Consider the following 57,671-nt stretch of genomic DNA (forward strand, 5'->3'; position numbering starts at 1 on the left):
TTCCCACCGCGCGCTGATCTTCGGGGCACTCAGCGAGGGCGAGACACGCGTCACCGACATCCTCCAGTCCGCAGATGTGCATTCGACTGCGGGAGTGCTTCGCGCGCTGGGCGTTGCGATTCCGCAGCTGTCGGCGGATTTCATCATGCGCGGCGTTGGCCGACGAGGATTGCGTCCACCGACCATCGATCTCGATTGCGGCAACAGCGGAACGACGACGCGCCTGATGGCAGGCGTCGTCGCCGGCTGTTCGGCACCGATGCGTGCAACGTTCGTTGGCGATGCGAGCTTGAGCCGGCGACCGATGCGCCGGATTGCGCGCCCGCTCGAGGCGATGGGCGCGCGCGTCGAGCTTCCTCCGCATGGCGGGCTGCCCATGAACATTCAGGGCGCACCGCTGCGGACCGTGGACTGGAACAGCGAAGTCGCGAGTGCACAGGTGAAGAGCGCCGTGCTGCTCGCCGCACTCGTCGCGGGTATCCCGGCGCGAGTAACTGAACCCACGCGATCGCGCGATCATACTGAGAGAATGCTCATGGCGCGCGGTGCGCCGATCGAAGTGACGGACAACGCCGTATCGCTCGAAGGCGCCACGGAGCTGAGGGCAATGGACACGGCCGTGCCGGGCGATCCGTCGTCGGCCGCGTTCTTCGCGGCCCTGGCAGCACTCGCGGATTCCGGCGACCTTCGCCTCGAACGCGTGTGCATCAACGAGACGCGCACAGGGTTTCTCGCCTGTTTGCGCTCCATGGGAATCGGCGTCCGAGAAGAGGACAAGCGGCTCGAGGGCGGGGAATGGGTCGCCGACATCGTCGTTCAGGCCGGCGCGTTGCGGGCCACGGAGTTGACGGCCGCGCAGGTCCCAGCGATGGTCGATGAAATTCCGATGCTCGCCTGTCTAGCCACTCGCGCCGCTGGCGAGACCGTCATCACGGGTGCCGGTGAGCTTCGTGTGAAGGAGAGCGACCGAATCACGGCGGTTGTCGAGAATCTTCGCGCGATTGGCGCGGATGCCGACGAACTGCACGACGGGATGCGCATCCGAGGATCGGACAAGCCGCTCTCCGGCCGCATCGTCACCCACGGCGACCATCGCCTGGCGATGGCCTTCGGAATCCTCGGTGCCGCCCGGGGGAATTCGATCGAGATCGACGATCGGGGTTGCGTCGCCGTGTCGTACCCACAATTCTGGACCGACCTGGCCAACGCTCACTCGGCATGACCGCTCACTTCGTGATCGCCATCGATGGACCCGCGGCGTCGGGCAAGTCGTCGACGGCGCAGTGGGTCGCGCGCCGGCTCGGCTACTTCCACGTCGACTCGGGCTCGCTGTATCGAGCGGCGACAGCGGTTCGGCTCATGGCGGGCGGAGACGCCGAGCACTGGACTGAGCCGGAGGTGCTCGAAGCCGCGCGAAGGATCACACTCGCCCCGTCGGAAGGCACCTTCGTTCCGCTCATCGACGGTGAGAACGCCGACGTCACGCTGCGTGGCTCCGAGGTGACGCAGCATGTCTCCGCGGTCGCGAGAATGGCGGGCGTTCGGCTGTGGGTGAACGCCCAGGTTCGCGGGACGGCCGAGTCACAGAGCGTGGTGGTCGATGGACGCGACATGGGAACAGTCGTTTTTCCCGATGCGAGCCTCAAGGTGTTCCTCGTTGCCGACCCTTGGGAGCGCGCCAAGCGTCGCCTGATCCAGCGACTAGGGCGTCACCCCAACGAGGCAGAAATCGCCGCGGAAACCGACTTGATCGTTCACCGCGACGCCAAAGATGCGACGCAGACGGTCCAGGCGACCGATGCCGTCCTCATCGACACGACCTACCTGACCCAGGAAGATCAGGTGGAGCGCATCGTCGCGCTGGCCCGTGCGGCGAGTCAACGCCCCGACGACGAGTAGCAGCCGCGGCAGGCCAGATCACTGGTTGAGCCCGCCAGGGTTGGGATGAACCCTGAGGTCAGGCGCCGTAACTCACCGTCCTACGGACACTTCGGCAGTTGACGCGTCGATTCGACGGACTTATGCTTCATGGTTCACCACTCCATTTCCGCGTCATCCCAGGGCACTAAGTGCTGATAGCTCGCCTCTCATTGAGCGGCGATGCTTCACGGGTCCTGGAATGATCGGTTCATCGCTGTCCCTTCAACCTCGTCGCGGCGAGCGAAAATATCCGCGGTCGTCAGGAGATAACACTTTCGGTATGCCAGAGCTCGAAACCCCCACCGGTACCTCCGTCTCGGAGCGCGCCAAGCGTGATGCGCAGCGCGCCCAGCTTCGCCCGCTGATCAACCGTCGCCCCGAGCTGTACGACGACGACGAGTACTCGTCCGCCGAGTACGACACCATGATGGAGCTCTATAACGGTACGCTCGCGTCGATCGACGAGGGCGAGATCGTGAAGAGCAAGGTGCTCGAGATTCGCGACAACATGGTCGTCCTCGACATCGGCTTCAAGTCAGAGGGCAGCGTTCCACTCGAAGAGTTCAAGGACCATCCGGATCTCAAGCCGGGTGACGAAGTCGAAGTCCTGCTCGAGCACCTCGAGGATCAGGAAGGCTCCGTCGTTCTGTCGAAGAAGAAAGCCGATTTCATGCGCGTGTGGGAGAAGATCCGCGTCGCGTACGAGAACGACACTCCGGTGGAAGGCGTGCTGCAGAAGAAGATCAAGGGTGGCGTAGTCGTCGACCTCATGGGCGTCGACGCATTCCTCCCCGGCTCGCAGATCGCGCTCCGTCGCGTTCCGAACATCGACGAGCTGCTTGGCCAGAAGTTCGAATTCAAGATCATTAAACTCAACAAGCGTCGCCGCAACATCGTTGTGTCGCGCCGCGTGATCTTGGAGAACGAGCGTGCGGGCAAGCGCGAGAAGTTGATGAAGGAGCTCGAGAAGGATCAGGTGAGAAAGGGCGTCGTCAAGAACATCACGGACTTCGGTGCATTCATCGATCTCGGTGGCGTCGACGGCCTGCTCCACATCACCGATATGTCGTGGGGCCGCATCTCGCATCCGTCCGAGCTCGTTCAGATCGGCGCGGAACTCGAGGTCAAGGTGCTCGACATCGACTGGACGCGCGAGCGTATCAGCCTCGGGCTCAAGCAGCTCCAGTCCTACCCGTGGAAGGATGTCGCCGAGAAGTATCCGGTCGGCACGCGCGTCACGGGCAAGGTCGTCAGCATCACGAACTACGGCGCCTTCATCGAGCTCGAACCGGGCATCGAAGGCCTCGTGCACATCAGCGAGATGAGCTGGACGCGCAACGTCCGTCATCCGTCGAAGCTCGTCAGCATCGGCGAGACGATCGAAGCAGTCGTGCTCAAGGTCGATCCGAACGAAGAGAAGATCTCGCTCGGCATGAAGCAGACGGAGCAGGATCCGTGGATGGTGTTGCCGCTCCGCTACCCGGTCGGCACGCGCATCTCGGGCAAGGTTCGCAACCTGACCAGCTTCGGCGCGTTCGTCGAAATCGAGCCAGGCATCGACGGCCTGATTCACATCTCCGACATGAGCTGGACCAAGCGCGTTCAGCATCCGTCGGAAGTCGTGAAGAAGGGCGATTCGGTCGACGTCGTGATCCTCAACATCGACAGCGAGAACAAGCGCATCAGCCTCGGACTCAAGCAGGCCGAGGAAGATCCGTGGCTCCGCATTGGTGAGACGTACCCGGTGGGCACGGAGCTCACGGGCACCGTCGTTCGCCTCATGGACAAGGGCGTCGTCGTCGACATCGGCAACGACATCGAAGGCTTCGTTCCGCTCTCGCAGCTGAGCACCACCGGCAAGACGGTGAACAGCCCGGCGGACGTGGTCTACGAGACGATGCGTCTCGACATGCGCGTGCTCGAAGTGGATCCAATCCACCGCCGCATCGTGCTCGGCGTAACGAACATTCCGGAAGAGCAGCCACCGCGTCCGGAAACGCCGTCGAAGATCATCCCGATGGAGTCGGAACACGACATGGGATATCCGCCGGTCGACATGTCGGCCATCGACGTCGAGTAGTTCGACCTTAGAGAACGAGAAAGCGCCCCGGAGAAATCCGGGGCGCTTTTCTTTTGGGGAGCATCGGTCGCCGCTGTAACGTTTCGTTACAGGTGCTTCAGTTCCTCAGGCCGTATGTTCTAGGCATGGTGATCACGCGCACAGTCGTTCGCTGCTTTGCCGCCGCCGCCCTCATTGCGGTGCCGGCTCGTGCGACGTTAGCGCAGCGCGCAACGCAGGTCGTCGCCTTTCGCGTCGAAGGAATCGATCAGATCGCGTTCGCTGGCGCGCCGACGCTCATCATCTCGAATGCAGCGACGGGACAATCGACGGCAAGCGTGCGCGCGCCCGGCGGTACCTGGAGCGTGACCACCAACCGAACCGGCGAGCGAATCACCGCGAACGTCGACGAGGAATTGCCGCCGGGGCTCGTGCTATCGGTACAACTTGCGGCCCCCAGTGGCGCGCAAAGTACAGGTTTTCGCTTGCTCAGTGCGACGCCGGTCGAAGTCATCACGGACCTTTTGCCGACCGCCATGCGCGGCCTCCCGCTGACCTATCAGCTCGACGCCAAGATCACCGCAGGAACCGTGGTCGCCGGAACACGCACGGTGATCTTCACGATCACGGGCGGCATGTAGCAAACGAGGGAAGCACCGCGCCGGCCAACGGGCACGACGAGCGCGCCGGGGTCGCAACAGCGAACGGCGAGGCCTGGCTGAACTCGAGCGCCGACCACCGAGCGACTCGGGTCGGCGCCGGGGCGGGAACGACCGGGGCGGGAACGACCGGGGCGGGAACGACCGGCGCGGGAACGACCGGCGCAGGCTTCGCGGCCGTAGGCTTCTTTGCCGCAACGGGTGATCGCGCCTTCGCGACGCTCACCACCGGAGCGCTCGGCGCCGCAATGGTGATGTTCTCGGTCCGCGGCGCGATCGCCTTTGCCGGAGGCATGGCCGGTGCGATACTCGGCTGCCCACTCGGTGACTCGCTTGGGTGGGCACTCGGCGGCACGATCGCCGGCACACTCGGCGGCGCGTCGAGGGCACGAATCCGACGAATTCGCGGCGCCACGCGGAGCTCGAGTTGCGCAGAACTACCGGCCGAAAGGTCCACCACGCGCACGCTGTCGCCATCGATTGCGTGGTCCTTCGGCAGCTCGTCGGCCGAGATCGCGACCCGCCAGACCCCCGGCCGTGCGTCGCGTAACTCGAACGATCCATCGGGGCGCGAGAGTACCCGCCGTTCCTCGCCGCCATTCACGAACGTTATCAGGACGCCGCCGAGGCCACGAATTCGTCGTAGTCGCGACGTGTCGGCGGCGTTGGACCAGAGGCCCGATCGATCGAACAGGGAAACCGTTCCGCCGATGCGCCCCAGCCGCGTGACTCGAATTCCGAGGTCACTCGTGTGTCCCGCGAGTGCGTCGACTTCGAGCAAATGCTCCTCGAGCCCGGCGCCGGCAGCCTGCAGCGCGCCAAGATCCACGCGCACTGGATAGCGACTTGGGGCGATCCCGCCGAACGCCACCCGACCGTCGTCGTCGGTCAGCGCGACGCGGTCGCCGATCCGCACGAGGGCATTCGGAACCCCCGCTCCGGTTTCGGCATCGTACACGTGGCCCGTTACACGACTCGCCGAGCGCGAACGACCGAAGGGTAACCGAAGCGGAATGTCGTACGCGATTCGGGCAACCGTCGTAATCGGCTTGCCGGGACCAGAGGCCATCGCGTGTACGCGCAAAGAGATCGACCGGCCGTTGTGTAGGGCATGAGAGAGCACGGCGTCGATGGACGCGACTCCACCTGGAAGCATCCACAGGGAGTCCGGGACGAGCTGAAAGCGAGCTGCGGGTGCAGCAGTACCTACTAGTGCCAGCGAGGTGCGTCCGATCTGAAGCGACGCGCTCGCGCCGGCGCTGACGATTGTCGCCGGTTGGATCATGTACAGGCGTTCGCCAGTCGCCCGCTCGACGAACCCACCGACTGACGCAGCGGATCCCAATGAAAGACCGGCCTGGATCCGGCTCGTGGAGAAGGGAATCACCGGAGCCCCGTCGCGACGATCCAGCGCGCCACGCTCGAACGTCGCGATCACGTTCATTCGGCGACCGGACGCTGCAACGCGGAACCACGCTGACCGTTCAACGCCGACGCCCTGACCGTTCAGAAACGCGATGGCGAATGGTTCACCCTCGTGCGACGCGGAACGAACGCCTGCCGTAAGCCGTCGCGCTAGGTCGATCGTGAACTCAGACGTTTGTTTGAACCGTTCCAGGTTCGTGCGTCCGGCAAGACGAAGCCAAGATGCCGGCCGAAGCACGAGGTACGCGACAGATTGGTCCCCTTTCGACTGCGTGAGGAAACCGGAGTCGGCCCGGACTGTTCGAGCGTCGAGCGCGATCCAACCCTGGTCGCCCGCAAGTCGCAGCATTGTCGCGCCGCCTCCGGCGCCGTCACCACCAACTCCCAGGCCGCGTTCGAGCTCGAGGAATGACCGGGAGCTCGGCATGGCGCGTAGGTACAGCGAACCGAGCGTGCCGCTCCGCACTCGATTCGACTCCATCGCGTTGGCGGCGATCGAGAAATTTGGGGTCACATTGAACCTCAGGAACGCCGTGCTCTGCGTCGACCCCGTGCTCCAGCGATCCCGTCCGGTTTGCGCACCGGCGGACCAGCTTCCGCGAGTGCCGCTGAGCGACAAACCGCTCGAAAATGAACCGGGATCGGTGAGGGGTGACAACCGGAAGAGCTGGTCGCCAAGCCGCGCCGAGAACGTTTCGGAGGTTACCGCGAAGCGGTACTCGTCGCGCTCCGAAAACAGCGATTGCGTCGGCTGAGGTCCGCGAGCAAAAAGCTCTAACATTGTGGTACTGCTATCGTTAACCGCGCCACCTGCTGCGAATTCGAAGGAATTCGAACTGCCACCAGCCTTCGTTCGCATGAGGCGGAGGTTCGCCGGGAGCGCAAACCATGGCGCGCCGGCGCTCGAGCTACGCTGGACGACGCGCACTCCGACCGACGCGGCGGGGGCTGCAGGGCCGTCATCCAATGGGCCGCCGCTCTCCGCTTCGGCAATGAGGGCCACGTGACGCATGACCTCCCCGCCGTCTGGAGTCTGCCCCGCGTCGACGTCGACGCCGATCGTGCGGCTTTCACCCGCCTTGAGCGCAGAAAGCGTATCCGCCGTTGCCGATACGCCGGGGTCTGTCCGCACGCGCAGCCGAACCTTTGTACGAGCGTTGCCGCGGTTCGTGACGAGGAAGGTCGTGTGAAACGTCGAGCCGCTCGCCGCGAAGGTGGGCTCGTCGACGACCGACACGACGACGCTGCGTCGGACGGTGACGACAACTGTGGATCGCGACTCGAGATCGGTGTCCAGCCCTGGCGCCCGGACCGCCTGGATCACCGAATACTCGCCAGCCTCGGCATCCGCAGGCACTTGGAACTGTACCAGACGAAACGCGCGGCCCTTCGCGGGGACGCGCGTCGTTACTGGCTCAGAAAGGAGATGCCAGCCCCCCGGGAGTCGAGTGAGGACCACCACGTCCTGGTCGACACCGGCGAGCTCTTGAACGAGAACGCGCGCCGTGGTCGTCGCCCCGGGACTGATGGTCCGCCTCATTGTATCCGGAACGATCGCAAGACGATCGGTCCGCTGATCGCCCTGTGCATGGAGCGATCGCGTTGCGCCGGCCAACGTGCAGAGCCCGAGGAGGGCGAGGAGGGCCGGACGCATTGCGAATGGGCGTGGACCGCTTAGAAGGTCACCTTGAACTGCCCACCGAACACGCGATCGCCGCCACCGTCGGCCACGAGCGCCGCCGTGTACGTACCGTGCGGTACTGTTCCGACGTCGAACACTTGCCGCGCCGCCGTTCCGGGATAGAGCAGCCCGCGCGACTGGCTTGCCTGCTTGACGAGTTCTCCGGCGTCGTTGAAAAGCTCGAGCGACAACATGAACCGATTCGCCCGCTCGCCGGTGTTGATGAAGTCGAACCGCAGCCCCTGAGTGCCCTTTTCGGTCGTCGTCGCGGACAGGCTATCGAACGCGAGACGCGACACGCCCGATGCGCCGATGTGCGTGGCGACTTGTGTCCCGTAGCGGGTGGCAACGGCTAGGCCCACCTGAACACGTGCGTTCGGCGCACGCGACTCGGGTGCGCCAGCAGCAATCGCTTCGATCATCACCATGCTCCAATAGCTGCCCTTGAGCGACGAGTCGGCAGGTACGGACACCGTGAAATTCACCGGTACCGTCGCTCCCCCAGGGATTTCGACGTAGCTCGCTCCCAGGGCGACCCACTTGGCGTTCGATCGCGGCGAAGCACCGGCGGCGCCGTACCCCGTGCGACCGTCGGCCGCGAACGTAAAATCCGTCTGGTACACGCGCGCTTCCTGCGGTACCGACGACGTGTTCTTGATCAGCAACTGCCCCTGGTACGTTTGCCCCGGTACCGCCGACCGCTCGAACACGGCCTCGCTGAGTACTGCGATCTGCCCGTGCGCAACGCGCAGCGGGGAGGCGCCGATTGCGCCCACGGCGAGAGCCAGATAAATCCGCTTCATAAAGAGTCTCACATCTCCGGCGATGTCGGCCTACGGGTCACTGGCAAGCGTCAGCACCAGACCCTTTGGCGCGTACGAAACCACGCCGGCGCTCACGCTCGCCGAGAGGGTCAGGGTGACGACTAGGTTGTTGTACTGCCCAATTTCGATATATCGGACTAAATCCTTCGGCGTCTCCGTCAGCACGACGGGTCCTACACTCGATGCGCCTGATGGAGCTGCGAGCGTGATCGTGAGCACCATCCCCGGCGGAATCGGACTATCGACGTAGCCGGTGATCTTCATTCGGCCCGTTCCGACCTTGACCGTGTAACGCGCGGTTTGATCGGTCCGCGCCACTGGCTGGCTTCCGGCCGATGCCCCCGAAATGATGAGCGGTCCCGGCGCGGTCAGGCTGAGAGAATTGGACTGACCGGACAGGCGAGCGGCCGCGATGAGCATCGCGGCCGTCGCCAGACACGCGGGACGGAGTTGCGTCACGGCCCCGCGATGATGGTGAACGTCACCGTCCGGGTCGTCGCGGCGATGATACCCGCCGAGACGGTCGCATCGAGCGTGTACCCGATCGACAGGGCGCTGCCGATCACCATGCCGAAGCCGGTGACCGCGTTCTGCGGCGTTGTCGAGAGCGTGACTGCGCCGGCCGAGCTGCCGCCAGACGGAGCGCCCATGGTAACCTTAAGGGTCGTATTGGCCGGCATGTTGTTGTCGATCTCCACCGTCACGATACGGCTCGTATCGTTCGTCGTGATCGCATAAGTCCCAGAGGCTGTGGCCTGGGTGGGCTGCGAACCAGCGACCGCCGCATTGATCACCAAGCTCGGGCTTCCCGTGACAGCGATCTGGTTGATCGACTGAACCTGAATACCGACTACCTGGGTAGCCGTCTGAGCTTGGCCAATCGCACCGGCGGTCAGGCTCAGAGCCGTGCCGGCGATGAACATCCGAATCCGAGACATGAACGCCTCCTACAAAGAGGGATGTGAGGGGCAGGCAGTCGTTCGCCACGAGACCACACTCATCCGTATGCCGTTCGATTATCGGAGGCTCCATTGGTATCCTAAAGTCCCTATTTGTGAACTCTTGAGAATCAGCTGGTTTTCGGCCTTCCGCGCCTGAGGCTACCTGGGGCGATCGACGTCGAGTCGGTTTGAGAGAATGAGAAAGCGCCCCTGAGAAACCCGGGGCGCTTTTTTGGACCCAAGCCGACGCGTCCAGCGAAGTCATGCATCGAAGCGCGGCGAGCACAACGCCGCGCCAGCGCATTCGATCACATGCCCGTTGAAGAGATAAGCTGGCTCGCCACACGCTATTAGCATTTCATGAATTCGCTGCCGGGCTCGCCATACGTGATGCGTTCGTGACCCTCGACCGCCATATTCAACTCGTCTCGCTACACCCCCACTCGCGAGCAGCCGGAGCGTAGAGCCGCATGGTCGTGTCGTCGTCGCCGGAAGCTGATGTCATCGCTGCACGATTCAACCTTCACAACGTCTTTCCCGGGTCGGACGAGATGGCGACTCGGTGTCGAGCGTTCGACTGGGGTTCCACGCCGCTAGGGCCAGTTGACGGTTGGTCCACCAGTTTGCGCACTATGGCGGGCGCCGTTCTGGCATCCCGAAATCCGATGCTGCTGCTCTGGGGTCCGGATCTCATCCAGATCTACAACGACGCCTTCAGGCCTAGCCTCGGCGCCCCAAACGATCCGCTGGCGCGACATCCGGGCGGACTTGGTGCGCGCGCCGCGGATTTCTGGACGGACGTGTGGGCGACGACCGGCCCACAGGTGCACGGCGTCATGTCTCGCGGCGAGTCGGTGTGGTTCGAGGAGATGTACCTGCCGATCGAGCGATATGGGCGACTCGACGACGCGTGGTGGACGTACAGCTACAGCCCCGTGCGCGACGACGATGGCCGAATTGCCGGAACTATGATCGTGCTCCTCGAGGTGACGTCGGCTGTACTCGCGCGACGCGAGCTCGTTGCGGAACGCGCACGAGCGGAAAGTGCCAACCGTGCAAAGAGCGACTTTCTCGCCGTGATGAGCCACGAGTTACGAACTCCGCTCAACGCCATCGGCGGATATGTGGATCTGATGGATCTTGGGATCCTTGGCCCCGTCACCGCTGAACAGCGAGATGGTCTCGAGAGAATGCAACGGAGTCAGCGGCACCTGCTGGGGCTGATCAACGGCGTGCTCAACTTCTCCAAGATCGACGCGGGCGTCGTGGAATACCGGATCGAAGGCATTCCGATGGACGACATCCTCGCCACCAGCGAAGCTCTGATGGCGCCACTCGCTGGCGAGAAAGAGCTGTCGCTTCAGGTCAAATCCTGCGATCGCGCCGTCGTTGGTCGCGGAGACCGCGAGAAGGTACAGCAGATCGTTCTCAATCTTCTCAGCAACGCAGTGAAGTTCACGGAACCGGGCGGTTCGGTGAACGTCGACTGTTCGAGTTGCGGCGATGGAAGAATCGAACTGCGTGTTGCGGATAGTGGCCGAGGTATCGCGGAGGAAGCACGAGAGCGAGTCTTTCAGCCCTTCGTCCAGGTCGACTGGAAGCTGACGCGGACGGTCGAAGGCGTCGGCCTTGGACTCGCGATCAGTCGTGATCTGGCTCGCGGGATGGGCGGCGATCTCACAGTAACTAGCGTGGTGGGCGAGGGGAGCACGTTCGTGCTGACGCTCCCCGCGATGTAGCGTTGCCACGTCGAGCGGCGGTGACTGGGACGGAGCGTTTCAACCTCTCAGTCGAGTTGGATGTCCTACCCATGGCCCCAATCCAACGCCGCCATGCTTCAGGACCTTCGTTTTGCCTTTCGCACGCTGATCAAGAACCCAGCGTTTTCGTTGGCTGCCGTCGTTTGTCTTGCACTCGGCATCGGCGTCAACGCGACCATTTTCAGCTGCGTTCGCGCGCTCCTTCTGCGCCCCTTTCCCTATCGCGCGCCCGATGAGCTAGTCGCCATCGGTGAGTCCAGCTCAAAGCGCGGGTGGCACATGAACTCCGTGTCCTATCCGAACTTTCGGAGTTGGCAGGCGGACAATCGCACTCTCGAGAGCATCGGGATCTACACGGGTTCGTCGTTTAACCTCGCGTCGGCCGACGGTGCCGACTACGTCCAGGGCGCGAGCGTGTCGTGGACGATGTTCCACGTTCTCGGCGTCACACCAATCATCGGGCGAGACTTTCGCGAGGACGAGGACCGCGTTGGGGCGCCGAAGACAATCATTCTCAGCGAGCGTGTGTGGCGCGATCGGTTCAACGCGCGACCGGGCGTGATCGGCGAAGCGATTACCGTCAACGGCATCAGGCACACCATAATTGGCGTCATGCCGGTCGGCTTCGAGTTTCCTGCGGCGGCCGGCGTGTGGACGACGCTGCAGATGGATCCGCTGAACAATCGCGGTAATCACTCCTGGCAGGTGATGGGCCGACTGAAGCCAGGTGTCACGGTAGAGCAGGCGCGCGGCGATCTCGCGCGCGTCGCGTTGACACTCGAGACACAATACCCGGCGTCGAACACGGGCTGGGGTGTCGACGCTCAGACGCTCCGCGAAAATCAGTCGGGCAATTTCCGCTCGGTGCTCATGATCATGATGGCGTCCGTCGCCTTCGTACTGCTGATCGCGTGCGCGAACGTCGCCAACTTGTTGCTGGCACGTGCTGCGTCACGGTCGAAGGAGATGGCAGTTCGCGTCGCCATAGGTGCGGACGGTTGGCGCGTCATTCGGCAAATGCTCACCGAAAGCATCATTGTCGCGCTCACGGGAGCACTATTCGGTGTCGGCTTCGCCTACGCGTTCCTGCAGTGGATCAAGGCGAACATCCTGGGCGGCATTCCATTCTGGATGACGTTCACGATCGACTGGCAGGTTCTCGTTTTCACGATCACCATGGCCGTCGCGACGGGCCTGCTCTTTGGCTTGGCCCCAGCGTTACAAGCAGCACGACCGAATCTCAATGAGACGCTTCGCGACGCCGGCGGCCGCGGGTCGAGTGCGGGGCGCGGAAAGCAGCGACTGAGAAACAGCCTCGTCGTCGGCGAAGTAGCGCTGTCACTGGTGCTGCTCATCGGAGCCACGCTACTCATTCGCAGCTTCGTCAGCATGCAAAGCGTGAAACCAGGATTCGATCAGAGCAATCTGTTGACGTTGCGCGTGGCATTGACCGGGCCCTCGTACGATTCCACATACAAGCGCCAGGCGTTCTGGGATCGCTTTCTGACTCAGCTCAATGCGCGGCCGGGAATCGTCAGCGCCGCGATCACAAACAACATTCCGCTCGCGGGGAACAACAACAGCCTCTTCGTCGCGGAGAATCAACCGGCACAACTTGGCAGTGAGCCCTTGTTGGAGATTCGGTGGGTGTCACCGCGGTACCTCGAGACGCTCAAGGTTCCGTTGATCCGCGGACGCATGTTCACGCAGCACGAGTGGGCCGACAGCGGAGTCGCCGGGCGCTCGGCGGTCATCAACGAGTACATGGCCAAGACGTTCTGGAAGAGCGCGGACAATGCGCTCGGGAAGCGCTTCAAGTTCGGCAGCGCTACCGACACGGGGCAGCGATGGGTCACCGTCATTGGCGTGGCCGCCGACATCAAGCAGAGGCAGCTCACGACGTCCGCACCCGACTTTCAGGGTTACATGCCCTTCCAGCAAGGCGGCTGGAGCAGTTCTGGAGTCATCATTCGTACAAATGGTGAACCAACGAAAGTGACGGCCACTGTGCTTTCGACGCTCAAGCAGATCGATCCGCTCGTGCCGATGTTCCGGGTCCTCAGCATGGACGCGAGTATCGAGCGCTCATACTGGCAGCAAGCGCTGTACGGCAAGATGTTCGGCGCCTTTGCGGCAATTGCACTCGTCCTCGCCGCTGTCGGTGTGTATGGCGTGATTTCGTACGCGGTATCGCAGCGGACGCAGGAGATCGGCGTTCGTGTGGCGCTTGGCGCGCAGCGAACCGATGTCCTGAAATTGATCGTTGGGCATGGTGCTCAGCTCGGCGCATTGGGCATAGCGATTGGGCTGGTCGGCGCGCTGGGCGTCACGCGCTTTCTGCGCACGCTGCTCTTTGGAGTGTCGCCCTTCGACCCCGCAAGCTTCATTGGCGTGACGCTGCTGCTCGCGGCAATTGCACTGCTCGCCAGCTACGTACCAGCCCGCCGGGCGGCGCGCGTCGACCCTGTGGAAGCACTCCGATACGAGTGATTGCGCGGCACTAAGCGTGGTGTGGCGCCTCTGGTATCCCTGCCAGGGCGCCGATAGCTTCCACGCCTATGACGATGCGAGACAAGCTCGACCTTCTCACGCGCCGAATCGCCGAGTCGGAACAGGGCGGCGGAGCCGCACGACTCAAGGCGCAGCACGCCAAAGGCAAACTGTCGGCGCGCGAACGACTCGACCTCCTGCTCGACGAAGGAACGTTCGTCGAACTCGACCGGTTCGTTGTCCATCGCTCGACCGACTTCGGACTCGGCGACCAAAAGTTTTATGGCGACGGCGTCGTCACGGGCTACGGTCGCATCGACGGCAGACTCGTCTACGTCTTCTCACAGGACTTCACGGTCTTCGGCGGATCGCTCTCCGAAACGTTCGCCGAAAAGATCTGCAAGGTCATGGACCTCGCAGTGCGCAATGGCGCTCCGGTCGTTGGACTCAACGACTCCGGTGGCGCGCGCATTCAGGAAGGCGTCGTGTCGATGGGTGGCTACGCCGACATCTTCCTGCGCAACACGCTCGCGTCGGGTGTGATTCCGCAGATCTCGGCGATCCTCGGCCCCTGTGCCGGTGGCGCGGTTTACTCGCCAGCGATCACGGATTTCATCTACATGGCGCGCGGCACATCGTACATGTTCCTCACCGGTCCAAACGTCGTGAAGACGGTGACCCACGAAGACGTGACGATGGAAGAACTCGGCGGCGCTGATACGCACGCCGCGACCTCTGGTGTCGCACACTTCGTCCATGCCTCGGAAGCGGCGACGATTACCGCCATCCGCGAGCTGTTCCGGTATATCCCGCAGAACAATCTCGAGGATCCGCCGCGCGGTCGTGGGACAGATCCGCGAGATCGTCGTGACGAAGCGTTGCTCGACATCGTACCTGACAATCCGAATAAGCCGTACGACATGCACGAAGTCATTCGGCGCATTGTCGACGATGGCGAGTTCTACGAAGTGCATCGCGACTATGCGCAGAACGTACTGTGCGGCTTCGCACACATGGGCGGCTTCAGCGTCGGCGTCGTGGCCAATCAACCCGCGGTGCTCGCTGGCGTTCTGGATATCGGCGCGTCGCTCAAGGCCGCGCGCTTCATTCGCTTTTGCGATGCGTTCAACATTCCGATCGTCACCTTCGAGGACGTGCCCGGATTTCTTCCCGGCGTCTCGCAGGAGCACGGCGGCATCATCAAGCACGGCGCAAAGTTGCTGTACGCGTACTGCGAGTCCACCGTCCCCAAAGTCACGGTCATCACGCGCAAGGCGTACGGCGGTGCGTACGACGTCATGTCGTCGAAGCACATTCGCGGCGACTACAACGTAGCGTGGCCGACCGCTGAGATCGCGGTGATGGGTCCCAAGGGCGCCGTCGAAATTCTCTTCCGAAAAGAGATCAACGAAAGCCCCGATCCGCAGGCGGCAACGGATGCCAAGATCGAAGAGTATCGCGAGAAGTTCGCGCATCCGTACATCGCTGCCGCGCGCGGATACGTCGACGACATCATCGATCCGCGAGACACCCGTCCGCGAGTGATCGACGCTCTCGAGACGCTGCGGACGAAACGGGAACGAAATCCCGCGAAGAAGCACGGCAACATCCCGCTGTAATGTTCAAGAAAATACTCATCGCCAATCGCGGCGAGATCGCACTGCGCGTCATTCGCGCCTGCCGCGAGATGGGCATCGCATCTGTCGCCGTCTACAGCGAAGCTGATGCTCGCGCTCCGCACGTGCGCGAGGCCGATGAGGCCGTCCTCATCGGGCCCGCGCCATCGGCCGAGAGTTACCTCAAGGGTGATCGCATCATCGAAGCCGCGCTACGTTTGGGCGCGGAAGCGATCCACCCCGGCTACGGCTTCTTGTCCGAGCGTGAATGGTTCGCGCGCGCGGTTCGCGACGCGGGGCTCACGTTCATTGGACCGCCGGCGGAGGCGATCGCGGCGATGGGCAGCAAGACTGCCGCGCGACAGCTGGCGATCAAAGCGAACGTCCCAGTGGTTCCGGGAACGACCGAAGCTCTGACGAGCGCCGACGAAGCACGTGCGATCGCCGAGAAGTTCGGATATCCCGTGCTCCTCAAGGCGGCAGCAGGCGGCGGTGGAAAGGGCATGCGTGTCGTTCGCTCGCCCGAAGAAATCGAGTCGGCACTCGAGACGGCCAAGCGCGAAGCGAAGAATTCGTTTGGCGACGACGCAGTGTACGTCGAGAAGTACATCGTCGGTCCGCGGCACGTGGAGATTCAGGTGCTTGGCGATCAGCATGGAACGATGCTGTCGCTCAACGAGCGCGAATGCTCGGTGCAACGCCGCCATCAGAAGATGATCGAGGAAGCGCCGAGCGTGGCGGTGACGCCGGAGATTCGGCGCGCGATGGGGGAGACGGCCGTCCGCGCCGCGAGCGCCGCTGGATACTTCAATGCCGGGACCTGCGAGTTTCTGCTGGATCGCGACGGCCAATTCTACTTCCTCGAGATGAACACTCGCCTCCAGGTCGAACATCCCGTGACCGAACTTGTCATGGGGATCGATCTGGTGCAGTGGCAGATCCGCGTCGCAGCGGGCGAGAAGTTGCCCTTCCGTCAGGAAGAGATCGTGCCACGCGGTTGGGCGATCGAGTGTCGTATTACGAGCGAAGATCCGTCAAACGGATTTCTTCCGTCCACAGGGCGCATCTCGTATCTGCATCTCCCGAGTGGTCCCGGCGTACGTTGGGACGGCGGTATCGAAGTGGGCAGCGAGATCGGACTGTTCTACGATCCGATGCTCGCAAAGCTCATCGTGCATGCGCCAACACGCGAAGCCGCGGTGGAACGCATGCATCGCGCGTTGCTCGAACTCACGATCGAAGGCGTAGAATCGTCGCGCGACTTCCACCTGCGCGTCATGGAAGACGCGGAGTTCCGTGCAGGAGCGATCGAAATCCAATGGCTCGAGCGTCGGCTTGATTCGTTGATTCAGGCGAAGCCGCCGGCGCATGTTGCGCGTACGGCTGCCGTGGTTGCCGCGCTCATCGCCGATCGCGACCGACAGGCGCCAAAGCGAAGCGCGCCGCCGTCGGCTGCTGGTGCGACTGGTTCTGACGCTTGGCTTCGCGCAGCGCGCCTGGACGCGTTGCGATGACCGTTGCGGAAGTGACGATCGACTCCATTGCTGCCGGCGGTGACGGTATCGCTCGCACCGAGGGTATCGTCGTCTTCGTGCCACGCACGGCGCCGGGCGACCGCGCGCGTGTTCGGCTCGATACGCGCAAGCGTTTTGCGCGCGGGACAGTTGAGGAAATCCTCACACCCTCGCCACAGCGCGTGAATCCGCTCTGCTATCACTACCGCATGGACAAGTGCGGCGGGTGCCAGCTGCAGCACATGCGCTACGATGCGCAGGTCGAGGCGAAGCGCGGCATCATTCGCGACACGCTCACGCGCATCGGCAAGCGCGACGTCGAACTTCCGGCAATCGAACAGAGCGGCAAGGAATGGCGGTATCGCCGCAAGCTCACGCTCGCGATGCGAAAGGCGCGTGGCGGAGATTGGGTGATCGGACTCCATCCGTACGACGATCCGGTTGGTGTCTTTCAGCTCGCCGATTGCCCGATCACGGACGAACGCGTGATGGAAGTGTGGCGCGAAATCATGGAGGCGCGGTCGTCCTTTCCGCTCGCCGACGAACTGCGTGCATCCGTGCAATTGGTTGGCGAGGGCGCGTCGGTCGTCATGGAAGGCGGCAACGAATGGCCTGCGCGCTCGAAGTTCTTCGAGGTCGTCGGGTCGGCCACGTCTCTGTGGTGGCGTCCAACGAATCGTTCGCGAACCCTGATTGCGGAGCGGGGCACCGCGGCCGCCTCGGCGTCGTTCATCCAGGTGAATGACGACGTTGGAGCTCGGCTCCACGAATACGTGCTCGACCGCGCCAAGAGCTATCGTCCGCAAACCGCGGTCGACGCTTATGCCGGTTCCGGCGCGACGGCGATTCCGCTCGCGCAGAGTGGTGTGCGTGTCGTAGCCATCGAGTCCGATCGCGACGCGGTTGCCGTGTGTGCGTCGCAATTACCCGGCGGATCCCGAGCCGTTGCCGGGCGCGTCGAGGACCAATTGGCTGACGCGCTGCCGGCCGATGTCGTTCTGATCAATCCGCCGCGCTCGGGCGTGCATGAGCAGGTGTCGGCGTTGCTCGAGACAACATCACCCGCACCGCGCGTTGTGATCTACGTGAGCTGCGATCCGGCAACACTAGCGCGAGATCTCTCGCGCATGCCGCGTTATCGAATCGCATCACTCCGAGCATTCGACATGTTTCCGCAAACTGCGCACGTCGAAACCGTGTGCGAGCTCATTCCGGGGGACGCATGAAGTATCTCGTGCGCATTGGCGATGAAGAGCACGAGGTGTTGCTCGATGGCGAAGGCGTGCACATCGACGGCGAAGACGTCGCGGCTCACGCCGAGCAGATCGACGGCACCCCGGTGCGATTGGTCACGATCGGCGAAGAGATTCATCGCGTCGTCGTTCGCCCCGGCGCGTCGCGCGGCCTGTACACGCTGTGGCTCGACGGCTACCGCTTCGATCTCGAAGCGCTCGACGAGCGCACTCGTGCCATCCGCGATCTCGCTGGCAACACCGCCGGTCCCACGGGTCTCGCGCCACTCAAGGCTCCAATGCCCGGACTGATTGTCCGCGTGAACGTTCAAGTCGGCGACTCGGTACAGGCAGGGCAGGGACTCGTCGTGATGGAAGCGATGAAGATGGAGAACGAGCTTCGCGCCCAGGCCGCGGGCAGGGTGAAGACGGTCAAGGCCACGCCGGGGACGGCGGTGGAAAAGGGCGCTTTGCTGATCGAGCTCGAGTAAACTCGAAAGTCGGAGGAAGGACGATGCGTCGTACGCTGATCGCGGGTCTCGCGGCAGTCGCCCTCGCGTCGTCGGCGCGAGGCCAAGGTGCACCGGAGGCCGACATCTACCTGGCGCCGCTCTCGGTACAGAACGGGCGACCAGTGGTCGGGCCGTTGCTGAACATCACGCACCGGCCTGGCTATGACAATCAGCCGTCGTTCACACCTGACGGCCGCGCGATTCTGTACACGTCGACGCGCGAAGATGCTCAGTCGGATATCTACCGGTACGACATTGCGTCGAAGCAAATCACCCGCGTTACGACCACGCCGGAGAGCGAGTATTCAGCGACGGTAATGCCCGGTGGCGCGCGGTTTTCGGTGATTCGCGTCGAGAAAGATTCGACGCAGCGCCTGTGGAGCTTTGCGCTCGACGGTTCCGATCCCAAGCTCGTTATCGAAACACTCAAGCCAGTTGGATATCACGCCTGGATCGACGCCAACAATCTCGCGCTCTTCGTCCTTGGTCGCCCCAACGCGCTCGTCCACACGAACGTGCGAACCGGAAAGTCCGACACGCTCGCGCGGAACGTCGGACGGTCGCTGCTTCCGCTGGCCGATAAGAGCGGCTTCTCCTTCGTTCGCATTGCCGATTCGACGTCGACTGTCGTGGCCGCGACGTGGCCCGGCTTCGCCACTCGCGATCTCGTTGCACTTCCACGCGGAACTCAGGACGTTGCGTGGATCTCGAACGACGCGATGATCGCTGCGGCGGGATCATCGCTCCTATTGTGGACCAAAGGCGCAACAGCGTGGACATCACTCGGCGATTTCGCCGCGCAAGGTCTGCGCGGCGCCACTCGCATTGCTGTCAGTCCCGACGGCAAGTGGATCGCAATCGTCGGCACTTGATCGAAGTCCTCAGTTGACCACGGTGATCCGCGCGATCACGTCGCCTTCCTGCACGTCGTCCGCGACCTCGATGCCATCCACGACCTCGCCGAACACCGTGTAGTCGCCGTTAAGACGGAGATTGTCGCGGAGGTTCACGAACCACTGCGCGTCGCCGGTGTCGTGACCGCGCGTGCTCATTCCCACCGTACCACGTACGTGCGGAACGTTCCCCAGTTCGTCGCGCATGAAGCGCGGGTTTCCAACATACTCATTGGCACCGAGCCCTCCGCCCTGGAGCACGAAATCCGGCTCGATACGATGCCAGATCAGACCGTTGTAATAGCCTGATCGCGCCAGTGCGAGAATACGTGCGGCCATGATTGGCGCCACGTCGCCGCGTAGACGAATCGTGAACGAGCCGCCGCCACTCGAATCGGCGAGCGTCACACGCAGGCGAACGATTCGGCCGAGTGCGAGTCCTACGGCATCCGGAGGCAGCGTGATGGGAAGCGGCGTGCACACCGGCGTAACGGCGCTGGCCGGCGAGAGCCGTGTCACGATCGCGGCGGCGGCCTGCGCAACGTCGCAGTCGAAGTCCTTCGTCAGACCGGTGATCTCGGGGACGTCGGCGACCATCGCGAATTCGCCCAGTCGCACGAGCACAGCCAGCCGCGCATCGCGTGAGGTTTCGCTGGAGTCGCGTCGAATGCGGCGGGCCGCGGCGAACAGCGCGACCAGAGCGTCGTTGGCGCGCGGCGATCCCTTGAGCGCGCGAGCGGCGGCGCGAACGACCTGATACCCAGGCGACGACAGCGCGTCGATGTATTCCTGATCGGCGGAGTGACCGGCGACGACCGCGAGTCCGTCGAGCGCAGCTTCCTGCACGTTCGCGTTCGGATCGCGCGCCAGGTGGCGCAGCGTCGCCGAGTCCCCCATCGAGACCGCGGCGCGCGCGGCGTAAGTGCGCAGCCAAGGGATTGGACTACCGGCCAATCGCCCCGCGAGCGGTCCCGAGGACGCAGGAGCGAGTCGCGCCAGAGCGACGATCGCGTGGCCGGCGGGCTGCCAGCTCACACCACCGCGCCGCCGGGCGCTGGCCGACGGGGCGGTGGAAACCCAACTCCGCAGCGTCGACGCGAGGGTGGAATCACCGGCGCAGTCGCTCCCGGCGAGGTCGGCTGCCTTGAGACGGACGGCCCAGGCACTATCACGAACCGCGACGTCGAGAGCGGCGCAGTCCGCCTTTTTGGCCGCTAGCGCTCGGTATCTGAGGCGCCAAGCCGGGTCGTAGTACGTCGGCGGCGCGACGGGGTTGGGGAACGCCGTCCGCCCGGCGAACTTCGGGTCGCGAATCCGGGCCTCCGCGCGTGTCGCCAGCATTCGGACGTGCGCGTCGGCGCTCGCGGCTCCGTCCTTCAGCGCGGGACTGTTCAGGTCGCGCCGGTCCTCGGCGAGCAGAATTCTCCCGACGAGGGCCGAATCTGCCCCACTGAGCGGCCGCTGTGCCTGAATGGTCGAACTCGAGGCAGCAAGCGCGAGGGCGAGAGAGTAGGCGAGCGAGAGACGCATTCGGGGCATGCTGTGGGCGTTTGGCGTGGTAAGTTGACACGTCATAAGTCTTTATCTATGTTGCATGTCTGTCAAAAAATGCCTTCAGTGGCTACCGAGACCCGGGTTGCGTGCCGCACCGGTGAGGTGCTTTACCCACGTTCGTCCAGTTCAGCAATGAAAACGTTTTCCGCCACGCCCTCGGACATCGAGCAGCAGTGGTTCATCGTCGACGCCGAAGGCATGGTCCTCGGACGTCTGGCTACGGAAGTTGCTCGCATCATCCGTGGCAAGCACAAGCCCATCTTCACGCCGCACATGGATACCGGTGACAACGTCATCGTCATCAACGCGTCGAAGATCAAGGTGACCGGCCGCAAGGCTGAGCAGAAGAACTACTTCAGTCACACGGGCTACATGGGCCACGAGCGCTTCACGCCGTATGGTACCATGATCGCCAAGCATCCTGAGCGTGTGATCGAGAAGGCCGTCTACGGCATGCTGCCGAAGACCGCTCTTGGACGTCAGGTGTTGCGCCGCAAGCTTCGCGTGTACGCGACGGCCGAGCACCCGCACGTTGCGCAGCAGCCCAAGACGCTGACCTTCACCAAGAGCGAGAAGTAATCCATGGCCGACTCAACGAGCATTCATGCGATCGGCCGCCGCAAAGAAGCGGTGTGCCGCGTTTTCCTCAAGCCTGGTTCGGGCAAGTGGGACGTCAACGGGCGTACGCTCGGCGACTACTTCCCGCGTCCGTCGCACGTGTCGTCGATTCAGCAGCCGTTCGTGTCGACTGACACGCTTGGCCGCTACGACGTGAAGGCGAATGTCGATGGTGGTGGAAACACGGGTCAGGCCGGGGCGCTTCGCCTCGCCGTGGCGCGTGCGCTGGTGAAGATCGACGAGGGCCATCGCCGCAAGCTGCGCGATCTCGGCCTGCTCACGCGCGATGCTCGCGCGGTCGAACGTAAGAAGCCGGGTCGTCCGAAGGCACGTAAGCGGTTCCAGTTCAGCAAGCGCTAAACAGGTCTTTGGTCTCAGGTCTGTGGTCTCCGGGTTTTGCCCAGAGACCACAGACCCGAGACCTGTGACCTCATCACTCAGGATCTCGGAGCGACCGCTCGGTGCCAGGCAACTGGTGAGCGCCGCGATGAAGGGATCCGACGACAACAAACCACAGGGTAATCGCTCCACATGGCAGATCAGCAGTCGTCCACCAACGCTCCGACGCTCGAGGCTCTCCTCGCGGCGGGCGTACACTTCGGGCACCAGACCCGTCGTTGGAATCCCAAGATGCGCCGCTTCATTTTCGCGGAACGCAACGGGATCCACATCATCGACCTCCAGAAGACGCTTCGGCAGATCGAAGTTGCCCAGAAGCTCGCGCGCGACGTCGTCTTGCGCGGCGAGAACGTGCTCTTCGTGTGCACCAAGCCGCAGCTGGCCGGCATCGTTCGCGAACAGGCCGAGCGCGCGAGTGCACTCTTCATCACCGAGCGCTGGCTCGGTGGTTTGCTCACCAACTACCAGACCGTGAAGAAGCAGGTCCGCCGCATGAAGGAGCTCGAGGCGGGCGGTGAGGAAGGCGGTGAGTTCGAGAACTACACCAAGAAAGAGCAGCTCATGCTCCGTCGCGAGCGCGAGAAGCTTTCGAAGTATTTGAATGGCATTCGCAACATGGGTCGCTTGCCGGGCCTCATGTTCGTCGTCGACTCCAAGAAGGAGCGCATCGGCGTCAGCGAAGGCAACAAGCTCAACATTCCGATCGTCGCCATCGTCGACACCAACGCTGATCCGGACCTCATCACGGTTCCGATCGCCGGCAACGACGACGCGATTCGCTCGGTCGAGCTGATCACCAAGGCAATTGCCGATGCAGTGATCGAAGCGCGTCGTGAAGCGCCGGTCCGTCAGGAAGAGGAAGAGGGCGAGAGCTACACGTACAGCTCCGATCGCGGCGCCGAGCCGGCTGGCGAAGAGGACAAGAAGCGTCGTCGTCGTCCGCGCCGACGCCGCGCCAAGCCTGAAGCCATCGCGGCCCGCTTGAAGGGCCCGGGCGAGGAAGGCGGCGGCGATGCGCCGGCCGAGGCTTCCGAGGCCGAGTAAATTCTGAAAGCATTACAGCGCCGCCGGTCATAGCCGGCGGCGTTTCAACGAAACACGGCAGAAACACCTACAGCTGGACTGAACAATGGCTACAGCGATCAGCGCAAAGGAAGTCGGCGAGCTGCGAAACCGCACGGGCGCCGGCATGATGGATTGCAAGAAGGCGTTGGAAGAGGCGGGCGGCAACATGGACAAGGCCGTCGAGATCCTTCGTTCCTCCGGCGCCGCCAAGGCGGAGAAGCGATCGGGCCGTCAGGTGAAGGAAGGCATGATCGCGAACTACATCCACCACAACGGCAAGATCGCCGTGTTGGTGGAGTTGAATTGCGAGACTGACTTCGTCGCGCGCACGGAAGACTTCCAGCAGCTTGGTCGTTGGATCGCCGAGCACGTGGCCGCGGCCGCGCCGCTGGCGCTCGACAAGGACCAGGTTCCGCAGGACAAGGTCGAGAGCGAGCGTCGTATCTTCGTCGAGCAGGTGAAGGCTGAAGGCAAGCCGGATCACATGATCGACAAGATCGTGGAAGGAAAGATCCAGGCGTATTACAAGGACGTCGCGCTGCTGCACCAGGCGTGGGTCCGTGAGCCGAAGAAGACGATCGGCGATCTGGTGAAGGAAGTCTCGGCGAAGACGGGCGAGAACGTGCAGGTTCGCCGGTTCGTTCGCTATCAGCTCGGGGAGTAGCTGTCGCCCCCCGCGGCTTCGCCGCGGGGGCCTGCCCTACGCCGAGAGTGGCGCGGTCATGGCGGTTCGAACCACGCCGCGGCAAGGTCGATCCAGAGGGGATTTCTGGATTCAACGAGTTTGATCTTGTCACGTCTTGCCAGTCGCTTGATCGTCTTCTCTCGGCGAATGGCTGTCATCGGGTGACGAAGCGTTTCGAAGTAGACGAGCCGGTTGATGTTGTATCTCGATGTGAATTTGGACCATCCGTGAACGTGCTCGTACAGTCGGCGCTCGAGATTGTTGGTCACTCCGACGTAGAGTCGGCGGGAATGACTCGAGAGGACGTAGACGTAGAATCCGCGCACGGATTAACCTGCAACCCGATTCGCACTTGATCACCATCGTTTTTCTGCACAATAGATCCTCCGCTCGCTGCGCTCGCAGAGGATGACAGCCGACCTGAAGTATCCGAGGATCCTCCTCAAACTCTCCGGCGAAGCCCTCGCTGGAGATAAGGGATTCGGGTACGACTTCGATGCCGTCGGTCGCTTCGCTGATGAAATCGTTCGGCTGAAGGAGACAGGCGCGTCGATCGGACTCGTGATCGGCGGCGGCAACATCGTCCGCGGATCGCTGCTGTCCAAGACTGGCATGGACCGCGTCGCCGCCGATTACATGGGTATGCTCGGCACCGTGATTAACGCGATGGCCGTGCAGGACGTGCTCGAGCGAAAAGGCATCGACACGCGCGTCATGACGGCGATCCGCATGGAGGAGATCGCGGAGCCGTACATTCGCCGCCGCGCCATTCGGCATCTCGAGAAGGGGCGCACGGTGATCTTCGCCGCAGGCACCGGGAATCCGTATTTCTCGACCGACACCGCCGCGGTATTGCGCGCCATTCAGATCAAGGCCAACGTCATCATCAAGGCGACGAGTGTCGATGGTGTCTACTCGGCCGATCCGAAGAAGGAACCGAACGCAAAGCTGTACGACGAGATCAGCTTCCGCGACGTCATCATGGAAGACCTCAAGGTGATCGATCAGACCGCGATCACTTTGTGCCGTGAGAACTCGCTGCCGCTGATCGTTCTCAACATCCACCGTCCGGGCGCGATCGTCGCGGCGGTTCGCGGCGAGCGCGTCGGCACCCTGGTTCGATGAGCTCGATTCAACAAATCCTGAAGGACGCACGCACGGCGATGGACAAAGACATCGCCCACGTCAAACACGAATTCGCCTCCGTCCGCTCGGGCAAGGCGTCGCCGAGCATGCTCGACGCCGTCAAGGTCGAGATGTACGGCCAAATGATGGCGATGAACCAAGTGGCCACCGTGAACGCTCCGGAGCCGCGTGTCCTCATCGTCACCCCGTTCGACAAGGGACAGATCAAGATCGTCGAAAAGGCGATCCGCGAAGCCGGCCTCGGACTCGAGCCGTCGGCGCAGGGCGCGATCATTCGCGTGCCGCTGCCGATGATGAACGAGCAGCGTCGCAAGGAACTCGTGAAGGTCGTCCACAAGTACGCCGAGGAAGGGAAGGTTGCCGTTCGTCACGGACGCACGCACGCGCGTGAAGCCCTCAAGAAGTTGAGCGGCGTGTCCGAAGACGACGTGAAGCACGCCGAGAAGGACCTGCAGAAGGTCCACGACGACTTCATTCACAAGATCGACGAGTTGATCAAGGCGAAGGAAGCCGAGATCATGGAAGTGTGAGCTCCGAGCTCACGCGTCGTACCCTGTTCGGAGTGATCGCGGCTCCGATCGCCATCGCAATTCTGGTGGTAGGAGGAGCGCCCCTCGCGGCGCTCCTCGCTATTACTGCCGCTCTCGGTGCCTGGGAATTTTTCCGCATCGCTCGCGCGACAGGACTCACCCCGATGGACAATGTCGGGATCGTCATCGCCGGATTGATCCCGCTGCTCGTGCACGCGCGCTATCTGCGCCTGTACGACCCGGCAGGCGGCATGGGGCCGGCATCGCTCGCCGCGCTCGTCGCCCTCTTGGTGCTAGCGCTGACGATCTGGACGCGCGGCGTCGATGGGAAGCCGCTCGGCGCGGCCGCGACGACGCTCTTTGGCGCGGCGTATACCGGTGGCATGCTGAGCTTCGGATACGCCATTAGAAATTACGAATACGCATTCGCTGATGCCGCGGTGCCACTCGCCGGCCGGACGTTCGCCATTCCGTCGGGTGGGCTGCTGCTGCTGCTCCCCGTGTTCGTGACCTGGGCGTCGGACATCGGCGCGTACGCGGTCGGACGAACGATGGGTCGCACTAAGCTCATTCCGTCGGTGAGTCCCGGAAAAACCGTGGAAGGTTCGATCGGTGGACTGCTCGCCAGCATGCTGGTCGCTTGGGCGTACACGCAGTTCCTGCTCCGGCCGACCGCGCACCTCGGCTTCCGATACGCGCCCGCCGGCGTGTTGCTCTTTGGCGCAATCGTGAGTGTGGCGGCCCAGATTGGAGACCTCGCGGAATCGCTCATCAAGCGCGAGGCAGGCGTGAAGGACAGCTCGCACCTGATCCCGGGACACGGCGGCATTCTCGATCGGTTCGACAGCCTGTTCTTCGTGATGCCCATTGCGTACGTGTTGCTCGGAGCCATGCTCACGTGGGCACCGTGACGCGCGACGAGCGACAGGGCGTGGCAATTCTCGGGTCGACCGGATCGATCGGCACGACGGCGCTGCGTGTCTTGGAGCGTCAGAGCGAACGCTTTCGCGTTGCAGCGCTCACGGCATTCAACAACGCTCAACTCCTCAGCGAACAAGCCGAGCGCTTTGCGCCGGGCTTCGTTGGCATCGTGCGGAACGGCGTCGAACCGCATCCGAATTGGAGCGTCGGACCGGAATGTTTGGTCGAAGCCGCGGCGCGTGACGACGTCGATATCGTGCTGAATGCCGTGGTGGGTGCCGCCGGTCTCGATGCCACCTTGGCGGCCCTGTCCCGCGGCAAGCGCGTCGCGCTCGCCAATAAGGAAACGCTCGTCATGGCGGGCAGCATCGTGGGCGTCGCGTGCGCCGAGGGCGGGGGAGAAATCATTCCGGTCGACAGCGAGCACAGCGCGATCCTGCAGTGCATCACCGGCCGTCCAGGAGTGGAAGTTCGGCGTGTGATCATCACCGCGTCTGGCGGTCCGTTTCGGCAGTGGACGCCAGAGCAACTCGAGCGGGCCACGCTCCAGGATGCACTCCGCCACCCGACCTGGCAGATGGGTCGCAAGATCACCGTGGACAGCGCCACGCTCGCCAACAAGGCGCTCGAGGTCATCGAGGCGCACTTTCTCTTCGACCTGCCGTACGACCGCATCGAGGTCGTCGTGCATCCGCAGAGCATTGTGCATTCGTTTGTCGAGTTCGTCGACGGCAGCGTTCTCGCTCAGCTCGGCGTGCCGAGCATGGAGCTGCCGGTGCTGTACGCATTGACGCATCCGGACCGGGTCGCTGATAGCGGGGTACCACAATTCGACCCGGTCGCGTCATCGCCGTTGACGTTCGAGCGGTTGCCCGCAGAACGTTTTCCTGCCTTTGCTCTGGGTGTCGCGGCCGGTAGGCAGGGAGGCGCGGCGCCTGCGGTATTCAACGCGGCAAACGAAGCTGCGGTCGCACTGTTTCTTGATGGACGAATTCACTTCAGCGATATCGGCGTGGCGATTGCGGGCGCACTGGATGCGCTCGCCGGTCTCCCCGGCCACAGTCGCGATACGATCGTTGCCGCGGACGCGGCGGCGCGTCGCCACGTTCAGGAACGGTTTGGATGCTAGCGATTCTCGCCCCAATTCTCGTTTTCGGACTCGTGATCTTCGTGCACGAGCTCGGGCATTTCCTGGCTGCCAAAGCGGTGGGCGTTTACGCACCCCGTTTCTCGATCGGATTTGGTCCGGCCATCTTTCGCATCCGGAAGGGCGAGACTGAGTACGTCCTCGCCTGGCTCCCGCTTGGCGGCTACGTGCGAATGGCGTCGCGCCACGACGCCGAGACCGCCTTTCTCGAGGGCGGCTCGGAAGAGGCCACGGCTCGCGCGGAGCAGGACAAGGGCTACGATCCGAACGCGATGATTCCGTTCGGCCCAAAGCCGGTTCCAGAGAACCGCTGGTTCGAGAGCAAGCCGTTGTGGGCGCGCATCGTGATCATGATCGCGGGCGTTTTCATGAACATCGTGCTGGCCATCGTCGTCGGCACCGGGTTGGCGATGAGCTACGGCCAGGTGGTGTATCCGTCCACGGTCGTCGGCGCGGTTCACGCGCCAGCGGACATCCCCGAACTCTCTCAGTTGAAGGCCGGGGACACGCTCCGTGCAATCAACGGATCGCCCGTGCACACGTGGAACGAGGTCCGGAAGCAGATCGAGGCGAGTACCGCCACGCTGAGCATGACCACCCAGCGCGGCACCGTGACGGTTCCGCTCGCCGGTAAGCCCAACGCGCCCGCTGAACGCGTGGCCGACGGCGTCGTCTACTACCTCTCACCCGTGATCGATGCCGTGTTGCCGGGCGAGCCAGCGGCCGCCGCGGGGCTCAAGGGTGGCGACTCCGTGATGACTGTCGATGGCCGGCCGGTGTGGTCGTGGACGGACATGGTGGATCAGGTCGCCGCGTCACCAGGTCGGCCGGTAGCGCTGGTGGTCTCCCGCAAAGGGGGGACGGACACGATTCACGTGACGCCGAAGTCCGTCACGGAACCCGATCCCGTGACGGGCGCAGAACGCACCGTCGGCAAGATTGGCGCGGCCGCTCGCGACCCGTCGATCAAACAGCCGATCGGCTTCGGGACGGCCGCGAAGACCGGCGTGCTAATCACGTGGGCCGGCGCGGGTCAGATCTTCAAGATCTTGCACGACATCGGGACGGGCGAGGTGTCGGTCAAGCAATTGGGCGGGCCAATCGCGATCACCCGTGCGTCGGTGAGCGCGGCTCAAAATGGACTCGGGCGACTGTTTGAACTCATTGCGCTGCTGAGCATTAACGTCGCTGTGCTCAACCTTCTTCCCATCCCGATTCTCGACGGTGGTCAGATCCTGATCAACGTGTTGGAGTCGGCCAAGGGAAGTCCGTTCAGCATGCGCACGCGCGAGTACATCCTGCGCTTTGGGCTCGTGGCGATCGCTCTTCTGTTCGCGATCGTGATGTACAACGACACGCGCGCTGGATTCGCCAAACTCTTCGGTTGGGTCGGACGATTGTTTGGTGCGTGAGATTGCGCGGCGCTTAGGGTCAGATTTCTCCTAAGTGTGCCCTTTACATTGCGTTACCAAGTAGCTACGCTTCTGTGCTACCTCATAAAACTACGTGCGCTGCCCTTCGGCGGCGGGAACTCACAGGACATGGCTTTCGAAAAAAGCACGACCGTCGAGAAGTACCGGACCCACGAAACCGATAGCGGTTCGACGCGCGTCCAAATCGCGCTCCTCAGCGAGCGGATCAAGTACCTCACGGATCACTTTCGGTCCCACAAGAACGACCATCATGGTCGCCGCGGCCTTCTGAAGATGAACGGCAAGCGTCGTCGCCTGCTCAATTACATGAAGCGTGTCGACGTTGACGGCTATCGCTCGATCATCAAGGAACTCGGACTTCGGTACTAGTTCTTGTCGGTGCACCACGGCGCGGGCGCAATGATTGCGGCCCGCGCGTTTTGTATTCCCAGACATGCAGTTCCACAGCCATTTCCAGGCACACAGCAATGATGCAACGCGTTGAGAAGACGTTTGCAGGACGCAAGCTCGTCATCGAGACGGGCCGCATGGCCAAACAGGCCGCAGGTTCAGCGCTCGTAACGTTCGGCGACACCATGGTGCTCGCGGCCGTCACGGTGAGCGAGACGAAGAGTGCACTCGACTTCTTCCCGCTCCTCGTTGAGTACCGCGAGAAGACCTACGCCGCCGGTAAGATCCCGGGCGGATACATCAAGCGCGAAGGCCGTCCGAGCGATGCCGAAATTCTTTCGGCGCGCATCGTCGACCGCTCCATTCGCCCGCTGTTCCCCGAGGGCTTCAAGAACGAAGTCCAAGTGTTCATCTACGTCGTCTCGGCGGACCAGGAAAATGCTCCGGACGTGCTGGCGCTCGTCGCCGCATCGGCCGCGCTGAACGCCTCCAAGATTCCGTTCGCGACTCCGGTCGCCGCGGTGCGCGTCGGTCGCATTCAGGACAAGTGGGTCCTCAACCCCACGTTCGAGCAGCTCGGCTACAGCGACATGGAAATCGTCGTCGCTGGCTCGTCCGATTCGATCAACATGGTCGAAGGCGGCGCGCTCGAAGTGAGCGAAGAGGATGTCGTCGAAGCACTGACCGTCGCGCAGAAGGGCATTCGTGAGTTGATCGGCGCCCAGGAAGAACTGGTCAAGGCAATGGCCTCCGAGCGTCCGGCCAAGATGGACTGGACGAAGACCGAAATGGCCGATGCGCTCGTCACGCGCGTAAAGGCCCTCGCCGACGCCAAGATCAAGGAAGCGCTCAATCAGAAGGACAAGCACGGCCGCATCGCCGCCGTCGAGCGCGTCAAGCATGAAATCGCCGAAGCTCTCGGCACCGAGTTCCCCGACAACGGCAAGGACGTGAAGGCTGTCCTCGGCGACGTCGAGTACAACCAGCTCCGTTCCCAGGTGCTCGACACGGGTCTCCGCGTCGACGGCCGCAAGCCGAACGAAGTTCGCCCGATCACGATCGACACGAGCGTGCTCCCGCGCGCTCACGGTTCCGCGCTGTTCACGCGCGGCCAGACGCAGGCGCTCGTTGCCGCAACGCTCGGCACGGGCAACGACGTTCAGCGTCTCGAGTCGATCAACGAGGCGAAAGAAATCACGAAGTCGTTCATGCTGCACTACAACTTCCCGCCGTTCTCCACGGGTGAAGTGCGTCCGATGCGCGGTACGTCACGCCGCGAAATCGGCCACGGCAACCTCGCCGAGCGCGCAATTCAGGGCGTGCTGCCGGCGTTTGAAGAATTCCCATACACGATTCGTATCGTGTCGGACATTCTCGAGTCAAACGGTTCGTCGTCCATGGCGTCTGTTTGCGGCGCGTCGCTCTCGCTCTTCGACGCCGGCGTCCCGATTCGCTCGGCCGTCGCTGGTGTCGCGATGGGCTTGATCAAGGAAGGGAAGAAGTACGCGATCCTCACCGACATCCTCGGCACCGAAGACCACCTCGGCGACATGGATTTCAAGGTTGCAGGTACGCGCAACGGCATCACGTCCATCCAGATGGACATCAAGATCGAAGGCCTCGATCTCAAGATCATGAAGGAAGCCCTCGCGCAGGCCAAGGAAGGCCGCCTGCACATTCTGGGTGAGATGGACAAGGCGCTGCCGAGCAAGCGCGACGACCTGTCGCCGCACGCACCGCGCATCGTCACGATGAACATCAGCCCGGAAAAGATCGGCGATCTCATCGGACCCAAGGGCAAGACGATCCGTGGCATCCAGGACGAAACGGGCGCCGAACTCACGGTCGACGACACGGGTCTCGTCACGATCGCTGCGGTTGGCGGCGAGTCGATGGAGCGCGCGCGTCAGATGGTGCAGGCCCTGACGGCCGAGCCGGTGGTTGGCGAGACGTATGAGGGAAATGTGAAGACGACTACGCCGTTCGGCGCATTCGTCGAGATCATGCCGGGCACCGAAGGCCTCGTCCACATCTCCGAGATGCGCTGGGAGCGCACCGAGAAGACGGAAGACGTGGTCAAGAAGGGCGATCGCGTGAAGGTGAAGCTCATCGATCGCGACGAGCGTGGACGTCTTCGTCTGTCGATGAAGGCGCTGCTCCCGCGTCCCGAAGGCATGCCCGAACCCGAGCCCGGCTCTGGAAACGGCGGCTCTGGCGAAGGGAGCGATCGTCCGCCCCGTCGTGAGAGCAGCGACCGTGGCCCGCGTCGCGGTGGCCGCGGCGGCGGAGACCGTTCGCGTCGCGATTGAGCAGCGCAGTGGACCTCATCGCGGCTGACGCCGCGCTTCGTCGCACCGTTTTACCAAATGGACTGACCGTACTCTCGGAGCACATGCCCGGGGTGCGGTCGGTTTCTTTTGGCGCGTGGGTGCGCGCAGCATCGCTGCACGAGTCGCGTGAACGAATGGGTGTATCGCACCTGCTCGAGCACATGGTGTTCAAGGGAACCGCGAAACGCAGCGCGCACGAAATCGCGCTGTCGCTCGAAGCGCTGGGCGGTTCACTCGACGCGTACACATCGCGCGAGCACACGGTGTATCAAGGGCGGGTGCTCGATGAGCATCTGTCGCAGGCGGCCGATGTCATTGGCGACATCGTGCTGCATCCCACGCTCCGCGACACCGATCTCTCACTCGAGCGGAAGGTGATTCTCGAGGAGATCGGGATGGTCGAGGACACGCCCGACGATCTCGTATTCGAGTTGCACAATGAGGCGCTGTGGGGCAATCACCCCTACGGCTACTCGATTCTCGGTACGCGACAGACGGTCAATCACCTCGGCGTTCGAGAGCTTCGCGATCTGCATGCCCGGGCGTACCATCCGGGCCAGTTGGTGGTCGTCGCTTCGGGGAATGTCGAGCATGACCAGTTGATCGACGTTCTTTCAGCCACCGGTTGGACCGACATTCCGAGTGGCGATCGAAGCCCAATGGTGGCTCAGCCTCCGGTCGCGGCAGCGCCGACGTCGCGCCACGTGGCTCGCGACGGTGCGCAAACGCACATCGTGGCGGGAACAACCGCTGTGCCGCACAGCGATCCCCGGCGTTTCCCGATGCTGCTTCTCAGCATGCTGCTCGGCGGTGGCATGAGCTCGCGGCTCTTTCAGCGCGTGCGTGAGGAGCTCGGGCTCGCTTACTCCGTGTACACGTATCAGACGTTCCACGCGGACGCTGGAATGCACGGTGTGTATGTGGCGACGGCGCCGGAATCGGCGAGCGCTGCCCTGGATGCCATTCGAAACGAGCTGCAGGCGGTGGTAGACAACGGGCTGCCGGCCGACGAAGTCGCGATGGGACGGCAGCAGCTGAAAGGTCAGGTTACGTTGTCGCTCGAAAGCGTCTCGTCGCGAATGTACCGTGCGGCCTCGGTGGAACTGTACTCTGAGCCATACCGCACGCTGGACGAGTTGCTGGCCCTGATCGACGGGATCACGGCCGACGACATTGCCAGCGTGGCGCGCGAGTTCTTCTCGCCCGATCGGCTCACCGTCGTGAGCCTGGGCCCCAAGGGCGCATAGCAGGCTAGGGGCGATTAGGTTCAAGCCGTCGTACCCTGGGGTGGCGCCTTTTGTCGCCACAACGGGCGAATGTCACACTCATAACACTCAGCCCACTTTTTCCAATGAAAGTCGGCGTTCCGAAAGAGATCAAAACCAACGAGAACCGCATCGCTCTCGTGCCGGCCGGCGCCGAAGCGCTCGTCGGAGCAGGACACTCGGTGCTCATCGAGACCGGTGCTGGTTTGGGCAGTGGGTTTGCCGACGAGGCCTACACTGCTGTCGGCGCCAAGATCGCGCCTGACGCTGCGACCACGTGGCGTGACAGCGACATGATCATGAAGGTGAAGGAGCCGATCGAGCGCGAATGGCCGCACATGAAGCGCGGTCAGCTCATCTTCACCTATTTCCACTTTGCCGCCGACGAAAAGCTCACGAAGGCCCACATCGACAGCGGCGCCACGTGCGTTGCCTACGAGACGGTCGAGCTGCCGACGCGCGAACTGCCGCTCCTCACGCCAATGTCCGAAGTCGCTGGACGGATGGCGGTGCAGGAAGGCGCCAAGTACCTCGAGAAGCTGTACGGCGGCCGGGGAGTGCTCCTCGGCGGCGTCCCCGGAGTTGCTCCGGCCAAGGTCGTGATCCTCGGCGGTGGTATCGTCGGTATCAACGCGGCCAAGATGGCGGCGGGCATGGGCGCCAAGGTTACGATCCTCGACCTGTCGCTCGAGCGCCTGCGGTATCTGTCGGACGTCATGCCGGCCAACTGCGTGATGATCCACTCGAACCGCCACAACATCCTCGAGCAGATCACGACGGCCGATCTCGTCGTCGGTGGCGTGCTGATTCCAGGCGCCAAGGCGCCGAAGCTCATTCGCCGCGAAGACCTCAAGCTGATGCAGCCTGGGGCCGTGATCGTAGACGTCGCGATCGACCAGGGCGGCTGCGTGGAGACCATTCACGCCACGACCCACGAGAACCCGACGTACGTCGTGGACAACATCATCCACTACGGCGTGGCGAACATGCCTGGCGGCGTGCCGCGGACATCGACGCTCGCGCTCACCAACGCAACGCTGCCGTATGCGCTGCAGCTGGCGAACAAGGGCTGGAAGAAGGCCCTCAAGGACAACCCGGCGCTCCTCAAGGGGCTCAACATGACCGAGGGTCACGTGACCTATCCGGGCGTGGCCGAGGCGTTCGGAATGACGTACGAGGAGCCGTCGAAGTTCGTCGGCTGACGCAGGGTCGTAGGTCGCTGTTATCCTGAGCGTTCAGGCTCGTCATCCTGAGCGGAGACGAAGGGTCGCTATCCAGGTGCAGGTAAACTGCCCGCGGGACGGCGATCCTTCGTTCGCTTTGTTCGATTGGATGTCCGCGACCCGGTGGTAGAAATCCCGCCGCGCCACGACGCTGCAAGGTACCGTATCTTGCGATAAGCCAATATCTTGTAGAGGCGGCGCTGCTTCTTTGAGGTTAACCGCTGTTTACGACTTTTCCGGGACTGGATGCGCTGGCCTTTCATCAAGGCGGGGTCGCTGTTCCCCGCAAACGCGATTGGTGTCGACCTCGGCACCGCGAACACACTGATCTACGTCAAGGGTGAGGGCATCGTCCTGAACGAGCCCTCGGTCGTTGCGATAGACCGTGATTCCAAAAAAATCAAAGGCGTTGGACTCGAGGCGAAACGCATGCTCGGGCGGACGCCCGACGGTGTGATCGCCGTACGTCCCATGAAGGACGGCGTCATCGCCGACTTCGACGTCACGGAGAAAATGCTTCGGTATTTTCTCACACTGATCATCGAGAACCACGTCTTCAAGGTGAAGCCGCGCGTCATCGTCTGTGTGCCTTCTGGCATTACAGAAGTTGAACGACGCGCCGTACGCGACTCCGCACTCGGCGCAGGCGCGAAAGAAGTATTCATGGTTGCCGAGCCAATGGCTGCGGCGATCGGCGTCGGTCTGCCGGTGGAAACGCCGACGGGCAACATGGTGATCGACATCGGCGGCGGCACGACGGAAATCGCAGTCATCGCGCTGTCCGGCATCGTGAGCGACACGTCCATCCGGACGGGCGGCGATGAGCTCGACACGTCGATCGTGCAGTTCATGCGCAAGAATTACAATTTGCTCATCGGCGAGCCAACAGCCGAGCAGATCAAGATCACGATTGGTTCGGCCGCTCCAGTCGGCGATGAGCGCGAGATGGAAGTGAAGGGCCGCGATCTCGTGTCCGGCATTCCGAAAACGGTTCGCGTGCACTCGAGCGAAATCCGCGAAGCGATTCAGGAGCCGATTCAGCAGATCGTCGACGCCGTTCGCCGCGCGCTGGAAATCACGCCGCCGGAATTGGCGAGCGACATCGTCGACCGCGGTATCGTCATGACGGGCGGCGGCGCGCTGATTCGTGGACTCGATTTGCTGCTTAGCCAGGAAACGAGCCTGCCCATTCACGTCGACGAAGATCCGCTGACATGCGTGGTCCGCGGCACAGGCCGGATTCTTGACGATGAGGAGAAGTACTGGTCGGTCCTCAGCACGTGAGGTAAGCGGGTGGCAAATGCAGCACGCCTAGGAAGCCGAATTGACGCCGGCCTGTTGGCCGGCTGCATCGTATTGTCCCTCGTTGCGGTCGCCCTGCCCAACGAGAGTCGTGAACCAATTGCCAGCGCCCTCCGGCGCACCGTCGTCGCCCCGCTCGTTGGGCTGCAACGTGGCGCCGAGCGCTGGCGAAGTGCCTGGGCGACAAGTGAGCGACAGCAGCTCGCTCAGGATTCGCTTGCCCTGCGCGGCGTGAAATCACAGGCGCTGCAGTTGGAGAACGACCAACTGCGCAAGCTCATCGGCCTGGGCTCTCGTCTCGAGTGGGGCTTCGTGCCCGCAGAGGCGCTGCACAGCACGGCGCCGAGCGAAGACCTCGTCACCAATCTGACGCTGACGGCCGGCAGCACCGCGGGCATTAAGCGGTACAGCCCGGTCGTCGCACCAGAAGGGTTGGTCGGCACCATTCAGAATGCCGACCCCACGATGAGCATCGCCATTCTGTACACGCATCCGGATTTTCGCGCGAGCGCGATGTCGGCGGACGGAACGGCATTCGGCATCATGTATCCGCATGCAGATCGCGCTGGCGGCGGCGACGCGTACATGCTCGAACTCCGCGGCGTACCCACGCGCGTGGTGCTCAAGCCAAACACCGTCATCTATACGTCTGGTCTAGGCGGCACCTTTCCACGCGGCATCACGATCGGAACCGTGCTCCAGGAGATCAAGACGGCAGAAGTCTGGACGCGCACGTATCTCATACGTCCGGCGGTGACGCCGTCTCGCGTGACGACCGTGCTGGTCCTTACAGCGCAGCGCGTCACGCAGGGCACTGGTAACGTGTGGGGCGCGACCGTCAACGCCGACTCGGCGACCAAGCGCATTGCGGCCGCTGGAGATTCTCTGGCCAAACAAGCCGCGCTGTTGCAGGCGCAGGCTCGAGCGGCTGCTCTCGATTCGATGAAGCGCGCGACGATCGACTCGGTACGTCGCTCGCTTGGCGCGGCGCCCATGCCGGTTTCCCCAACCGACAGCGCAGCGCTCCGTGGCGCGCAATCTGCCCCGCAACCCGCTCAAACGACTCGGCCGGCGCCAGCACAGACGGCGCCGCGACGCGACACCACCCGCGTCAGGCGCGATTCATCGCGCGCTGATACTACGCGAAATCCTCGTCCATGAATGTGACCGGCGCCGTGCGGACAATCGTCGTCTGCGCGATTTTGATCGTTCTGCACTACACGCTCCGGCCACTGCTCGCGTGGCGAGCTTCGATCGACTTTCTCATCGTTGCGCTGCTGCTGGGGTCGGTGCGTTTGCGACCAGGCGCCGCTGCGGTGTATGGATTTCTTCTCGGCATGGTCGCCGATTCGCTCTCCGTGAGCGCGTTCGGTGCATCTGCACTCGGCATGGCGGTCGTCGGATTCTCGGCGTCGTGGCTCAAGGCAGTATTCTTCGCTGACAACCTGGCGTTGAACGGATTCTTTCTGTTTCTCGCCAAATGGATCTTTGATTTGATTTTCCTACTCGTCGGGCACCGCGCGCATGGCGCTGAGCTCGCGATGCAGATCTTCGTCTGGTCTCCGCTGTCCGCGGCGGTGACTGCGGTGGCCGGCGTGATCGCGCTGTCGTTGTTGAAACCGCTGATGGAAGTGCGAACGGCGTGAGCTTTCACCCGAACGACATCGTACGACGTGGCCGCGCAGCGAGCATCATCGTTTGCGGCGTGCTCGTCTTTCTCCTGAGCGCGTTCTTTCGCGCGCAGGTGATTCGCAATCAGGACTACACGCTCAAGTCGGAAGAAAACCGACTCCGGCAGATTCCAACGCCCGCGCCGCGCGGCAAGATCCTCGATCGCAACAACAAGCCAATCGCCGAGAACGTCGTCGGCTATTCGGTGGCGCTGCTCGCGCAGAACGAGGACACGCTTCGTGCGACGATCACCCGGCTGAGCGGCACGATCCAGCTCACGAAGAAGCAGCTGGAGGACGCCATCCGGCGCTATCGTCGCGACGCGACGCGCCCCACGGTGATCGTCCAGGACGCGTCGTTCGACGTCGTGTCGGCGCTCGAAGAGCACCGCATGGAGTTTCCGAGTCTGATCATTCAGTCGGCGCCTAAGCGCATCTATCCAACAGGCGAGGCGGTTGGCGGATTCGTTGGGTACGTCGGCGAAATCAGCGAGGGCGAGCTCGGCAACATGTCCGGCTACAAAGCCGGGCAACTCATCGGCAAGCAGGGGCTCGAAAAGCAGTACGAGTCGGTGCTGCGCGGACGCGAAGGCGTTCAATTCGTGGAAGTCGACGCGCGCAATCGCATCGTGCCAAACGCTCGCGCCCGCGAGGCGGTCACGCCGCAGGAAGGGCCGCCGCTGTATACGAACATCGATCTCGATCTTCAGGACTACATCCACCAGCTCTTTGCCGACACCCTCGCCGGCGCCGTGGTGGCCATGGTTCCACAGACGGGCGAAGTACTGGCGCTGTACAGCTCGCCGGGCATCGATCCGAACCGATTCGTCGGCGGCGTTCCGGCCTCGTATTACGATTCTCTAAATACCGATCCCCGACGCCCGTTGTACAACAAGGCGCTTCAGGGAAAGTATCCGCCGGGCTCCACGTTCAAACTCGCCACGTCGGTCATTGCGCTCGAAGACAGTCTCATCGACTTCAACACGCACATGCCCCAGGCGTGCAATGGCTATTACTACCTGGGCAATCGCGCGTGGAAGTGCTGGCGCAAGGAAGGACACGGTAGCCTCGATCTCTATGGGGCCATCGCGAAGTCGTGCGACGTGTACTTCTATCAGCTTGGACAGAAAATCACGCTCAGCCGGTTCATCGCCGGCGGCGTCGGCCTTGGCTTCGACAAAAAGACCGGAATCGATCTGCCGGATGAAAAGCGTCCGGATTTTCCGTCGTCGTTCCCCGACTATTTCAACCAGAAGTACGGTCCGCGCGGCTGGACGTCGGGCGAGAAGGAGCTGAATCTCGCGATCGGTCAGGGCGAGAACGCTCAGACCGTGCTCAACATGGCTCGCTTCTATAGCGCGCTGGCCACGGATGGCACAGAACCCACGCCGATGATCAAGCGTGGCCAGCCAAAGCTTTCAAAACAGATTCGGCTGACCGCCGATCGCGTCGCGCTGCTACGAAAGGCGATGATGGGGGTCGTTTCGGAGGGTGGAACCGCGGCGGCAGCGGCGATCAAAGGTGTGAACGTTGCCGGAAAGACTGGAACCGCGCAGACGATGCGCTTTTCGTCAGGAGGCAAGCCGCTGTACTACGCGTGGTTTGCTGGCATGGCCCCAGCCGAAGCGCCAAAGGTTGTCGTCGTCGTCATGGTACCTGACGTGACCTTCGAAGGTGCAACGTCCGCCGGGCTCGCCACCAAGATCATCGCGCACTACCTGCACACGTCAATCGCCAACACGATCGAGAACACAGGCTGATGGCAACGACGCGACGCATCAACGTCGACCTGCCGCTCATCTCCACGGCCGTCATTCTGTCGCTGTACGGCCTGGCCGTCGTGTTCTCCGCGGGGCGCACGGACGTGCACACCGTCGCGACGAACGCGTACCGCGCGCAATTCGTTTGGCTGATCGTCGCCATCATTGCTGCGTTTTCCGTGAGCCGAGCGTCGGTGCGACTCATCGAGTGGATGACCGTGCCGGCATACGCCTTCACGATTCTCCTTCTCGTTGCGCTGCTCATCGGTCTTGGATCAGGCGGTGGAACAGCGCGAAGTACGGCGGGCTGGCTGACGATCGCAGGGCATCGCCTCGGGCAACCCGCCGAATTCGCGAAGCTCACCGTCGTGTTGATGCTCGCCCGAGTGTTGTCGCAGAACAAAGTGGCGCCGCGCTCGATGATCGAGCTGTGGAAACCGATTGCCATCGCCGGCGTACCGCTCCTGCTGATCATGGGTCAGGGCGACCTCGGCACATCGATTGTGTTCGTCGGAATTTTTCTGGCGATGCTCTTCTGGGCCGGCGTCGCGTGGCAGCTACTCGTCTTGCTCGCGAGCCCCGTCATCAGTCTCATCCTCGGCTTTGATTCGCGAATTTGGGGCACCTGGTTCCTGCTGCTATTGGCCCTCGTGCTCTGGTACAAGCCGTTCCTCGGCGAAGGGCTCTTCGTGGTGGCGGCGAACGTGATGATGGGCATCGTCGGTCCGTATCTGTGGGAGCACCTCAAGCCGTATCGTCAGGCGCGCTTGAAGGTCTTCCTCGATCCGTCGTCCGACCCGCGCGGCAGCGGCTACCACGTCATCCAGTCGCAGGTGGCGATTGGCTCAGGTGGATGGTTGGGCCGCGGCTATCTGAACGGTCCGCAGAAACGCCTCGCGTTTCTCCCAGAGCAGTACACGGACTTCATCTTCGCGGTCGTGGGAGAGGAACTCGGTTTCCTTGGCGTGACCACGGCGCTCGCGCTCTTCCTGCTGCTATTCCTCCGTGTCATTCGCATTTCCGAACGCGCGAACGATTCGTTCAGCAGCCTCGTTGCCTTCGGCTTGCTCGCCAGCTGGTTCACGCACGTCTTCGAGAACGTCGGAATGACCGTGGGAGTTATGCCCATCACGGGAATTCCGCTGCCGTTCTTCAGCTACGGCGGCTCGTTCATGCTCGCGTGTTGGCTGGCCATCGGCGTACTCGCGCGGATCTCGAGCGAAGGACGCGGCGGCAAGATGGGCCCGCTGAAGGTCTAGCCAACAGGACAGGGCGCTAGCAGTCGCTAACGTGGGTGGGAAGCCCTAGCCTCACCGGACTCGGCCCGCCAAATTGCGCGCATGGCCTGGTTCAAGAAGGAGAGCAAGCCGCCTCGGAAGCCCCGTCGCGAACGTCTGGAGATTCCCGCCGACGTTTGGGAAAAGTGTGAGGCGTGCGGGCATACCGACATTCGCGAAAAGTTCGTGCGGAACATGAACGTCTGCCCGAATTGCGACTATCATCGGCGCATCCGCGCGAGCGACTACTGCAACATCCTGCTCGATGAGGGCTCGATGGAGGAGGTCGAGGTCGATCTTCGGTCCGTCGACCCACTCGGCTTCCCGGATTATCCTGGACGCCTCAAGAAGGCGATTGCCAACGCAGGCGACACCGACGCGCTGCTCGCGTCCACGGGAACGCTCGACTCACTTCCGGTGAACCTGGGCGTCATGGACTTCGCGTTCATGGGCGGTTCCATGGGCTCGGTCGTCGGCGAAAAGATCGCGCGTCTTGGCCAACGATCGCTCGAGCGAAAGTACCCGCTGATCATCATCTCGGCGTCGGGTGGCGCGCGCATGCAGGAAGGCGTGCTGTCGCTGATGCAGATGGCCAAGGTTGCCGCCGTTCTCGCGCAGCTGGCCGAGCGTCGTATTCCGTACATCTCCATTCTCACGAACCCAACGACCGGCGGCGTGAGCGCGAGCTACGCCATGCTCGGCGACGCGATCCTCGCCGAGCCAGGAGCAGTCATCGGCTTCGCGGGTCCGCGCGTCATCAAGCAGACGCTCGGTCAGGACCTCCCAGAGGGTTTCCAGACGGCGGAGTTCCTGCTCGACCACGGAATGCTCGACAACGTGGTGCACCGGCGAAATCTCAAGCGAACGATGAGCCAGCTGCTTCGGCACATGTCTGGCCGGCCGGCGGCAACGGGATGGGCGTCGGCCTAACGACCGCGTTGCAGACGATACAATCGTGGTGAAGACCGCTCCGCTTCCCGGGTATCAGGGCGCGCTCGATTTTTTGTTCGCGCGAACCACCGGCGGCTACAAATTCGGCCTCGAACGCACCGTCGAGCTGCTCGACCGGCTCGGTAACCCCCACCGCGCGTATCCGGTGCTGCACATTGCCGGCACGAACGGGAAGGGCAGCAGCGTGGCGACGATCTCCGCGCTACTGACGGCTCGTGGGCAGCGCGTTGCCACGTACACGTCGCCTCACCTCGTCGACTTTCGGGAGCGGATGGTCGTTGCGGGACAGCCGGTTCCCGCCGACGATGTCGTGGCGTTCATCGCGAACAATCTTCCGGTGATCGAGGAGATCGGCGCGAGCTTTTTCGAGGCAACGACGGTCATGGCGTTCGACTACTTCGCGCGCGCCAAAGCCGATGTTGCGATCGTTGAGGCCGGCCTTGGCGGTCGTCTCGACTCGACGAACGTCGTGCTGCCGGTCGTCGCGGGAGTCACGTCGATTGGCCTCGATCATACCGAGTATCTCGGCTCGACGCTCGAGGAGATCGCGCGAGAGAAAGCGGGAATCTTCAAGCCGGGACGGCCCGCGGTGATTGGCGAGACCGACCCGCACATTCGTGCCCTGCTTGCTGAGCACGCGCGCGCTGCTGGTGCATCCGACGTGCGCATCGTGGCGGATGAAATCGAACTCAATGAGGTTCGCGTGACCGCGGCTGGCACGTCATGCGACATTGCCTGGCGCGGAGAACGTGCGACGATTCAGACACCGCTCGCCGGGCGTCATCAGGCGTCGAATCTCGCCTTCTCGCTCGTGATGCTCGACGCGGCCGGCGGCCGGTTCGCCACCAGTCTCAGCGATGCGAAACGCGACATCGATCGCGTTCAGATTCCTGGTCGTTTTCAGCACGTCGGCAAATTCATCTTCGACGTCGCGCACAATCCGGCGGGAAGCGAAGTGCTCGCGCAGACCGTTGCCTCGATTGCACCACCAGAGCCGGTTGCGGTCGTGCTTTGTGTGCTCCGCGACAAGGATTGGCGAGAAATGATTCGCGTCCTCCGGCGAGTCGCGTCGCGCTTCATACTCACCATGGCGCCGACGGCGCCAGCGAGCCGGGCGTGGGATCTGAGCGAAGTCGAGGGGTTCGTGCGCGAGTTGGGGATCGAGGCCGAAGTCGTGCCCGATTTTGGCGCGGCGCTGGAGGCTGGCGCCTCCGCAGCGTCGACGGTACTCGTCACCGGATCGTTTCACACGGTCGGCGATGCAATGGCGCTGTTGCAGGTGTCGCCGCTGGGCGGGTAACTTTGAAGGATGGCCCAGGGCGCCCTCCCCGGTTTCCGAGATTTCTATCCTGAACAGTTCGCTGAACGCGCCCACATCATGGCCGCGTGGCGCGAGGCTGCTCGTCGTTTCGCATTTGTCGAATACGACGGACCGCCGCTCGAGCCGCTCGAACTGTACACCAAGAAGAGCGGCGACGAGATCGTCGGCCAACTCTACAACTTCACCGACAAGGGTGGACGCGAGATCTCGCTTCGCCCAGAGATGACGCCGACGCTGGCGCGCATGGCCGCCGCGAAAGCGAATGCGCTACGCAAGCCAGTGCGTTGGTTCTCGATGCCGCAGCTCTTTCGCTACGAGCGACAGCAGCGCGGGCGTCTTCGCGAACACTTTCAGCTGAACGTCGACATCATCGGCGAAGCTGACGTCACGGCTGACGCCGAATTGCTGGCGGTCGCGATCGAGATCATGAGCGCGTGCGGTCTGTCGTCGCACGACGTACGCGCGCGCGTGTCCGATCGCCGCTTGCTACGAGCGATTCTCGGTGCGCTCGACGTCACTGACGAGCAGGCCCCGGCCGTGTTCGGCGTGATCGACAAATTCGATCGCCAGCCGCGCGACGTATCGCGAGAAAAGCTCGCGGCGCTCGGCATGTCGAGCGAGAACGTCGACGCGGTGTTCAGCCTACTCGGCGAAGTCACGCTCGATCATATCGAACAACAGTATGGGCAAGCTCCTGGCGTAGCGAAATGCCTCGCCGACATGCGCCGGTACTTCGATTGTCTCGACGCGCTCGGCGTGCTGTCGTGGGTCACGGTCGATTTGAAGATCGTGCGTGGCCTGGCGTACTACACCGGCATCGTCTTCGAGCTGTTCGACGCGAAAGGTGAATTGCGCGCCATCTGCGGTGGCGGTCGGTATGATAATTTGCTGAATTCGCTCGGCGGCGTTGATTTGCCGGCATTGGGTTTCGGCATGGGCGATGTCGTGCTTGCCGAACTGCTGCGTGATCGCGGACTCTTGCCGTCGAAGGTTGCTGGACCAGAAGTGTGGGTTGCCGCAGAGTCCCCAAACATGGAGCGCGACGTTCGTCGCGCGGCCACCGCGCTGCGACGTCTTGGCGTGAGCGTGGAGTACGCGCTCCGCGAGCAGGCAGTCATGAAGCAAGTAAAAGCGGCCAAGTCGGCCGGCGTTCAATTCGTGTTGACGCTGCGCGATCCGTCGGCGCACACCGCCGCGGAACGTCACAGCTGGAGCTCGCCCGATGTGCCTCCCGAATGGGAGCAGTTGCTCCACGACATCGGTCTCTAGTTCTCTCATCGCACCATCGATCAATGGCTGACGACAAAAAACTGACGACGCGCGAAGCCGACTTCAGCGCCTGGTACAACGAAGTAGTTCTGCGCGCTGAGCTCGCGGACTACTCGCCCGTGCGCGGTTGCATGGTCATTCGTCCGAATGGCTACGGCATCTGGGAGCGCATGCAGCGTGCCCTCGACGACATGTTCAAGGCGACGGGTCACAAGAACGCGTACTTCCCGCTGCTCATTCCGGAGAGCTTCCTGTCGAAGGAAGCGCAGCACGTCGAGGGTTTTGCGCCCGAAGTGGCCGTCGTGACACATGGCGGCGGTAAGAAGCTGGACGAGCCGCTGATCATTCGCCCCACCTCGGAAACGATCATCTACTCGATGTTCGCCAAGTGGGTGCAGAGCTATCGCGACCTGCCGCTGTTGATCAATCAGTGGGCAAACGTCGTGCGTTGGGAAATGCGCACGCGTCTCTTCCTGCGCACGCTCGAGTTCCTGTGGCAGGAAGGCCACACGGCGCACGCAACGCACGACGAGGCCGAGGAAGAAGCGCGCAAGATGCTCGGCGTCTATAGCGACTTCATGGAAGGTTGGATGGCGATGCCCGTCATCACCGGCCAGAAGACGGACGCTGAACGCTTTGCTGGCGCGCTGCGCACCTACTCGTGCGAAGCGATGATGCAGGACAACAAGGCGCTGCAGGCGGGCACGTCGCACAATCTCGGACAGAACTTCGCCAAGGCGTTTGACCTCAAGTTCCAGGCGGAGCACGGCGGCATCGAGCACGCGTGGAATACGAGCTGGGGCGTGTCGACGCGCCTGATCGGCGGTCTCGTGATGACGCACGGTGACGACAACGGTCTGCGCATTCCGCCACACCTCGCGCCGATCGAGCTCGTGATCGTTCCGATCTACAAGACCGAAGACGAGCGCAATCGCGTTCTGGACGCCGCTGACCGAATCGTCGACGTACTCGGCGACTGGGAACGCCGTGATCCAGGTCGTTTGCGCGTGCATCTCGACGATCGTGATGGCGTGAAGCCTGGCGCCAAATACTACGAGTGGGAGCTTCAAGGCGTTCCGCTCCGCATGGAGCTCGGGCCGCGCGACCTCGATAAGAATCAGGCGACGCTCGTTCGCCGCGACACGCGCGAGAAGAAGCCGGTCTCGCTCGACACGCTCGGTGAGGACGTTGCTGATTTGCTCATGCGCATTCAGGAGGACATGCTGATCGCGGCACGCGAGCGTCGCGAGGCAAACAGCGTGCGTCGTCGCATCAGCTACGACGAGTTCCGCAACTTGATGGAAGGCCCGGGGGCGTTCGTTTACGCCGGCTGGTGCGGAAGTCCCGAGTGCGAATCGCAGATCAAGGAAGAGACCAAAGCAACGATTCGCGTACTGCCTGACGAGGAGTTCCGTTCGGCCGAAGCGCCGACGCACTGTCTCAAGTGCGGCCGCCCAGCGAGCGCCGAGGCCGTATGGGCCAAGGCGTACTGACCACCGGTTTTGCCCGCGTCGACGGCACGATGCACTGCGAGGGCGTGTCCCTCCAGCGCATCGCCGAAGACGTCGGTACGCCGGCGTACATCTACAGCAGCGCGACCATTCGCGACCGGTATACACGCCTGTCGCAGATGCTCTCGCCGGTCACGCATCGTATTCACTATACGCTAAAGGCGAATTCCAGCCTCGGCGTGTTGACACTGCTGCGCGAGTTGGGCGCGGGAGTCGACGTGGTCTCGGGCGGCGAATTGTTTCGCGCGCTCCGAGCTGGGTTTGCGCCGTCGGACATCATCTTCGGCGGCGTTGGAAAGACCGAGAGTGAGTTGGCTGAGGCGCTCGATGCCGATGTGCTGCTGATCAATGCGGAGAGCGAGGCCGAGGTTCGGACCCTCGATCGCCTGGCGCGTGAGCGCGGCATTCAGGCACGTGTGTCGCTGCGCGTAAATCCCGAAGTCACGCTCGACTCGCCGCATGACTATATCAAGACGGGCGGGAAGGGACACAAGTTCGGTATTCCGTACGACGACGTGGTGCACGTGGCGCAGGTGGCGGCCGATCTCGCCAACGTTCGGCTCGTTGGTCTCGATATGCACCTCGGTTCGCAGCTCTCACGCATCGATCCGTATCTGGAAGGCACGGAGCGCCTGGCGTCGATCTTCTCAGAGTTGTCGAAGCGTGGCATCACGACGCTCGAGTACCTCGACATCGGCGGTGGGCTTGGCGTGCGGTACGATACGGAGGAGCCGCCCAACCTCCAGCGCTTTGCCGAACTGATTCTTCCGACGGTAGCCGCCACGGGCCTAAAACTGATCATGGAGCCCGGGCGTTTCATCATCGGCAACGCTGGTGCGCTCGTTGGTCAGGCGCTGTATCGGAAGCATAGCGGCGGCAAGGATTACGTCGTCGCCGATACGGGCATGACGGAACTCTTACGGCCGTCTCACTACGGCGCGTACCATCGCATCGTCGCCGTGAAAGAGCGTCAAGCTCAGGTGACGGTGGACGTCGTGGGCCCGGTGTGCGAGAGCGGCGACTTCCTCGCCCTCGACCGTGAGCTCGATGACGTGCAGCCTGGCGAGTACTTCGTGGTGTGCGATGCCGGCGCCTACGGCTTTGCGATGGCGTCGAACTACAATAGCCGTCTTAAGCCAGCTGAAGTGCTGGTGGACGGAGACAGATTCGCCGTGATTACCGCGCGCGAAACCTATGACGATCTCGTGCAGCGTGAGATTGCCAATCCCGAGTGGACGGAGGGATGACCCGATGCGCGTAGGACTGATAGCAGACACGCACGACCGACTCCCGGCGATCGCGGAGCTCGTGCGCGAGATGCAGACGGCCGGCATCGACATGATCCTGCACGCTGGGGATTACTGCTCGCCCTTTTCGCTCAAGACGTTCGAGGACGCACACATTTCGGTGGCCGGCGTGTTCGGGAAGAACGACGGTGACACGCAAGGCCTCATGTCCCGCGCGCAGACCGCCTTTGGCATCGAGCTATTCGAGTCGCCACACAGCTTCGAGATCGGCGGCCGGCGGATTCTGCTCGTGCACGATATCGCCGATGTGCAAACCCGGTCAGTGACGGGACACGAGATCGTGATTCATGGGCAAACTCACCAGCAAGAGATGAAGACGCGCGGCGAAACGCTGATCATCAATCCGGGCGAAGCGTGCGGCTGGCTGTACGGCACGCCGTCGGCCGCCATTCTCGATCTCGATAGCCGCGAAGTGCAGTTCATGTCGCTGCAGGGAAGCGAGTGGAAATACTGAAGGACAGGTCTCAGGGTCGAGATCCGAGAGTTGAGTCACACGCGTCGGATCTCAGACCTCATACCTCAAATCCAATTCTGTGTCCTCACGCATCCTGATCATCGACTACGGTTCGCAGTTCACGCAGCTCATTGCACGGCGCGTGCGCGAAGCGCGCGTGTATTCCGAGATTCACCCTCCCACGCGCTCGGCGCAGTGGGTGCGCGATTGGAAGCCAACCGGTATCATCCTCAGCGGCGGTCCGAATTCCGTCTATGAAGACGGCGCGCCCACGGCCGATCCGGAGATCTTCGACCTCGCGCCAACGCTAGCGATCTGCTACGGCATGCAACTCGTCGCGCAGTTGTCGGGCGGCGAAGTAGTCGGTGCGGGACGACGCGAGTATGGACGTTCCGACCTGCAGGTGGTCGAACCTGGCGGCCTGTTCGACGGCTTTCAGGTGAATGAAAGCATGACGGCGTGGATGAGTCACGGCGATCACGTCGACGCGCCGCCACCGGGGTACGTGATCACGGCGTCGAGTGGCAGCGTGCCGATCGCGGCGATGCGGCACAACCAGAAGCCGATCCACTGCGTGCAGTTCCATCCCGAGGTCGCGCACACCCCGCGCGGCGGCGAGATCATTTCCAATTTCCTCTTTCGCATCTGTCATGCGCAGCCGAGTTGGACGCCCGGCGCATTTGTCGACAGCGAAGTCGAGAAGATTCGGAAGCTCGTCGGTTCGTCGCGTGTGATCTGCGGGCTGTCCGGTGGTGTGGATTCGTCGGTGGCCGCGGCGCTCGTCCACCGCGCGATCGGCGATCAGCTCACATGCGTTTTCGTGGACACAGGTCTGCTGCGCCTGCACGAACGCGAGCAGGTCGAGCGCACCATGAGCGCGAACCTCGGCATCAAACTCGTGACGGTTGACGCATCGCGCCGCTTTCTCGACGCGCTGGCCGGCATTGGGGACCCGGAGCAGAAGCGCAAGATCATCGGGCACAATTTCATCGACGTATTCGAAGAGGCGACGAGCGGTGCGGGGAAGGATGCTGATTTCCTCGTGCAGGGCACGCTCTACCCCGACGTGATCGAGTCCTTCTCGCCGCGCGGCGGTCCCTCGGTGACGATCAAGACGCACCACAACGTCGGCGGCCTCAAGCCCGACATGAAGTTCAAGCTCATCGAGCCGTTGCGAGAGTTGTTTAAAGACGAAGTTCGCAACGTAGGACGAGAACTCGGTCTGCCTGAAGAAATGGTTGGCCGGCATCCGTTCCCGGGACCTGGACTCGGCATTCGCGTTCTCGGGCCGGTCGACGAAGCATCGCTCGACGTTCTACGTAAGGCCGACGCGATCTATCTCGAAGAGATTCGCGAAGCCAATCTCTACAACGAGATCTGGCAGGCGTTCGCGGTCATGCTCCCCGTTCGGAGTGTTGGCGTCATGGGCGACTATCGGACCTACGAGAATGTCGTCGCGCTCCGCGCCGTGACCAGCACCGACGGCATGACGGCCGATTGGTATCCGTTCCCGCACGACGTCCTTGGACGCATCTCCAATCGAATCATCAACGAAGTGCGCGGCGTGAATCGTGTCGTGTACGACGTAAGCTCCAAGCCGCCGGCCACCATCGAGTGGGAATGAGTCGTAGCGCGTAGGGCCCGACAGGAGGCAGAAGGTGCGCACTCCACAGAAGCCAATCGGATCTGGATTTGGTCCTGCGACAACGGCTCTCGAAGTCGTTCGGGGCCAAGACCTGTCGGGGAAGGTCGCGATCGTCACGGGCGGCCACGTAGGAATGGGCCTCGAGATCACTCGAGCACTCGTTGGAGCGGGCGCGACTGTCGTCGTGCCCGCTCGCAATCGCGACAAAGCCTCGGCGGCGCTGCGATCGATTCCAAACGCTGAGGCCGGCGCGATCGATCTGATGGACTCGGCGTCGGTCGACGCATTCACCGCGCGCTTCATTGCGTCCGGTCGCGCGTTGGACATGCTCGTGAACAACGCCGGGATCATGGCGCCTCCGTTAGTTCGCGATGCGCGTGGCTACGAATCGCAGTTGTCGACGAACCACCTCGGGCACTTTCAACTCGCTGCTGGACTCTGGCCAGCCCTGCGACGCGCCGGCGACGCGCGCGTCGTGTCGGTGTCGTCGCGCGGCCACAAACGCGCCGCGATCGATTTCGACGATCCGAATTTCGAGCACCGGCAATACGACCCGTGGATCGCATACGGTCAATCGAAAACGGCAAACGCGCTGTTCGCGGTTGCGCTCGACGCGCACGGCCAGCAGGACGGAATCCGCGCGTTCTCCTGTCATCCAGGCGGTGTGGTCACGGACCTGACGCAGTACATGTCCGCCGACTCGCTTCGCGCCGCCGGCGTCATCGACGATCAGGGTCGCCATGTCATCGATCCCGCGCGCGACATGAAGACCGCCGAGCAGGGGGCCGCGACAGCAACGTGGTGCGCCAGCAGTCGGCAGCTCGACGACCTCGGTGGCGTCTACTGCGAGAGTTGCGACATCGCTCTTTCCGTCGCTGGTGACTCGGACCAGTTGCTCGGCGTGCGGCCGTGGGCGATCGATCCACAGTTCGCTGAACGTTTGTGGGAGTTGAGCGAGCGGCTGACGGGCAAGAGAATCAGCTAGCGCATCGCCCGCTCTGGCGGCGCGACGATCGCCATGTGATAATCGAGCACAGAGGAGATCGTCGATGCCCACCGTCGCGCCAAACAATTTCGCTTCACCGAGTTCTCAAACGGCGCCCACCGCGGTCAACGCCGCCACGACGTGGGCGCAGGCATGCCTCAATTGCGGAACGTCGCTCGGCGGACCGTTCTGCTCGGAGTGCGGTCAGCGTGCGGTCCCGCCAAATCCGTCGCTGCGCGAGCTCGCTGGCGATGCGTTCGCGGAATTCTCGGGCTGGGACGGCAAATTCGCCGAGACGATTCGCGCGTTGCTCTTTCAGCCTGGTCGGCTGACACTCGAATTCCTCGAGGGGCGCCGAGCGCGGTATATCGCGCCACTTCGCCTCTATCTGGTCGCGAGCATCGTGTATTTCGCGCTGGCCGCGGCGACACCAGATACGACGACGATCATCAGATCGGGCACGGCGGGCGGAAAGGCGGTTTCCGTGTCGACCACGGTGCCAGCCGCGCCAAAGAAGGCCGGCGACCCAGACCCGAATCCAAACCCGGACGGCTCGGCGATCGATTTACAAGATCTCGAAACTCAGATCGCCGACGCTCCAAAGATCTTTCGGTCGGTATTGCGCCGAAGCATCACGGCACCGGCCGCGTTTCGACAGGATCTGTTCAACGCGCTGCCCAAGGCGCTGTTCGTGCTGCTTCCGGTGTTTGCAGGAATCCTCAAGCTGCTCTATCCAAAGCGCCGGTACGCGGAGCATCTCTACTACGCGCTGCACGTCCACGCCTTTGGCTTTCTCGCGCTCAGTCTCTCCGCGCTCGGCAAGCTGACGCACTCGGTGGCCATCGAATCGACGATCGCTGTGCTGATCCTCGTCGGCGTCCCGTTCTACTGGCATCGGGCGCTGCGCCGCGTGTATGGCGGTTCGTTTGGCGCGACGCTGCTCAAGGAAACGGGAGTCGGTTTCCTCTACAGCGTCGCGTCCGTTCCCGTGCTGATCGGCCTCGCGATGTGGATCACGAGGACCTGACGCTCAGACGCCCTTTTCTTCGAGCAGGGCGAGGAACTGCTTGGGTTCCGTAAGCTCGAGCAAGCGGGCCGGAACGTCGGCTTCCTTGCTGAACTGGGCGATCTTGCCGAGCACCGGGAGGTACTGATTAGAGACCTCTAACGGCGGGGCGACGATCAGAAAAAAGAAGTGAACCGGCTTCTCGTCGATCGCCTTGAAGTCCACGCCTTCCTTCTTGCGACCGAAGGCGACGCGCAGCTTGTTGACGACCAGGGAGCGGCAATGCGGGATCGCGATCCCGCGGCCAATGCCGGTCGACCCGAGATTCTCGCGCCGCTTGAGCATCTTGAACAGCATGCCCTCCGACTTTTCGTCGAGCTTGAGCAGCCCGATCAGCTCCCGGAGGATATCGTCCTTCGTCGTGCCGACGAGGTCGAGCTTGATTGCATCTTCGCTGAAAAACTCGCGGAGTTCCATAATCTCGGTCGTGTCCGTCGCCGCCATTCGCCTTGCCCGGGCGGCCCTTAGTTCCGTGAACCTGCGAAGTTACCCAGGGGTGGAACGCGTGTCAAATGCTGATGTTGCTTGGACTTCGGCACTCTCTTAACTTGAAGGAATGAAACGCTTTCCGTTCCCGCTGCAGAGTGACGTTCCACTGTACTTGGCGCCCATGGCGGGCGTATCGGAGTCGCCCTTTCGGCGACTCTGCCGCCGCTTTGGCGCCGACGTGGTCGTCACCGAGTTCCTCTCCGCCGAGGGGATCCGCCGCGAGAACGAAGCGACGATCAGCAAACTCAGGTTCGGCGCCGACGAGCGCCCGATCGGCGTGCAGATCTTTGGTGCCGATCCCATCGCCATGGGCGAGGCCGCCGCGCTCGTCACCGACGTCTTTGCACCGGAGTTCATCGACATCAACTTCGGCTGCCCGGTCAAGAAAGTCGTCAAGCGCAATGGCGGTTCGGGGTGTTTGAAAGATCTCAACCTCGTTCAGGAAGTCATTCGCGCCGTAGCGCGAAGCACTTCGCTGCCGGTCACCTGTAAAATCCGCAGTGGCTGGAACGAGGAGATGCGCGATCCGGTCACGATTGCGTTGCGGTGCCAGGATGCCGGTGTGCGCGCCATCGCGCTACACCCGCGCACGCGCACGCAGATGTACACGGGCAGCGCGCGCTGGGAGGAGATCGCCGCAGTCGTCGCAGCAGTCGAAATCCCAGTGCTGGGCAACGGCGACATCAAGACGCCGCACGACGCCATTCGCATGTGGAAGCAGACGAATTGCGCGGGCATCATGATCGCCCGCGGGTCGTTCGGCCAGCCGTGGATCTTCGATCAGACGCGCGATCTCCTCGAGGGACGTCCGATGCGTCCCGATCCGTCAGTCGAAGACCGCTTCGCCGTGGCGCTCGATCACGCGCGCATGGCGAATGACTATGAGCCCGATCGCAAAGGCGCCGCGATCGAGTTTCGGAAGCACCTCGGCTGGTATGTGAAGGGACTCCCGGGATCGGCGGATCTGCGCAAACAGCTACACGCGGTCACGTCGCTCGGCGAGGTCGAAGGAATTTTCGGGGAGTATCTGCGGATGCGCGATCGCTACGTCGAACTCGCCGCCGCAGACGCCGAACCGCTGGAGATCGCCGAGGTATGAGACGCGAGCACGTTCGCGATCTGCTGCAGCGGGTCGCGGACGGATCGCTCGACGTCTCCCACGCGCTCGGCGAATTGGCGTTCGAGCCGGCGGAGTCGCTCGCGTTTGCGACCATCGACCATCAGCGCGCGCTGCGACAGGGCTTTCCAGAAGTCATATACGGCGCAGGGAAGACACCGGAGCAAATCTGCGAGATCGCGGCGCTCATCGCCGCGCGCGGCCATGGTCTGCTCGTCACGCGCCTTCCGGCGGACGCCGTCGAGCCACTCACTGCGCGCCTTCCCGGCATCGAAGTGAACGTGGTAGCGCGTACGGCGCACCTGCCGGGACGCGAACCAGCGGTACAAGGCAAGGGAACCGTTGCCGTCGTCACCGCGGGCACGAGTGATCTTCCTGTTGCCGAGGAGGCAGCGGTCACGCTCACGGCGCTGGGCAACTGCGTATCGCGAGTGACGGACGTTGGCGTCGCGGGCATTCATCGCGTGCTTGCGCGACGAGACGATCTGGCGAGTGCCGCGGTCGTGATCGTGATTGCCGGCATGGACGGCGCGCTGCCGTCAGTCGTCGGCGGTTTGGTGAGTGCGCCCGTCATCGCGGTCCCGACGAGCGTGGGATATGGCGCATCGTTCCAAGGGCTCGCGCCGCTGCTCACGATGCTCAACAGCTGCGCGGCCGGCGTGACCGTCGTGAACATCGACAATGGCTTTGGCGCGGCCGTTGCCGCCTCGCGCATCACGCACGCGTGATTAGCACACTCGTAACGGTTCTCGGGTCGGTCGGGTTTGGCGCGAGCGTCGCGTGGCTCATGCTGCGCATGCGTGCGCGACCCACGCTTCCGCCAGAAACTCCCAAGCCGCTGACCCGCCTCGAGGCGCACCTGTCGTCAGCAGCGTCGCGCGTCACTCCGGCGAGATCCGCGGCACTCCGACGCGATGTCCAAGAGGGCTACGAGACGAAGGAAGCGCGAGCGGATCTCGCTGTTCTCGATCGCCTGCTCGTTGATGTGCGCGACATGGCCGGCGCCGACGAAGCGATCTTCTGGCGGTGGGTCGAGTCGCGACAGACGCTCGTGCCCAACGCGTGGTCGACCGAGGGCGAGGATCGTCCTGCATTCTTCGACCTGCGCTCCTGGGGCCCACTTCTGCGCTGGACGGCCGAGGAGCGAATGGTCCAGGCGACGGGCGACGATGCCTCTCCCACGCTCGCCGCGGCCCCTGTGCTCGGCTCTGAGTCGATCTACGGCGTACTCTCGGTGAGTCGCATTGGAGGACTCGGCTTCGATCGCGAGTCGGCGCGCGTCTGGCTGCCGCGTTTTTCAGCGCAGGTCGCGAGTCTCATCCAACTGTTCGATCTTCGCCGAGATTATGGGCGACAGATGCGTCAGAGCGGCGCGCTGCTCGATGCGGTGCAACGTCTACACGGACATCGCAGCATCGAAGCGCTCGCGGATGCACTCTGCGAGACCGCACGCGACGTCACGTCGGCATCCGTCGCCGGCGTGGTCCGCTGGAATGCCGCCGAAGGCCATGGCGTCGTGCAAGCGATTTCGCAGGGTGGTGCGATCGAGCCTGGCTTCCATGTCACCGCCGACTCGATCGTCGGTCGAGCGTGTACCGAGCGACTTCCAATGGTGCTCGAGGATGCGGTCGCGGCGACGTCGGAAATCTGTCCGTATGGCGGAATCACTCGGCCGCTTGGCTCGGTGGCCGTGGTGCCCGTGGTTGGCGCTCACCACGCCATTGGGGCGCTCGTGGTCGAAGGGAAGGCGGTCGGCGCCATCGGCCCACACGAAGGCCGCAACGTGGGCCTGTTGGCGGCTATCGCACGCGGTCCGCTGGAGATCGTCTGGGAGATCGAGGAGGTCAGTCGGCGCGCGCGGACCGACCCGCTCACGGGCCTCGCCAACCGTCGGCATTTCGACGAACAACTGCGTCGCGTGGTGGCCGAGACGGATCGTTTCGGCGGGACGTGTTCGCTCATTCTCGTCGACCTGGATCGCTTCAAAGCGGTGAATGACCAGCACGGGCATGACGCCGGCGACACCGTCCTTCGGCACGTGTCGAGCGTGCTCGGCGACGCGGTTCGCACGGTCGATTTGTGCGCGCGGTATGGCGGGGAAGAGATCGGGATTCTGCTTCCGCAGACGTCGCAGGCTGGGGCGCTCGAGCTCGCTGAGCGACTGCGATCGACGTTGGAGCGACGCCCGACGCGGTACAATGGGCAGCCGATTCGGATGACTGGCTCGTTCGGAATCGCGACGTATCCGGCGCCTGTTCCGAATGGCGATTGGTTGCTGGTGGCAGCGGACCGCGCGCTCTATGATGCGAAGGCTGCCGGTAGAAACTGCGTGAAGGTAATCGACTCAAGCCAAGTCACTCCAGCGCTTTACCGCAACGGAGATTGACTTGATTGTTTGTGTTGGCGATTGCGGATCTGGCCGAAGTCGTTAGATTGTTGTGTTACGGGGGCGACTGGCTTCGACGGGGTAAGTGAAGCTGTGGCTGCGTGCCCAGGTCGTCGAGCACCTGGTAAAACACTCGGCAAATTTCAACTGCGAACAACAACTTCGCCCTTGCCGCGTAACTTTTAGTTACGCCCGCAGGTGCCTAGGAGGAAGCCCGCCCGGGGCGGCTTTCTAGGTATCGCAAATCCGGGATTGCTGGCTCGCTCGCCTTCGACGAGTTGGTGAAATAAAGAGGGCTTATCCGCGAGTGGGTCGTCTGCCAACCAGCGCGCGGAGACATCTAACGGCGGACTACGCACGTAGTGGCTGTGGTCGATCTATTCTCGGACCCGGGTTCAATTCCCGGCGCCTCCACTGAGAGCAGGTCTCGAACGATTCAACGGCGTCCAGATTCTGGGCGCCGTTGCTCGTTTTCATAGGGAGAAATCGTCCAAAGCGCTCTTGACGCTTCCTGAGACATCCAATAGAGTTGGGGGTATCGTAAGGGGTATCGTTTAAAAAGCGAACCTGTGAGGCTTCCGATGGTTGGGGGTATCGACAGCCGGGCAAAAGCGACCAATAAGCTGAGCGACCGAGCCGTTCGCGCCTTTGTCAGCCAAGCCCAGAAGGGAACTGCCGCCAAGGGAAAGCTGGCGGACGGTGGCGGGCTGTACGTCACCGTGACGCCGGCCGGCACTCCTGTCTGGCGCCTCAAGTACCGACTCGGCGGCAAAGAGGGCCTGTATTCCATCGGTCCTTATCCCGCAGTCTCCTTGGAGGCCGCACGCAACGCCCGCGACGAGGCCAAGGCCCTCATTCGAGTCGGGCGCGACCCGGTCAAAGCGCGGCAAGTAGGGCGGGTGGAAGCCTCGGCGGCGTCGGACGCGACCTTTGGCGCGGTCGCCGACGAGTGGCTCGACAAGCAGAAGCGAGACTGGACAGACATCCATTACGACAAGTCGCGTCGCGCCCTCGAGCGCGACGTGTTTCCGCTAATCGGGCGGTTGCCGGTCGCCGAGATCACCCCCGCTATGGTCGCCGCAGTCATCGAAGGAATCATGAAGCGCGATGTCCGCGACACGGCCGGCAAAATCCTCCAGCACATTGGCGGGGTATTTCGCTTTGCACAGGGCCGCGGTCTCTGTCGAGATAACCCAGCATTGCCCGTTCGTGAGATCCTCCCGCGCCGGCGCACCGTCGGCCGCCGCCCGGCGCTCCTGGACGTTGAGAGTCTCCGCGATGTGCTACGACGCGCTGAGCTGGCGGCGCTGTCCCCCTCGGTGCGCCTCGCTCATAGGCTCTGCGCCTTCACTGCCACGCGAATTGGAAACGTCGTGGAGGCACAATGGAGCGAGTTCGATCTCGATTCAGACGCGCCATCATGGACCATCCCGCGGGCGAAAATGAAGGTCCGCCAGCGCGAACACGATCACCGGGTACTTTTGGGACCGACGATCGCCGCGGAGCTGAGAGTGTGGAAGTCGCGAATCGGATGCGTAGGGTACGTTTTCCCGTCGCCGACTGGGCGCGCGCACATCACCCGCGAATCGCTCGAAAAGGTCTATCGGGTGACGCTTGGCCTGGCCAAGAAACATTCGCTGCACGGGTGGCGCGCGGCGTTTTCGACGCTCGCTCGTGACGCCGAGTTTTCGCGCGACGTCGTCGAGCTTACGCTCGATCACATCCACGACACGGCGGTGGCGCGCGCCTACGATCGCGGCGAGCGGATCGTCGAGCGAAAGCGGCTTATGGAATGGTGGGATTCCCAACTGCAACCGCTTCCGAGCGATCCAAGGATTCTGGCGTTTCGAACCGGGGCGGCGTAGTTGGCCTGCCGATCGTGGCAGCTGGCCGCCTTCGCTGCGGTCAGCGATACGGTCGGCATGCCGCCCCCACGCAGAAGCCTGATTCTCGCGCGCTATAGCGGCTAGTAGACGAATGGCAGGAGCGTGCTTGCCGACGTCGTCTTCAGAAACACGAGCAAATCGAAGGTGGCGGGAAGCGTCATCGGCCGAAAATATCCCGCGTCGACGCTGGGATCGAACGCCGAGCCGATCGATCGCATCGACAGCGGCCCGGCCAACGGCGCCGCGGCGGAGCCGCCGGACGCGATGCGACGCGCGTCGAAGAGCGCCGCCGATTTGTTCGTTCCGGCAAAGGCGGCCTCGATCGAGTTCGAGGGCACGAGAGAAGTGCGCCACGCCTTCAACTCGCCACCGACGAGGCCCTTCGCATTGAAACCTCCGTCGGCAAACAGGAAGCCGAGATTGACGTAGTCGCTGCCGTAGGCGTCGCGCAGGTAGCCGCCCATCGCCCCGTCGACCTTGTTGATGTGGTCATCGTGCGCCCACAGGACGATCTTGGTGTTCTGGCCCACCTGCCCGCGAATCCAGTCGACGTTTTCGGCCATGGCGCGATCGCGGCGAGCGCCGTAGCTGTCGCCCTGAACGGCGATCAGATGCTCGAACTGCTGGACCAACCGCGCGTCGTGCAACCGAAGTTGAAACGTGTCGGCGGGCGCGGCGGTCGGATACGTCCGCACATCGGCCGAGATGAGATCATAGACTTCCTGCAGTCCCTGCGCGCACAAGGCCCGATCATCGGCCGTGGTCCCGGTATAGAAACCAACCGGCAAGCCGTCGAGACGTTGAGCGTGGTTCCGGTAAGGATTCATGCAGTTGAAGCGCGTGGCGACATACGCGCTGTCGGCGCGATGCACACGCGTTGCGAACGACTGCACACTGTCCATCGCCTGCCCGGGGGACTGCATGTCGAAGCCGAGGAACTGCACGCGCTGCGCCGCGGGAGCCATGGCATTCCATGCGCGCATCCACTGGATCATGTCGAACACCTCCTGGGTGTTCCACGTCCAGAAGTAGAGGCGCGACAG

50 protein-coding genes and 1 other RNA gene (2 of these 51 only partly in view) are annotated in these 57,671 nt (G+C 63.1%); 43 read left to right on the forward strand and 8 right to left on the reverse strand.

Translation table 11 applies throughout. The features are described from left to right. The 4 genes from aroA to AC6H4Z_RS12470 form a co-directional block, all read left to right on the forward strand. A protein-coding gene (gene aroA / locus AC6H4Z_RS12455) for a 3-phosphoshikimate 1-carboxyvinyltransferase (RefSeq protein ID WP_497542290.1) crosses the window boundary here: on the forward strand, positions 1 to 1,222 show its 3' portion. It extends 44 nt beyond the left edge of the window; 1,222 of the gene's 1,266 nt are visible here — the last part of the coding sequence; the start codon falls outside the window, past its left edge; its stop codon occupies positions 1,220 to 1,222. Further along, complete coding sequence (gene cmk, locus AC6H4Z_RS12460; protein ID WP_497542291.1) at positions 1,219 to 1,899, forward strand: (d)CMP kinase; 681 nt, start codon at positions 1,219 to 1,221, stop codon at positions 1,897 to 1,899. Before aroA ends, cmk begins: the two co-directional genes overlap by 4 nt. A gap of 301 nt (positions 1,900 to 2,200) precedes the next feature. Further along, a complete protein-coding gene (locus AC6H4Z_RS12465) occupies positions 2,201 to 4,000 on the forward strand; it encodes a 30S ribosomal protein S1 (RefSeq protein WP_497542292.1) in 1,800 nt (599 codons plus the stop codon). 128 nt (positions 4,001 to 4,128) lie between these two features. Next, a complete protein-coding gene (locus AC6H4Z_RS12470; RefSeq protein WP_497542293.1) occupies positions 4,129 to 4,620 on the forward strand; it encodes a hypothetical protein in 492 nt (163 codons plus the stop codon). Here the strand turns inward: AC6H4Z_RS12470 and AC6H4Z_RS12475 are convergent. Genes AC6H4Z_RS12475 through AC6H4Z_RS12490 form a run of 4 tightly spaced genes read right to left on the reverse strand, consistent with a single transcriptional unit; the run spans position 4,604 to position 9,506 of the window. After that, positions 4,604 to 7,717 (reverse strand): hypothetical protein, encoded by a 3,114-nt coding sequence (locus AC6H4Z_RS12475; protein ID WP_497542294.1) that lies wholly within the window; start codon positions 7,715 to 7,717, stop codon positions 4,604 to 4,606. The genes AC6H4Z_RS12470 and AC6H4Z_RS12475 overlap by 17 nt on opposite strands. A 20-nt stretch (positions 7,718 to 7,737) precedes the next feature. After that, positions 7,738 to 8,559, reverse strand: coding sequence for a hypothetical protein (locus tag AC6H4Z_RS12480; protein ID WP_497542295.1), 822 nt, complete (start codon positions 8,557 to 8,559; stop codon positions 7,738 to 7,740). Between the two features lie 18 nt (positions 8,560 to 8,577). Further along, the gene (locus AC6H4Z_RS12485) at positions 8,578 to 9,027 is read right to left on the reverse strand and encodes a hypothetical protein (protein WP_497542296.1); all 450 of its coding nucleotides are present in this window, start codon (positions 9,025 to 9,027) and stop codon (positions 8,578 to 8,580) included. After that, a complete protein-coding gene (locus tag AC6H4Z_RS12490) occupies positions 9,024 to 9,506 on the reverse strand; it encodes a hypothetical protein (RefSeq protein ID WP_497542297.1) in 483 nt (160 codons plus the stop codon). Before AC6H4Z_RS12490 ends, AC6H4Z_RS12485 begins: the two co-directional genes overlap by 4 nt. Positions 9,507 to 9,979: 473 nt before the next feature. Here AC6H4Z_RS12490 and AC6H4Z_RS12495 point away from each other — a divergent pair, with 473 nt between their 5' ends. The 7 genes from AC6H4Z_RS12495 to AC6H4Z_RS12525 all read left to right on the forward strand — a co-directional run bounded on the left by AC6H4Z_RS12495 (position 9,980) and on the right by AC6H4Z_RS12525 (position 19,505). Then, positions 9,980 to 11,248 carry a PAS domain-containing sensor histidine kinase gene (locus AC6H4Z_RS12495; RefSeq protein WP_497542298.1) on the forward strand — a complete coding sequence of 423 codons (1,269 nt, stop codon included), beginning with the start codon at positions 9,980 to 9,982 and terminating at the stop codon, positions 11,246 to 11,248. 93 nt (positions 11,249 to 11,341) lie between these two features. Further along, a complete protein-coding gene (locus tag AC6H4Z_RS12500) occupies positions 11,342 to 13,759 on the forward strand; it encodes an ABC transporter permease (protein WP_497542299.1) in 2,418 nt (805 codons plus the stop codon). 74 nt (positions 13,760 to 13,833) lie between these two features. Further along, positions 13,834 to 15,378: an acyl-CoA carboxylase subunit beta gene (locus tag AC6H4Z_RS12505; RefSeq protein ID WP_497547038.1), complete on the forward strand. Its 1,545-nt coding sequence runs from the start codon at positions 13,834 to 13,836 to the stop codon at positions 15,376 to 15,378. Then, positions 15,378 to 16,889, forward strand: coding sequence for an acetyl-CoA carboxylase biotin carboxylase subunit (gene accC, locus AC6H4Z_RS12510; RefSeq protein WP_497542300.1), 1,512 nt, complete (start codon positions 15,378 to 15,380; stop codon positions 16,887 to 16,889). The genes AC6H4Z_RS12505 and accC overlap by 1 nt, the downstream gene beginning before the upstream one ends. Then, complete coding sequence (locus tag AC6H4Z_RS12515) at positions 16,886 to 18,115, forward strand: class I SAM-dependent RNA methyltransferase (protein WP_497542301.1); 1,230 nt, start codon at positions 16,886 to 16,888, stop codon at positions 18,113 to 18,115. The genes accC and AC6H4Z_RS12515 overlap by 4 nt, the downstream gene beginning before the upstream one ends. Further along, positions 18,112 to 18,612: an acyl-CoA carboxylase biotin carboxyl carrier protein subunit gene (locus AC6H4Z_RS12520; RefSeq protein WP_497542302.1), complete on the forward strand. Its 501-nt coding sequence runs from the start codon at positions 18,112 to 18,114 to the stop codon at positions 18,610 to 18,612. The genes AC6H4Z_RS12515 and AC6H4Z_RS12520 overlap by 4 nt, the downstream gene beginning before the upstream one ends. Before the next feature lie 23 nt (positions 18,613 to 18,635). Beyond that, entirely contained in the window at positions 18,636 to 19,505 is an 870-nt protein-coding gene (locus tag AC6H4Z_RS12525; RefSeq protein WP_497542303.1) for a TolB family protein, read from the forward strand. A gap of 9 nt (positions 19,506 to 19,514) precedes the next feature. On the opposite strand, the gene AC6H4Z_RS12530 is transcribed toward AC6H4Z_RS12525, so the two are convergent. Further along, on the reverse strand, positions 19,515 to 21,056 hold the full coding sequence (locus tag AC6H4Z_RS12530; RefSeq protein ID WP_497542304.1) for a peptidylprolyl isomerase: 1,542 nt from the start codon (positions 21,054 to 21,056) through the stop codon (positions 19,515 to 19,517). A gap of 156 nt (positions 21,057 to 21,212) precedes the next feature. Here AC6H4Z_RS12530 and rplM point away from each other — a divergent pair, with 156 nt between their 5' ends. The 4 genes from rplM to tsf all read left to right on the forward strand — a co-directional run bounded on the left by rplM (position 21,213) and on the right by tsf (position 23,826). After that, the gene (gene rplM / locus AC6H4Z_RS12535; RefSeq protein WP_497542305.1) at positions 21,213 to 21,659 is read left to right on the forward strand and encodes a 50S ribosomal protein L13; all 447 of its coding nucleotides are present in this window, start codon (positions 21,213 to 21,215) and stop codon (positions 21,657 to 21,659) included. A 3-nt stretch (positions 21,660 to 21,662) separates the two neighbouring features. After that, the gene (rpsI, locus tag AC6H4Z_RS12540) at positions 21,663 to 22,058 is read left to right on the forward strand and encodes a 30S ribosomal protein S9 (protein ID WP_497542306.1); all 396 of its coding nucleotides are present in this window, start codon (positions 21,663 to 21,665) and stop codon (positions 22,056 to 22,058) included. A gap of 171 nt (positions 22,059 to 22,229) precedes the next feature. Continuing rightward, positions 22,230 to 23,141, forward strand: coding sequence for a 30S ribosomal protein S2 (gene rpsB / locus AC6H4Z_RS12545; RefSeq protein ID WP_497542307.1), 912 nt, complete (start codon positions 22,230 to 22,232; stop codon positions 23,139 to 23,141). Positions 23,142 to 23,226: 85 nt separating this feature from the next. Continuing rightward, entirely contained in the window at positions 23,227 to 23,826 is a 600-nt protein-coding gene (gene tsf / locus AC6H4Z_RS12550) for a translation elongation factor Ts (RefSeq protein ID WP_497542308.1), read from the forward strand. A 56-nt stretch (positions 23,827 to 23,882) separates the two neighbouring features. Here the strand turns inward: tsf and AC6H4Z_RS12555 are convergent, their stop codons facing one another. After that, positions 23,883 to 24,173 (reverse strand): GIY-YIG nuclease family protein, encoded by a 291-nt coding sequence (locus AC6H4Z_RS12555; RefSeq protein WP_497542309.1) that lies wholly within the window; start codon positions 24,171 to 24,173, stop codon positions 23,883 to 23,885. 82 nt (positions 24,174 to 24,255) lie between these two features. Between AC6H4Z_RS12555 and pyrH the strand changes: the two genes are divergently transcribed. The 23 genes from pyrH (at position 24,256) to AC6H4Z_RS12670 (ending at position 50,711) form a co-directional block, all read left to right on the forward strand. Then, positions 24,256 to 24,972, forward strand: coding sequence for a UMP kinase (gene pyrH / locus AC6H4Z_RS12560; protein WP_497542310.1), 717 nt, complete (start codon positions 24,256 to 24,258; stop codon positions 24,970 to 24,972). Continuing rightward, a complete protein-coding gene (gene frr / locus AC6H4Z_RS12565; RefSeq protein WP_497542311.1) occupies positions 24,969 to 25,523 on the forward strand; it encodes a ribosome recycling factor in 555 nt (184 codons plus the stop codon). Before pyrH ends, frr begins: the two co-directional genes overlap by 4 nt. Further along, a complete protein-coding gene (locus AC6H4Z_RS12570) occupies positions 25,520 to 26,434 on the forward strand; it encodes a phosphatidate cytidylyltransferase (RefSeq protein ID WP_497542312.1) in 915 nt (304 codons plus the stop codon). The genes frr and AC6H4Z_RS12570 overlap by 4 nt, the downstream gene beginning before the upstream one ends. After that, positions 26,431 to 27,573 carry a 1-deoxy-D-xylulose-5-phosphate reductoisomerase gene (dxr, locus tag AC6H4Z_RS12575; RefSeq protein ID WP_497547039.1) on the forward strand — a complete coding sequence of 381 codons (1,143 nt, stop codon included), beginning with the start codon at positions 26,431 to 26,433 and terminating at the stop codon, positions 27,571 to 27,573. Before AC6H4Z_RS12570 ends, dxr begins: the two co-directional genes overlap by 4 nt. Then, positions 27,567 to 29,003, forward strand: a complete 1,437-nt coding sequence (gene rseP / locus AC6H4Z_RS12580) for an RIP metalloprotease RseP (RefSeq protein WP_497542313.1) — start codon at positions 27,567 to 27,569, stop codon at positions 29,001 to 29,003. The genes dxr and rseP overlap by 7 nt, the downstream gene beginning before the upstream one ends. Before the next feature lie 129 nt (positions 29,004 to 29,132). Beyond that, positions 29,133 to 29,393, forward strand: a complete 261-nt coding sequence (rpsO, locus tag AC6H4Z_RS12585) for a 30S ribosomal protein S15 (RefSeq protein WP_497542314.1) — start codon at positions 29,133 to 29,135, stop codon at positions 29,391 to 29,393. 101 nt (positions 29,394 to 29,494) lie between these two features. Then, on the forward strand, positions 29,495 to 31,723 hold the full coding sequence (locus AC6H4Z_RS12590) for a polyribonucleotide nucleotidyltransferase (protein WP_497547040.1): 2,229 nt from the start codon (positions 29,495 to 29,497) through the stop codon (positions 31,721 to 31,723). Between the two features lie 8 nt (positions 31,724 to 31,731). Then, positions 31,732 to 32,991: a M16 family metallopeptidase gene (locus AC6H4Z_RS12595; protein ID WP_497542315.1), complete on the forward strand. Its 1,260-nt coding sequence runs from the start codon at positions 31,732 to 31,734 to the stop codon at positions 32,989 to 32,991. A gap of 104 nt (positions 32,992 to 33,095) precedes the next feature. Continuing rightward, complete coding sequence (gene ald, locus AC6H4Z_RS12600) at positions 33,096 to 34,211, forward strand: alanine dehydrogenase (RefSeq protein WP_497542316.1); 1,116 nt, start codon at positions 33,096 to 33,098, stop codon at positions 34,209 to 34,211. Positions 34,212 to 34,478: 267 nt separating this feature from the next. Beyond that, positions 34,479 to 35,516, forward strand: coding sequence for a rod shape-determining protein (locus AC6H4Z_RS12605; protein WP_497542317.1), 1,038 nt, complete (start codon positions 34,479 to 34,481; stop codon positions 35,514 to 35,516). A gap of 9 nt (positions 35,517 to 35,525) precedes the next feature. After that, entirely contained in the window at positions 35,526 to 36,695 is a 1,170-nt protein-coding gene (gene mreC / locus AC6H4Z_RS12610; protein WP_497542318.1) for a rod shape-determining protein MreC, read from the forward strand. After that, the gene (gene mreD / locus AC6H4Z_RS12615; RefSeq protein WP_497542319.1) at positions 36,692 to 37,180 is read left to right on the forward strand and encodes a rod shape-determining protein MreD; all 489 of its coding nucleotides are present in this window, start codon (positions 36,692 to 36,694) and stop codon (positions 37,178 to 37,180) included. Before mreC ends, mreD begins: the two co-directional genes overlap by 4 nt. Next, a complete protein-coding gene (mrdA, locus tag AC6H4Z_RS12620; RefSeq protein WP_497542320.1) occupies positions 37,177 to 38,964 on the forward strand; it encodes a penicillin-binding protein 2 in 1,788 nt (595 codons plus the stop codon). Before mreD ends, mrdA begins: the two co-directional genes overlap by 4 nt. Continuing rightward, positions 38,964 to 40,223 carry a rod shape-determining protein RodA gene (gene rodA, locus AC6H4Z_RS12625; RefSeq protein ID WP_497542321.1) on the forward strand — a complete coding sequence of 420 codons (1,260 nt, stop codon included), beginning with the start codon at positions 38,964 to 38,966 and terminating at the stop codon, positions 40,221 to 40,223. The genes mrdA and rodA overlap by 1 nt, the downstream gene beginning before the upstream one ends. Before the next feature lie 81 nt (positions 40,224 to 40,304). Then, positions 40,305 to 41,171, forward strand: coding sequence for an acetyl-CoA carboxylase, carboxyltransferase subunit beta (gene accD, locus AC6H4Z_RS12630; RefSeq protein WP_497542322.1), 867 nt, complete (start codon positions 40,305 to 40,307; stop codon positions 41,169 to 41,171). A gap of 25 nt (positions 41,172 to 41,196) precedes the next feature. Continuing rightward, on the forward strand, positions 41,197 to 42,492 hold the full coding sequence (locus tag AC6H4Z_RS12635; RefSeq protein WP_497542323.1) for a bifunctional folylpolyglutamate synthase/dihydrofolate synthase: 1,296 nt from the start codon (positions 41,197 to 41,199) through the stop codon (positions 42,490 to 42,492). Between the two features lie 9 nt (positions 42,493 to 42,501). After that, positions 42,502 to 43,782, forward strand: a complete 1,281-nt coding sequence (gene hisS / locus AC6H4Z_RS12640) for a histidine--tRNA ligase (RefSeq protein ID WP_497542324.1) — start codon at positions 42,502 to 42,504, stop codon at positions 43,780 to 43,782. Between the two features lie 23 nt (positions 43,783 to 43,805). After that, positions 43,806 to 45,275, forward strand: coding sequence for a proline--tRNA ligase (proS, locus tag AC6H4Z_RS12645; RefSeq protein ID WP_497542325.1), 1,470 nt, complete (start codon positions 43,806 to 43,808; stop codon positions 45,273 to 45,275). Continuing rightward, positions 45,257 to 46,540, forward strand: a complete 1,284-nt coding sequence (gene lysA / locus AC6H4Z_RS12650) for a diaminopimelate decarboxylase (protein ID WP_497542326.1) — start codon at positions 45,257 to 45,259, stop codon at positions 46,538 to 46,540. Before proS ends, lysA begins: the two co-directional genes overlap by 19 nt. Positions 46,541 to 46,544: 4 nt before the next feature. Next, on the forward strand, positions 46,545 to 47,054 hold the full coding sequence (locus AC6H4Z_RS12655; protein ID WP_497542327.1) for a metallophosphoesterase: 510 nt from the start codon (positions 46,545 to 46,547) through the stop codon (positions 47,052 to 47,054). Between the two features lie 79 nt (positions 47,055 to 47,133). Next, positions 47,134 to 48,678, forward strand: coding sequence for a glutamine-hydrolyzing GMP synthase (gene guaA, locus AC6H4Z_RS12660; RefSeq protein ID WP_497542328.1), 1,545 nt, complete (start codon positions 47,134 to 47,136; stop codon positions 48,676 to 48,678). Between the two features lie 34 nt (positions 48,679 to 48,712). After that, the gene (locus AC6H4Z_RS12665) at positions 48,713 to 49,684 is read left to right on the forward strand and encodes an oxidoreductase (protein ID WP_497542329.1); all 972 of its coding nucleotides are present in this window, start codon (positions 48,713 to 48,715) and stop codon (positions 49,682 to 49,684) included. 64 nt (positions 49,685 to 49,748) lie between these two features. Further along, positions 49,749 to 50,711 (forward strand): DUF3667 domain-containing protein, encoded by a 963-nt coding sequence (locus AC6H4Z_RS12670; protein ID WP_497542330.1) that lies wholly within the window; start codon positions 49,749 to 49,751, stop codon positions 50,709 to 50,711. A 3-nt stretch (positions 50,712 to 50,714) separates the two neighbouring features. On the opposite strand, the gene AC6H4Z_RS12675 is transcribed toward AC6H4Z_RS12670, so the two are convergent. Continuing rightward, positions 50,715 to 51,194: a PTS sugar transporter subunit IIA gene (locus AC6H4Z_RS12675; protein WP_497542331.1), complete on the reverse strand. Its 480-nt coding sequence runs from the start codon at positions 51,192 to 51,194 to the stop codon at positions 50,715 to 50,717. 112 nt (positions 51,195 to 51,306) lie between these two features. Here AC6H4Z_RS12675 and dusB point away from each other — a divergent pair, with 112 nt between their 5' ends. The 5 genes from dusB (at position 51,307) to AC6H4Z_RS12700 (ending at position 56,607) form a co-directional block, all read left to right on the forward strand. Continuing rightward, positions 51,307 to 52,338, forward strand: a complete 1,032-nt coding sequence (gene dusB / locus AC6H4Z_RS12680; RefSeq protein ID WP_497542332.1) for a tRNA dihydrouridine synthase DusB — start codon at positions 51,307 to 51,309, stop codon at positions 52,336 to 52,338. Further along, entirely contained in the window at positions 52,335 to 53,084 is a 750-nt protein-coding gene (gene larB / locus AC6H4Z_RS12685; protein WP_497542333.1) for a nickel pincer cofactor biosynthesis protein LarB, read from the forward strand. The genes dusB and larB overlap by 4 nt, the downstream gene beginning before the upstream one ends. Further along, positions 53,081 to 54,742, forward strand: coding sequence for a GGDEF domain-containing protein (locus AC6H4Z_RS12690; RefSeq protein ID WP_497542334.1), 1,662 nt, complete (start codon positions 53,081 to 53,083; stop codon positions 54,740 to 54,742). Before larB ends, AC6H4Z_RS12690 begins: the two co-directional genes overlap by 4 nt. A 59-nt stretch (positions 54,743 to 54,801) precedes the next feature. After that, positions 54,802 to 55,159, forward strand: a transfer-messenger RNA (tmRNA) gene (gene ssrA / locus AC6H4Z_RS12695). Between the two features lie 164 nt (positions 55,160 to 55,323). After that, on the forward strand, positions 55,324 to 56,607 hold the full coding sequence (locus AC6H4Z_RS12700; RefSeq protein WP_497542335.1) for a tyrosine-type recombinase/integrase: 1,284 nt from the start codon (positions 55,324 to 55,326) through the stop codon (positions 56,605 to 56,607). A 101-nt stretch (positions 56,608 to 56,708) separates the two neighbouring features. Here AC6H4Z_RS12700 and AC6H4Z_RS12705 read toward each other — a convergent pair whose 3' ends face one another. After that, positions 56,709 to 57,671, reverse strand: partial view of an erythromycin esterase family protein gene (locus AC6H4Z_RS12705; RefSeq protein ID WP_497542336.1) — the 3' portion only. The gene runs 957 nt beyond the window's last position; only the last 963 of its 1,920 coding nucleotides appear in the window; the start codon falls outside the window, past its right edge; the stop codon is at positions 56,709 to 56,711.

It is taken from the genome of Leucogemmata humicola (assembly GCF_055379415.1).

Coding starts and splice junctions, on each gene's coding strand:
- cmk (WP_497542291.1), top strand. CDS start 1,219: ATGACCGCTCACTTCGTGATCGCCATCGATGGACCCGCGGCGTCGGGC.
- AC6H4Z_RS12465 (WP_497542292.1), top strand. CDS start 2,201: ATGCCAGAGCTCGAAACCCCCACCGGTACCTCCGTCTCGGAGCGCGCC.
- AC6H4Z_RS12475 (WP_497542294.1), bottom strand. CDS start 7,717: ATGCGTCCGGCCCTCCTCGCCCTCCTCGGGCTCTGCACGTTGGCCGGC.
- AC6H4Z_RS12490 (WP_497542297.1), bottom strand. CDS start 9,506: ATGTCTCGGATTCGGATGTTCATCGCCGGCACGGCTCTGAGCCTGACC.
- AC6H4Z_RS12495 (WP_497542298.1), top strand. CDS start 9,980: ATGGTCGTGTCGTCGTCGCCGGAAGCTGATGTCATCGCTGCACGATTC.
- AC6H4Z_RS12500 (WP_497542299.1), top strand. CDS start 11,342: ATGCTTCAGGACCTTCGTTTTGCCTTTCGCACGCTGATCAAGAACCCA.
- AC6H4Z_RS12505 (WP_497547038.1), top strand. CDS start 13,834: ATGCGAGACAAGCTCGACCTTCTCACGCGCCGAATCGCCGAGTCGGAA.
- accC (WP_497542300.1), top strand. CDS start 15,378: ATGTTCAAGAAAATACTCATCGCCAATCGCGGCGAGATCGCACTGCGC.
- AC6H4Z_RS12515 (WP_497542301.1), top strand. CDS start 16,886: ATGACCGTTGCGGAAGTGACGATCGACTCCATTGCTGCCGGCGGTGAC.
- AC6H4Z_RS12520 (WP_497542302.1), top strand. CDS start 18,112: ATGAAGTATCTCGTGCGCATTGGCGATGAAGAGCACGAGGTGTTGCTC.
- AC6H4Z_RS12525 (WP_497542303.1), top strand. CDS start 18,636: ATGCGTCGTACGCTGATCGCGGGTCTCGCGGCAGTCGCCCTCGCGTCG.
- AC6H4Z_RS12530 (WP_497542304.1), bottom strand. CDS start 21,056: ATGCGTCTCTCGCTCGCCTACTCTCTCGCCCTCGCGCTTGCTGCCTCG.
- rplM (WP_497542305.1), top strand. CDS start 21,213: ATGAAAACGTTTTCCGCCACGCCCTCGGACATCGAGCAGCAGTGGTTC.
- rpsI (WP_497542306.1), top strand. CDS start 21,663: ATGGCCGACTCAACGAGCATTCATGCGATCGGCCGCCGCAAAGAAGCG.
- rpsB (WP_497542307.1), top strand. CDS start 22,230: ATGGCAGATCAGCAGTCGTCCACCAACGCTCCGACGCTCGAGGCTCTC.
- tsf (WP_497542308.1), top strand. CDS start 23,227: ATGGCTACAGCGATCAGCGCAAAGGAAGTCGGCGAGCTGCGAAACCGC.
- pyrH (WP_497542310.1), top strand. CDS start 24,256: ATGACAGCCGACCTGAAGTATCCGAGGATCCTCCTCAAACTCTCCGGC.
- frr (WP_497542311.1), top strand. CDS start 24,969: ATGAGCTCGATTCAACAAATCCTGAAGGACGCACGCACGGCGATGGAC.
- rseP (WP_497542313.1), top strand. CDS start 27,567: ATGCTAGCGATTCTCGCCCCAATTCTCGTTTTCGGACTCGTGATCTTC.
- rpsO (WP_497542314.1), top strand. CDS start 29,133: ATGGCTTTCGAAAAAAGCACGACCGTCGAGAAGTACCGGACCCACGAA.
- AC6H4Z_RS12590 (WP_497547040.1), top strand. CDS start 29,495: ATGCAACGCGTTGAGAAGACGTTTGCAGGACGCAAGCTCGTCATCGAG.
- ald (WP_497542316.1), top strand. CDS start 33,096: ATGAAAGTCGGCGTTCCGAAAGAGATCAAAACCAACGAGAACCGCATC.
- AC6H4Z_RS12605 (WP_497542317.1), top strand. CDS start 34,479: ATGCGCTGGCCTTTCATCAAGGCGGGGTCGCTGTTCCCCGCAAACGCG.
- mreD (WP_497542319.1), top strand. CDS start 36,692: ATGAATGTGACCGGCGCCGTGCGGACAATCGTCGTCTGCGCGATTTTG.
- rodA (WP_497542321.1), top strand. CDS start 38,964: ATGGCAACGACGCGACGCATCAACGTCGACCTGCCGCTCATCTCCACG.
- accD (WP_497542322.1), top strand. CDS start 40,305: ATGGCCTGGTTCAAGAAGGAGAGCAAGCCGCCTCGGAAGCCCCGTCGC.
- hisS (WP_497542324.1), top strand. CDS start 42,502: ATGGCCCAGGGCGCCCTCCCCGGTTTCCGAGATTTCTATCCTGAACAG.
- proS (WP_497542325.1), top strand. CDS start 43,806: ATGGCTGACGACAAAAAACTGACGACGCGCGAAGCCGACTTCAGCGCC.
- lysA (WP_497542326.1), top strand. CDS start 45,257: ATGGGCCAAGGCGTACTGACCACCGGTTTTGCCCGCGTCGACGGCACG.
- AC6H4Z_RS12655 (WP_497542327.1), top strand. CDS start 46,545: ATGCGCGTAGGACTGATAGCAGACACGCACGACCGACTCCCGGCGATC.
- AC6H4Z_RS12670 (WP_497542330.1), top strand. CDS start 49,749: ATGCCCACCGTCGCGCCAAACAATTTCGCTTCACCGAGTTCTCAAACG.
- AC6H4Z_RS12675 (WP_497542331.1), bottom strand. CDS start 51,194: ATGGCGGCGACGGACACGACCGAGATTATGGAACTCCGCGAGTTTTTC.
- dusB (WP_497542332.1), top strand. CDS start 51,307: ATGAAACGCTTTCCGTTCCCGCTGCAGAGTGACGTTCCACTGTACTTG.
- larB (WP_497542333.1), top strand. CDS start 52,335: ATGAGACGCGAGCACGTTCGCGATCTGCTGCAGCGGGTCGCGGACGGA.
- AC6H4Z_RS12700 (WP_497542335.1), top strand. CDS start 55,324: ATGGTTGGGGGTATCGACAGCCGGGCAAAAGCGACCAATAAGCTGAGC.